The sequence below is a fragment of the Sphingomonas sp. PWP1-2 genome (genome assembly GCF_049898305.1).
GTDB classification, from domain to species: Bacteria; Pseudomonadota; Alphaproteobacteria; order Sphingomonadales; family Sphingomonadaceae; genus Sphingomonas; species Sphingomonas glacialis.
The window spans coordinates 389,513-446,192 of the sequence record NZ_JAFCXM010000004.1; the positions used below are offsets into that span (position 1 = coordinate 389,513).

General features: G+C 66.0%; 51 protein-coding genes (2 of these 51 cut by a window edge). 30 read left to right on the forward strand and 21 right to left on the reverse strand.

The window, feature by feature from the left end:
- From feoB to ACP7C5_RS12905, 4 genes are all read right to left on the reverse strand, one after another.
- A protein-coding gene (gene feoB, locus ACP7C5_RS12890) for a ferrous iron transporter B (RefSeq protein ID WP_426264545.1) crosses the window boundary here: on the reverse strand, window positions 1-358 show its beginning. The gene continues 1,505 nt to the left of window position 1, outside the view; 358 of the gene's 1,863 nt are visible here — the first part of the coding sequence; it begins with the start codon at window positions 356-358; its stop codon lies off the left edge, out of view.
- Window position 359: 1 nt separating this feature from the next.
- Entirely contained in the window at window positions 360-626 is a 267-nt protein-coding gene (locus ACP7C5_RS12895; RefSeq protein WP_133191202.1) for a FeoA family protein, read from the reverse strand.
- 87 nt (window positions 627-713) lie between these two features.
- Window positions 714-1,394, reverse strand: a complete 681-nt coding sequence (locus ACP7C5_RS12900) for a COQ9 family protein (RefSeq protein ID WP_426264546.1) — start codon at window positions 1,392-1,394, stop codon at window positions 714-716.
- A gap of 9 nt (window positions 1,395-1,403) precedes the next feature.
- On the reverse strand, window positions 1,404-2,297 hold the full coding sequence (locus ACP7C5_RS12905; RefSeq protein WP_426264547.1) for a DMT family transporter: 894 nt from the start codon (window positions 2,295-2,297) through the stop codon (window positions 1,404-1,406).
- A gap of 50 nt (window positions 2,298-2,347) precedes the next feature.
- Here ACP7C5_RS12905 and ACP7C5_RS12910 point away from each other — a divergent pair, with 50 nt between their 5' ends.
- Window positions 2,348-3,436, forward strand: coding sequence for an alkene reductase (locus ACP7C5_RS12910; RefSeq protein ID WP_426264549.1), 1,089 nt, complete (start codon window positions 2,348-2,350; stop codon window positions 3,434-3,436).
- Between the two features lie 29 nt (window positions 3,437-3,465).
- Here the strand turns inward: ACP7C5_RS12910 and ACP7C5_RS12915 are convergent, their stop codons facing one another.
- The 3 genes from ACP7C5_RS12915 to ACP7C5_RS12925 are packed head-to-tail and all read right to left on the reverse strand — an operon-like array spanning window position 3,466 to window position 5,855.
- On the reverse strand, window positions 3,466-4,206 hold the full coding sequence (locus ACP7C5_RS12915; RefSeq protein ID WP_426264621.1) for a TIGR02186 family protein: 741 nt from the start codon (window positions 4,204-4,206) through the stop codon (window positions 3,466-3,468).
- 38 nt (window positions 4,207-4,244) lie between these two features.
- Window positions 4,245-5,159: a sulfite exporter TauE/SafE family protein gene (locus ACP7C5_RS12920; protein WP_133191192.1), complete on the reverse strand. Its 915-nt coding sequence runs from the start codon at window positions 5,157-5,159 to the stop codon at window positions 4,245-4,247.
- A gap of 48 nt (window positions 5,160-5,207) precedes the next feature.
- On the reverse strand, window positions 5,208-5,855 hold the full coding sequence (locus tag ACP7C5_RS12925; RefSeq protein ID WP_426264550.1) for a hypothetical protein: 648 nt from the start codon (window positions 5,853-5,855) through the stop codon (window positions 5,208-5,210).
- A 253-nt stretch (window positions 5,856-6,108) separates the two neighbouring features.
- On the opposite strand from ACP7C5_RS12925, the gene ACP7C5_RS12930 reads away from it, so the two are divergent.
- The gene (locus ACP7C5_RS12930; RefSeq protein ID WP_426264551.1) at window positions 6,109-6,315 is read left to right on the forward strand and encodes a hypothetical protein; all 207 of its coding nucleotides are present in this window, start codon (window positions 6,109-6,111) and stop codon (window positions 6,313-6,315) included.
- Window positions 6,316-6,319: 4 nt separating this feature from the next.
- Here ACP7C5_RS12930 and ACP7C5_RS12935 read toward each other — a convergent pair whose 3' ends face one another.
- Entirely contained in the window at window positions 6,320-7,699 is a 1,380-nt protein-coding gene (locus ACP7C5_RS12935) for a glycosyl transferase family protein (protein ID WP_426264552.1), read from the reverse strand.
- 194 nt (window positions 7,700-7,893) lie between these two features.
- Between ACP7C5_RS12935 and ACP7C5_RS12940 the strand changes: the two genes are divergently transcribed.
- Both ACP7C5_RS12940 and pbpC read left to right on the forward strand, forming a co-directional pair.
- The gene (locus ACP7C5_RS12940) at window positions 7,894-13,716 is read left to right on the forward strand and encodes an alpha-2-macroglobulin family protein (RefSeq protein ID WP_426264553.1); all 5,823 of its coding nucleotides are present in this window, start codon (window positions 7,894-7,896) and stop codon (window positions 13,714-13,716) included.
- Between the two features lie 172 nt (window positions 13,717-13,888).
- Window positions 13,889-15,982, forward strand: coding sequence for a penicillin-binding protein 1C (gene pbpC, locus ACP7C5_RS12945; RefSeq protein ID WP_426264622.1), 2,094 nt, complete (start codon window positions 13,889-13,891; stop codon window positions 15,980-15,982).
- Between the two features lie 54 nt (window positions 15,983-16,036).
- Here pbpC and ACP7C5_RS12950 read toward each other — a convergent pair whose 3' ends face one another.
- Window positions 16,037-16,543 carry an RcnB family protein gene (locus tag ACP7C5_RS12950; RefSeq protein WP_426264554.1) on the reverse strand — a complete coding sequence of 169 codons (507 nt, stop codon included), beginning with the start codon at window positions 16,541-16,543 and terminating at the stop codon, window positions 16,037-16,039.
- 121 nt (window positions 16,544-16,664) lie between these two features.
- Complete coding sequence (locus ACP7C5_RS12955) at window positions 16,665-17,165, reverse strand: outer membrane protein assembly factor BamE (RefSeq protein WP_426264555.1); 501 nt, start codon at window positions 17,163-17,165, stop codon at window positions 16,665-16,667.
- A gap of 111 nt (window positions 17,166-17,276) precedes the next feature.
- On the opposite strand from ACP7C5_RS12955, the gene ACP7C5_RS12960 reads away from it, so the two are divergent.
- Both ACP7C5_RS12960 and ACP7C5_RS12965 read left to right on the forward strand, forming a co-directional pair.
- Complete coding sequence (locus ACP7C5_RS12960) at window positions 17,277-17,786, forward strand: ubiquinol-cytochrome C chaperone family protein (protein WP_426264556.1); 510 nt, start codon at window positions 17,277-17,279, stop codon at window positions 17,784-17,786.
- Window positions 17,783-18,310, forward strand: coding sequence for a YceD family protein (locus ACP7C5_RS12965; RefSeq protein ID WP_133191180.1), 528 nt, complete (start codon window positions 17,783-17,785; stop codon window positions 18,308-18,310). Before ACP7C5_RS12960 ends, ACP7C5_RS12965 begins: the two co-directional genes overlap by 4 nt.
- 3 nt (window positions 18,311-18,313) lie before the next feature.
- Here the strand turns inward: ACP7C5_RS12965 and ACP7C5_RS12970 are convergent, their stop codons facing one another.
- The 3 genes from ACP7C5_RS12970 to ACP7C5_RS12980 all read right to left on the reverse strand — a co-directional run bounded on the left by ACP7C5_RS12970 (window position 18,314) and on the right by ACP7C5_RS12980 (window position 22,381).
- Complete coding sequence (locus ACP7C5_RS12970) at window positions 18,314-18,862, reverse strand: SixA phosphatase family protein (RefSeq protein WP_354287695.1); 549 nt, start codon at window positions 18,860-18,862, stop codon at window positions 18,314-18,316.
- A gap of 13 nt (window positions 18,863-18,875) precedes the next feature.
- Entirely contained in the window at window positions 18,876-21,599 is a 2,724-nt protein-coding gene (locus tag ACP7C5_RS12975) for an ATP-dependent DNA helicase (protein WP_426264557.1), read from the reverse strand.
- A gap of 209 nt (window positions 21,600-21,808) precedes the next feature.
- Window positions 21,809-22,381 (reverse strand): Uma2 family endonuclease, encoded by a 573-nt coding sequence (locus ACP7C5_RS12980; protein WP_426264559.1) that lies wholly within the window; start codon window positions 22,379-22,381, stop codon window positions 21,809-21,811.
- Between the two features lie 56 nt (window positions 22,382-22,437).
- Here ACP7C5_RS12980 and ACP7C5_RS12985 point away from each other — a divergent pair, with 56 nt between their 5' ends.
- From ACP7C5_RS12985 to ACP7C5_RS13000, 4 genes are all read left to right on the forward strand, one after another.
- Entirely contained in the window at window positions 22,438-24,006 is a 1,569-nt protein-coding gene (locus tag ACP7C5_RS12985) for a lysine--tRNA ligase (protein ID WP_426264561.1), read from the forward strand.
- A gap of 131 nt (window positions 24,007-24,137) precedes the next feature.
- Entirely contained in the window at window positions 24,138-25,358 is a 1,221-nt protein-coding gene (gene nhaA / locus ACP7C5_RS12990) for a Na+/H+ antiporter NhaA (protein WP_133191170.1), read from the forward strand.
- Window positions 25,351-26,355: a histone deacetylase family protein gene (locus tag ACP7C5_RS12995; RefSeq protein WP_426264562.1), complete on the forward strand. Its 1,005-nt coding sequence runs from the start codon at window positions 25,351-25,353 to the stop codon at window positions 26,353-26,355. The genes nhaA and ACP7C5_RS12995 overlap by 8 nt, the downstream gene beginning before the upstream one ends.
- 49 nt (window positions 26,356-26,404) lie before the next feature.
- The gene (locus tag ACP7C5_RS13000; protein WP_426264564.1) at window positions 26,405-28,198 is read left to right on the forward strand and encodes a diguanylate cyclase; all 1,794 of its coding nucleotides are present in this window, start codon (window positions 26,405-26,407) and stop codon (window positions 28,196-28,198) included.
- Between the two features lie 74 nt (window positions 28,199-28,272).
- On the opposite strand, the gene ACP7C5_RS13005 is transcribed toward ACP7C5_RS13000, so the two are convergent.
- The 3 genes from ACP7C5_RS13005 to sucC form a co-directional block, all read right to left on the reverse strand.
- Entirely contained in the window at window positions 28,273-29,202 is a 930-nt protein-coding gene (locus tag ACP7C5_RS13005) for an electron transfer flavoprotein subunit alpha/FixB family protein (protein WP_426264566.1), read from the reverse strand.
- Window positions 29,199-29,945: an electron transfer flavoprotein subunit beta/FixA family protein gene (locus ACP7C5_RS13010; protein WP_133191162.1), complete on the reverse strand. Its 747-nt coding sequence runs from the start codon at window positions 29,943-29,945 to the stop codon at window positions 29,199-29,201. Before ACP7C5_RS13010 ends, ACP7C5_RS13005 begins: the two co-directional genes overlap by 4 nt.
- 200 nt (window positions 29,946-30,145) lie before the next feature.
- A complete protein-coding gene (sucC, locus tag ACP7C5_RS13015; RefSeq protein WP_133191160.1) occupies window positions 30,146-31,345 on the reverse strand; it encodes an ADP-forming succinate--CoA ligase subunit beta in 1,200 nt (399 codons plus the stop codon).
- 121 nt (window positions 31,346-31,466) lie between these two features.
- On the opposite strand from sucC, the gene ACP7C5_RS13020 reads away from it, so the two are divergent.
- Both ACP7C5_RS13020 and ACP7C5_RS13025 read left to right on the forward strand, forming a co-directional pair.
- A complete protein-coding gene (locus ACP7C5_RS13020; RefSeq protein ID WP_133191158.1) occupies window positions 31,467-31,985 on the forward strand; it encodes a sterol desaturase family protein in 519 nt (172 codons plus the stop codon).
- Complete coding sequence (locus ACP7C5_RS13025) at window positions 31,982-32,731, forward strand: sulfite exporter TauE/SafE family protein (protein WP_426264567.1); 750 nt, start codon at window positions 31,982-31,984, stop codon at window positions 32,729-32,731. The genes ACP7C5_RS13020 and ACP7C5_RS13025 overlap by 4 nt, the downstream gene beginning before the upstream one ends.
- A gap of 1 nt (window position 32,732) precedes the next feature.
- Here the strand turns inward: ACP7C5_RS13025 and ACP7C5_RS13030 are convergent, their stop codons facing one another.
- Window positions 32,733-33,668: a ribose-phosphate pyrophosphokinase gene (locus ACP7C5_RS13030; protein ID WP_133191154.1), complete on the reverse strand. Its 936-nt coding sequence runs from the start codon at window positions 33,666-33,668 to the stop codon at window positions 32,733-32,735.
- Window positions 33,669-33,828: 160 nt separating this feature from the next.
- Between ACP7C5_RS13030 and ACP7C5_RS13035 the strand changes: the two genes are divergently transcribed.
- The 18 genes from ACP7C5_RS13035 to ACP7C5_RS13120 all read left to right on the forward strand — a co-directional run bounded on the left by ACP7C5_RS13035 (window position 33,829) and on the right by ACP7C5_RS13120 (window position 50,145).
- Entirely contained in the window at window positions 33,829-35,157 is a 1,329-nt protein-coding gene (locus ACP7C5_RS13035; protein ID WP_426264568.1) for a glutamate--tRNA ligase, read from the forward strand.
- Between the two features lie 98 nt (window positions 35,158-35,255).
- Complete coding sequence (locus ACP7C5_RS13040) at window positions 35,256-35,924, forward strand: energy transducer TonB (RefSeq protein WP_426264569.1); 669 nt, start codon at window positions 35,256-35,258, stop codon at window positions 35,922-35,924.
- Window positions 35,925-35,984: 60 nt separating this feature from the next.
- Window positions 35,985-36,335 carry a hypothetical protein gene (locus ACP7C5_RS13045; protein WP_133191148.1) on the forward strand — a complete coding sequence of 117 codons (351 nt, stop codon included), beginning with the start codon at window positions 35,985-35,987 and terminating at the stop codon, window positions 36,333-36,335.
- A 32-nt stretch (window positions 36,336-36,367) separates the two neighbouring features.
- Window positions 36,368-37,339: a bifunctional diaminohydroxyphosphoribosylaminopyrimidine deaminase/5-amino-6-(5-phosphoribosylamino)uracil reductase RibD gene (ribD, locus tag ACP7C5_RS13050; RefSeq protein ID WP_426264623.1), complete on the forward strand. Its 972-nt coding sequence runs from the start codon at window positions 36,368-36,370 to the stop codon at window positions 37,337-37,339.
- A gap of 3 nt (window positions 37,340-37,342) precedes the next feature.
- Window positions 37,343-37,966 (forward strand): riboflavin synthase, encoded by a 624-nt coding sequence (locus ACP7C5_RS13055; RefSeq protein ID WP_322161469.1) that lies wholly within the window; start codon window positions 37,343-37,345, stop codon window positions 37,964-37,966.
- On the forward strand, window positions 37,953-39,101 hold the full coding sequence (gene ribB / locus ACP7C5_RS13060; RefSeq protein WP_416194477.1) for a 3,4-dihydroxy-2-butanone-4-phosphate synthase: 1,149 nt from the start codon (window positions 37,953-37,955) through the stop codon (window positions 39,099-39,101). The genes ACP7C5_RS13055 and ribB overlap by 14 nt, the downstream gene beginning before the upstream one ends.
- Window positions 39,101-39,520, forward strand: a complete 420-nt coding sequence (gene ribH / locus ACP7C5_RS13065; protein ID WP_426264570.1) for a 6,7-dimethyl-8-ribityllumazine synthase — start codon at window positions 39,101-39,103, stop codon at window positions 39,518-39,520. The genes ribB and ribH overlap by 1 nt, the downstream gene beginning before the upstream one ends.
- A gap of 8 nt (window positions 39,521-39,528) precedes the next feature.
- Complete coding sequence (locus ACP7C5_RS13070) at window positions 39,529-40,068, forward strand: GNAT family N-acetyltransferase (protein ID WP_426264571.1); 540 nt, start codon at window positions 39,529-39,531, stop codon at window positions 40,066-40,068.
- Window positions 40,044-40,517: a hypothetical protein gene (locus ACP7C5_RS13075; protein ID WP_426264572.1), complete on the forward strand. Its 474-nt coding sequence runs from the start codon at window positions 40,044-40,046 to the stop codon at window positions 40,515-40,517. The genes ACP7C5_RS13070 and ACP7C5_RS13075 overlap by 25 nt, the downstream gene beginning before the upstream one ends.
- Before the next feature lie 58 nt (window positions 40,518-40,575).
- On the forward strand, window positions 40,576-41,949 hold the full coding sequence (locus tag ACP7C5_RS13080) for a cytochrome P450 (protein ID WP_426264573.1): 1,374 nt from the start codon (window positions 40,576-40,578) through the stop codon (window positions 41,947-41,949).
- A gap of 741 nt (window positions 41,950-42,690) precedes the next feature.
- Window positions 42,691-43,953 (forward strand): integrase arm-type DNA-binding domain-containing protein, encoded by a 1,263-nt coding sequence (locus ACP7C5_RS13085; RefSeq protein WP_426264574.1) that lies wholly within the window; start codon window positions 42,691-42,693, stop codon window positions 43,951-43,953.
- 529 nt (window positions 43,954-44,482) lie between these two features.
- Complete coding sequence (locus ACP7C5_RS13090) at window positions 44,483-45,232, forward strand: helix-turn-helix transcriptional regulator (RefSeq protein WP_426264575.1); 750 nt, start codon at window positions 44,483-44,485, stop codon at window positions 45,230-45,232.
- 72 nt (window positions 45,233-45,304) lie between these two features.
- Entirely contained in the window at window positions 45,305-45,937 is a 633-nt protein-coding gene (locus ACP7C5_RS13095) for an acyl-homoserine-lactone synthase (RefSeq protein ID WP_426264576.1), read from the forward strand.
- Between the two features lie 3 nt (window positions 45,938-45,940).
- Window positions 45,941-46,834, forward strand: coding sequence for a phytanoyl-CoA dioxygenase family protein (locus ACP7C5_RS13100; protein WP_426264577.1), 894 nt, complete (start codon window positions 45,941-45,943; stop codon window positions 46,832-46,834).
- On the forward strand, window positions 46,831-47,421 hold the full coding sequence (locus ACP7C5_RS13105; RefSeq protein WP_426264578.1) for a GntR family transcriptional regulator: 591 nt from the start codon (window positions 46,831-46,833) through the stop codon (window positions 47,419-47,421). The genes ACP7C5_RS13100 and ACP7C5_RS13105 overlap by 4 nt, the downstream gene beginning before the upstream one ends.
- A gap of 98 nt (window positions 47,422-47,519) precedes the next feature.
- Complete coding sequence (locus ACP7C5_RS13110) at window positions 47,520-47,651, forward strand: benenodin family lasso peptide (RefSeq protein ID WP_426264579.1); 132 nt, start codon at window positions 47,520-47,522, stop codon at window positions 47,649-47,651.
- A 65-nt stretch (window positions 47,652-47,716) separates the two neighbouring features.
- A complete protein-coding gene (locus ACP7C5_RS13115) occupies window positions 47,717-48,373 on the forward strand; it encodes a lasso peptide biosynthesis B2 protein (protein WP_426264580.1) in 657 nt (218 codons plus the stop codon).
- Window positions 48,370-50,145, forward strand: coding sequence for an asparagine synthase-related protein (locus ACP7C5_RS13120; protein ID WP_426264581.1), 1,776 nt, complete (start codon window positions 48,370-48,372; stop codon window positions 50,143-50,145). Before ACP7C5_RS13115 ends, ACP7C5_RS13120 begins: the two co-directional genes overlap by 4 nt.
- On the opposite strand, the gene ACP7C5_RS13125 is transcribed toward ACP7C5_RS13120, so the two are convergent.
- The 4 genes from ACP7C5_RS13125 to ACP7C5_RS13140 form a co-directional block, all read right to left on the reverse strand.
- A complete protein-coding gene (locus ACP7C5_RS13125) occupies window positions 50,127-52,214 on the reverse strand; it encodes an Atxe2 family lasso peptide isopeptidase (protein ID WP_426264582.1) in 2,088 nt (695 codons plus the stop codon). The two genes, ACP7C5_RS13120 and ACP7C5_RS13125, sit on opposite strands and share 19 nt — an antisense overlap.
- The gene (locus ACP7C5_RS13130; RefSeq protein WP_426264583.1) at window positions 52,211-55,132 is read right to left on the reverse strand and encodes a TonB-dependent receptor; all 2,922 of its coding nucleotides are present in this window, start codon (window positions 55,130-55,132) and stop codon (window positions 52,211-52,213) included. The genes ACP7C5_RS13125 and ACP7C5_RS13130 overlap by 4 nt, the downstream gene beginning before the upstream one ends.
- Before the next feature lie 104 nt (window positions 55,133-55,236).
- The gene (locus tag ACP7C5_RS13135; protein ID WP_426264584.1) at window positions 55,237-56,241 is read right to left on the reverse strand and encodes a FecR family protein; all 1,005 of its coding nucleotides are present in this window, start codon (window positions 56,239-56,241) and stop codon (window positions 55,237-55,239) included.
- Window positions 56,241-56,680 carry the 3' portion of an RNA polymerase sigma factor gene (locus ACP7C5_RS13140; RefSeq protein WP_426264624.1) on the reverse strand. Its footprint extends 109 nt past the window's final position, so the window shows 440 of its 549 coding nt (coding positions 110-549); its start codon lies beyond the right edge, outside the window; its stop codon occupies window positions 56,241-56,243. The genes ACP7C5_RS13135 and ACP7C5_RS13140 overlap by 1 nt, the downstream gene beginning before the upstream one ends.

Genomic DNA, 56,680 nt, shown 5'->3' on the forward strand with positions numbered 1-56,680 from the left:
CCACGACCGGCAGACCGAGCGCGATCAGCTGGAGCGTGAAGCGGAGATGATTGTCGAGGTTCGACGCGTCGACCACCACGACCAGGGCGTCGGGCAGCCGCTCGCCCGCCTGCGTGCCGGTGACGAAGTCGCGCGTCACGCGCTCGTCGGGGCTCGAGGGTTCGAGGCTATAGGCGCCGGGCAGGTCGACCAGATCGACGATGCGGCCATCGGGGAGCGTCAGCTTGCCCGAATGGCGCTCGACCGTGACGCCGGGATAATTGCCGACCTTCTGCCGCGCGCCGGTCAGCGCGTTGAACAGCGCGCTCTTGCCGGCATTCGGATTGCCGACCAGCGCCACCAGCGGCGCAGCGGTCATCTTACTGCGTGACGGGCGAGACGAGGATCGCGCCGGCAACCGCGCGGCGGAGCGCGACGGTCATGCGGCCGATGCGGCACGCGATCGGCCCCTTGCCGAGGCTCGCGCGGTGGAGGACTTCGACACCGACGCCTTCGTCGAAGCCGAGTTCGCGCAAGCGGCGCGCCTCGGGCGTCGAGAGATGCGTCCAGTCGATCGCCGCGACCGTCGCCTGGCGGCGTTGCGGCAGCGACTCGAGGCTGAGCGACTCAGGAGCGGAAAGCTTCATGCTACGCAAGATATCCATCTGCGAGCGATTATCAATAACAAAGCCGCAACACCAGCTTTAATTGCGACGCACTCGCAAACAGCGCGATCACACGGCGGGGTAGCGCAGCCGGCCGATGAAACGCGACAGGCTGGGGCGGAGCTCGGACTTGGTGACGAGCTTTGCCTTGGCGGTTTCGAACCGCAGGATCCCTTCGATCCGCCGCGCCAGGAACGCGCGCGTGTCGGCATAGCCGTCGCTCTGGTCGTCGATGAAGACGGTGACGGTCGCGGCATAGACGCCCGCAAGGATCGCGCGCTTGGTGTAATGATTATAGTCGGTCGCGGTGTCGCCCGCGGCGCGCCAGATGACGTCGGCCGCGTGCCAGCCGAGCTTGACCCCACGCGCGGCATTCTGCGGCAGCGCCAGGATGGCGAGCGCGCGGCGCAGCGCTTCGCGGTCGGGCGCCGTCTCGGCAAGCCGGGCTTCGACCAGCGCGGTGATCTTCTCGCGCACCTTCATCGTGCCGCGCGCTTCGGGCGGAACGCGCACCAGCATGTCGGAGTCGATATGCGCGAACCACGCCGCGATCATGTCGACCGCACCGCCGGGAAAGGCGAGCCGCGCGACGTCGCGATCGACGCCAGCGCCATCGGCGGCCATGTCGCGCGCCGCATCGCCCCAGCCGTCAAAGCCAGCATTGCTGGCGATGGCAGGCGCGAGCACCGCGCGGATTTCGTCGAGCGTCGCGTCGTCGAGCGAGGCGGTTGGTGCGATCGAGTCTGTCATGTTTGCTATCTAGGCGCGTGGACGCCGACTGACCAGTACGAGTGCGATCGCAACGAGCACCGCGCCGACCAAATCGGGCAGCCCCAGCCGCTCGCCATAGACGATCCAGCCGATCGTCCCTGCGACCACCGGCTGCGTCAGCAAACCGAGCCCGACGGTCAACGGCGGCAAGCGGCCGAGCGCATAGATCATCAGCCCCTGGCCGATGATCTGGCTGACCAGCGCAAGGCCGATCAGCGGGGTCCAGTCGGTCGGCAGGATCTTCTCGCCCATCGCCAGCGCAAAGCCGAGCAACGGCAGCACGCTCGCGAGCGTCGACAGCGCCAGCGCGGGGAGCGGCGCCATCGTCGCGCGCGCGCGCGCCATCAGGATGAAATAGCCGGTATAGAGGATGCCCGCGGTCAGGCAGAGCAGGTCGCCCGCGAGATGACGCGGATCGAGCTGGTACGACCGCCCCATCAGCAGCCCAGCGCCGATCGTCGCGAGCCCGAGCGCCACGCCCTGGACCCGCGTCGGCCAGGCGCGCGCGACGAGGAAGCCGTAGAGCGGGAACATCAACGTCGCCGAATTGCCGAACAGCGTGGCATTGGCGAGCGTCGTGCGCAGAATGCCGAGATGCCAGCTGCCGAGATCGGCGGCAAAGCACAGCCCGCCGATCGCGATGATTCCCCACAGTGCGCGCGGCACTTCGCGCGGCCGCCAGCCCGTCGCCAGCGCAGCGCCGGCAAGGATCGGCGCGGCGAGCGTGATCCGCCAAAACGCCGATGCGATCGGCCCGGTATCGGCGAGGCGGACGAACCACGGCCCGAAGGCGAGTGCGGCATTGGCAACGATCAAAGCGAGCAGCGGGAGCACCGCCGTTTCGGCAGCGACAGATTTTCTTTTCGGCAAACGCGGGTGCATGCTGCCCCCTAGCTTCCTATCTGGGGCGCGTCTCAGCAAAAGGACTCCGCATGCCAAGTCTGTTCGATCCCATCCAGCTCGGTGCGATCCACGCCCCCAACCGCATCCTGATGGCCCCGCTGACGCGCGGCCGCGCCACCAAGGCGCATGTGCCGACCGAGATGATGGCCGAATATTACACGCAGCGCGCCAGCGCCGGCCTGATCATCTCGGAAGCCACCGGGATCAGCCAGGAAGGCCTTGGCTGGCCGTTCGCGCCGGGCCTGTGGACCGACGAGCAGGTCGAAGCGTGGAAGCCCGTCACCGATTCGGTCCATGCCGCGGGCGGCCGGATCATCGTCCAGATGTGGCATATGGGGCGCCAGGTGCATTCGTCGGTGATCGGCGGACAGCCGGTTTCGTCGTCGGCCACTGCGACGGCGGGCCAGGCGCACACCTACGAAGGCAAGCAGGATTTCGAGACGGCGCGTCCGCTCGCGCTCGACGAGATCCCGCGCCTGCTCGCCGATTACGCGCTGGCGACCAAGAATGCGCTGGCCGCTGGGTTCGATGGCGTCCAGATTCACGGCGCGAACGGCTATCTGATCGACCAGTTCCTGCGCGACAACGCCAATTTCCGCGATGACATCTATGGCGGCTCGATCGAGAATCGGATCCGTCTGATGCGCGAAGTGACCGAGCGCGTCGCTGGCGTCGCAGGGGCCGACCGCACGTCGATCCGCCTGTCGCCCAATGGCGATTCGCAGGGCGTCGACGACAGCAATCCCAAGGCGCTGTTCGTCGCTGCGGCCAAGGCGCTCGACGAGATCGGCATCGCGTTCCTCGAACTGCGCGAGCCCGGCCCCGACGGCACGTTCGGCCGCACCGACGTTCCCAAGCTCTCGCCCGAAATCCGCGAGGCGTTCTCGAACCCGCTCGTGCTGAACTCAGACTATCGCAGCGTCGAAGAGGCGCAGGCGGCGATCGATTCGGGGGTCGCCGATGCGATCGCGTTCGGCCGCACCTTCATCAGCAATCCCGATCTGCCCGAGCGTCTGCGCACCGGCGCGCCGCTCGCCGCGGATAACCCGCGGACGTGGTACAGCCAGGGCGCCGAGGGGTATATCGACTATCCGGCGCTGGAAACCGTCCAAGCCTGAACGAAAAGCGTGCGGCGGCGCGGCGGGGTTTAGAACCGCCGCGCCACCACACCGGCACCCCAGCCGAACAGCACCGACAGCGCTACCGCGGCCAGCCCATAAAGCACCGACTGCCGCTCGGCCGATCGCGCGACGAAGCGCTCGAAGCCCGATTTGCGGATTTCGATATCGCGCGTCGCCGCCGCGAGCACGCGCCCGTCGCGGATCAGGAAGGTTTCGGCGGTGAACCGCCCGACCGGCACGCGCGCGGGGATCGTCACGCGTGCGCGATAGAGCACGCCGTCGGTGATCTCGACCGCGCCCGGCGCCTCGAGATACAGGCCCGTGCGCGTCTTCAATTCAACCAGTCCGCGCGCGAAGCGATCCTGCTCCTGCAGCGGTGCGCTCGAGGCCGGCGAAAGCTGCAGGCTCGACAGCCCAAGCTCGTAGATCGCGCGTGTTCGCGCATCGAGCATCCGCGCGATCGGCTTGGACGAGGCGATCGCGTAAAAGCTGGGTGCCGAGCGATAGCGCAGGCGACTGGCGTTGACCCACATCAGCCCGGCCAGCTTCTGTTTCTCGCGCACCAGGATCGATTGGACCGGCCCCTTGACCACCACGACGATGTCGGTCGGCTTGTCGTCGTCGGGCAAGCGGCCGCCGGGATAGAGGATCGCGCCGAACAACAGCAAATTGGCGCCGGTAAAGCTGTACTGGATCTCGATATCGCGCTGCGACACGTCGGGGACGAGCACAGGCTTGGCTGCGGGTCGCGGCGCCGATTGCGCCATCAGCAACGGCGCGGCGGCCAGCGCGATCCAGCCGCGTCTCACGACAGTTCGACCGAATAGATCTCGTCGGGCCGCCAGCCGAGCCCGAGCGCGATCCGCCCCGCGACGAGCAGAACGATCACCGCGAGCGCGAGCCGCAGATATTCGGGCTTCACCCGCGCAGCGAACCGCGCGCCGATCTGCGCGCCGGCGACCGATCCGAGCAGCAGCAAGGCGGCGAGCACGATGTCGACGGCCTTGGTCGTCGTCGCATGCACCATCGTCGCCATCGCGGTGACGAACAGCGTCTGGAACAGCGAGGTGCCGACCACCACCTGCGTTGTCATGCCAAGTAGATAGAGCATCGCGGGTACGAGGATGAAACCGCCGCCGACGCCGAGCAGGATCGTCAGGATGCCGACGCCGAAACCAAGCAACAATGGCGCGAAGGGCGAGATGTAGAGCCCCGAACGGTAGAAGCGCGTCCGCATCGGCAGTGCCGCGACGAGCGGATGATGGCGGCGTTTACGCGGCTTGGGCGCCTCGCCGCTGCGCATCCGGCGGATCGCGCCCCACGATTCGGTCGCCATCATGCTGCCGATCGAGCCGAGCAGCAGGACGTAGACGATCGCGATCACCGTATCGATCTGGCCGCTAGCTTGCAGCAAGCGGAAGATCCAGCCGCCGAACACCGCGCCGACCAGCCCGCCCGCAACGAGGAAGCCCCCCATCTTGAAATCGACGCCCTTGCGCCGGACATGCGCGAACACGCCCGAGACGCTCGCGCCGGTCACCTGGCTCGCGGCCGAGGCGGCGGCGACGGTCGGCGGGATGCCATAGACGATCAGCAGCGGGGTCGTGAGGAACCCGCCGCCGACGCCGAACATCCCCGACAACAGCCCGACGCCGCCGCCGAGCAGCACGATCACGAGCGCGTTTACCGAAAGATTGGCGATGGGCAGGTAGATGTCCATTGCCCACCAGCGTTAGCCGCTCAGGGAGCGTGCGCAAAGCACGGCGTGTCAGAAATCGCTGCCGAGCGTCAGCGCCGGGCCCGATCCCGGGCGCGCTCCTCCGGCAATGCGCTCGCGCCAGTCGAGCGCGAGCCGCACCGATTGCTTGGCGAGCGGCAGCGCGACGCCGAGCGACGGGCCGATGTCGAGCCGCGTCGCACCGCGCTGCGCACCGCCCCATACGCCCGCCCCGAGATCGAAGCGGACTTTGCCAAGCGTCGCGATCGGATGCGTGACGCGCGCCGCGCCATCGACATAGGGCTCGGTCTGTGTGCGCCGGATGAGTCCTGCCTGCACATAGGTCTCGAAGCGGACGCCGGGCGAAACCGTCACCGGTCCAACCCCGCCGACCACGCCGACACCGGGCCCGCCTTGCCCGCCCGCCAGTGCGAAGCGGTGCTCGGCGACGACGCGCAGTGGCAGACGAGTCGGTTGCCATTCGACGCCGACCGAGGCTTCGCGCAACCCGCTGCCGAGTGGCGACGTCACGCGGCCGACAAGCGCGATGCGATGAGGTCGGTCGAGCGCATAGACCAGCCGAGCGCCGGCCTGCGATCCTCCGAGCTGTCCGCCAAGTGCGCCGGACGCGAGCCCTGACCCGCCGCGCGCGGCAAGCCAGGCACTGCCCGACCAGCGCGAGGGCGCACGCGTTGGCACCGCGCCAGCGGCACTGTCGGGCAGACCCGCAACCAGCGCCGTCGACTTGGGCTCGAGCGCGGCACCCGCTTGGCCGGTGGGGCTGGGCAGGGGGCGGTGGCCGAGGAGGCGATCCGCGGCCGGGGCATCGGCGCTTTTCGGCGGCTGGATGGGACTTGGTCGGCGAGACGGGGCGAGCGACCGCGCTGCGATAGGATTGTGCGGTGTCCGATATCGGGGCGCCCGATATCGGAGTGCCGGCACGCGCGTCGCGATGTGCGCACTCCGTCTCGCCGCGGGATGCGTTCCCGGCATCGGCATCGGCATCACCGGCAGCGACGATCGTTTGATCCCGAGCGAGCGCGCGATCAGCGATGGCGCTGCGATCGGTGCGGGCTGCGGCCAGACCATCGCGAGCCGCGCCGCGATCCATCCGACCGCCAGGACGCCGAGAAAGCGCAGAGGGCGCCCGCGTCCTTGAACGCTCAATGTTCGGAACCCGGCTCGGTCCGTTCTATTGCACCTGGAAAGACATGGCTGGTCTTGTCCCACCGCAGCGCGGTGCCGCGCAACGATCGGACATACGCCGTCATGGCGCTCCGCGCCGCGAGCAGCGCGACATAGTTGCTGACCAGTGCGCGCGGCAGGGACCATAGCGCTTCGCGCCAGCCATAGGCGCCGCCGGTCGCGGCCGCGCGCCAGACGAGCCGCCAGGCCAACAACGCGCCGTTCAGGTGCAGCAGCGCCAGCATCGCCGCGGAGGGCGGCGCCGCCGCCCGTCCGGCGAGCGCGTGCGCCACCAACGCAACACCCCAGGCGATAAAAGCGGTATAGGCGACGAACAGCATTAGCACCGCGAGCGGTGCGCGCCGATCGCGCATCCGCATCCAATGGTCGCGCCAATCGAGCGCGCGCCCCCAGCCGATCCGGTCCCAGCCGGCCAGCGCGATGCCCGTCATCCAGCGCGCCTTCTGCCGTACCGCGGTCGAGACGGTCGCTGGGAAGTAGGCGCGGACCGCAACGAGCTCGCCATCTGCGCGGACACGCGCGAGCACGCCGCGTCCGCCGAGCGTGGCGATCAGCAAGCCGAGTTCGTAATCCTCGACGATCGAGCCCGCGTCGAACGGCAAACCGTCGCGCGCGGCTGCGATCCGACCGAGCATCTGGCGTTCGATCGCGCAGCCGACCCCGGCGAGCGGAAGCCCGACCCCGAGCGCCTGGCGCACCACCATTTGCCGGCTGTGTGCGTCGGCGAATTCGTCGGCATAGTGCCCCGAGACGAGCGGCGCACCGCGATCGACCAACGGCAGCACCGGGAGCTGGACGACGGCATAGCGCCCGATCAGCGCATCGAAAACGCGCAGTTCGCCGGGGTGGACCAGATCCTCGGCGTCATGCAGCACGACCGCGGCGACGGGTACGCCGTCACGCGCTTCGTCGCGCTCGAGCGCGCGCCAAACGGCGTTGAGGCAATCGGCTTTGGTGGTCGGTCCGGGGCGGCTGTTGATGACCAGCCGTACGCGCGGATCACACGCCGCCACTGCTGCGACCGCGTCGATCGTCGCGCGGTCGTTTGGGTAGGTCCCGACATACAGGCGGTAATCCTCATGCTCGAACCGCGCGAGCGCGCTGCGCAGCATCGCGCCGATCACCGTCGACTCGTCCCACGTCGCAACGAACACCGCGATCCGGCGCGGCGGCGTTTGCCGATACGCATCGAGCGTCCGCGGCAAAGCGGGGCGGCGGCGAGTCAGCGTGATCCAGATCCAGCCGATATCAATCGCTAGGTCGTCACAGCCGCCGACGAGGAAACCGATCGCCGCGAACACGACCGTTTCGCGCGCGATCGCATCGATCGCGAACATGACCCATCCTGCCCCCAAGACCGGCTCCCCCCGACGACCCTGGCCTTTCAGCCACCCCTCCCGAGTCGTTCTTCGTGATTTTCCAACAAGTTCGTGGTTTAATCAAGGGGACGGCGCTATGACGGACCGTCGTTGTGCTCGCACGCCGCGTCGCCCTATAAGGCGATGCGAAGCGGCTCCGGGGGGAAGATGCGATGAAGCTGGGTTTCCGAATCGCCTTGCTCGCTTTGGTCTGCGTCCCGTTCGCCGCGTTCGGCGATGCGAGTCCGCAGGTCATCCTTGCCACGCCCGGTATCGGCGACGGCGCGATCGAGCGTTTTACCGCGCGCTTCAACCAGCCGATGGTGCCTCTGGGCGATCCGCGTGCGGCCGCGCCGTTCGACGTGACCTGCGCGGTCGGTGGCCAAGGACGCTGGGTCGATCCGCAGACGTTCGTCTATGATTTCGCCAGCGGCCTGCCCGGCGGCACGACGTGCAAGTTCGCGCTGCGCGAGGGGCTCAAGAGCGTGTCGGGCTATGCCGCGACCGGCCAGCGCGAGTTCACCGTCGACGCCGGCGGCCCGGTCGCGCGCGCCATCCTGCCGGGTGGGGATTCGGACGAGATCGAGGAGGACCAGACCTTCCTCGTCGCGGCCAATCTGCCCGCCACCCCCGCCTCGGTCGCCGCCAACGCCTATTGCGCGGTCAAGGGGATCGGCGAGAAGATCCCGGTCGACGTGCTCCCCGCCGATTTGCCCGGCAAGCTGCTCGGCGAGATGGGCACCGAGAATTGGAACGTCCGCAGTTTCCTCGAGAGCGGTGGCTTGCCCGCCGCGATCCCGGCACCGGCCGATCGCGCGAAGGCCTATGCCGGCGTCACCGCGCTGAAGTGCCGCCGCCCGCTGCCGCCCGGCGCCGATGTCGCGTTGGTGTGGGGAGCCAAGATCGCCGGCGCCGGCGGCAAGACCGCGGGCACCGACCAGCGTTTCGATTTCACCGTCCGCAAACCCTTCACCGCGCGCTTCGAATGCTCGCGCGTCAACGCCGCCGCGGGGTGCAACCCGGTGGAGAAGGCGTGGGTGCGTTTCTCTGCCCCAGTGCCGAGCGAACTCGCCAAGCAGGTCCGCATCGAGACCGCCGACGGCAAAGTGCTGGCGCCGACGCTGTTCGATTCGAGCTCGGACACCGAGCGTGGCGATGCGAAGACCAAGGCGACGATTTCCGCGGTCGGCTTCAAGAGCCCGCTGCCGCAGGCGCAGACCGGCAAGGTCGTGCTGCCGGCGGGCGTCAAGGACGAGAGCGGTCGACCACTGTCGAACGCCGAGCGCTTCCCGCTCGCCGTGCGCTTCGATGCCGCCCCGCCGCTCGTCAAATTCGCCGCGTCGTTCGGCATTCTCGAATCAAAGCAGGGCGGCGTGCTGCCCGTCACCGTCCGCAACGTCGAGCCCGCGCTGCAGGGCACCAACGTCACGATCGGCGGCCAGGCGCTGCGCGTCGATGGCTCCGACGGCAAGATTGCCGAGTGGCTGCGCACCGTCGGCCATGCCGACGACGAGGCCAGTCACGAGGAAACGCGCGGCAAGGAGAAGGTTCGGATCAACGACACCGGGTCCAAGTCGATCCTCGCCGGCGAAGGCGCGCCGATGCAGATCGGCTTGCCCGGCAAGGGCAAGGATTTCGAAGTCGTCGGCCTGCCGCTCGGCGGCGGCAAGCCCAGTTTCTATGTCGTCGAACTCGCGAGCCCGGTGCTCGGCCAGGCATTGCTCGGGCGCAAGGCGCCGCGCTACGTCGCGACCGCCGCGCTCGTCACCAACATGAGCGTCCACTTCAAATGGGGTCGCGCGGCGAGTCTCGCCTGGGTCACCGCGCTCGACACCGGCAAGCCCGTCGCCAATGCCGAGGTGCACGTCACCGACAGCTGCACCGGCAGATTGCTCGCGCGCGGCATCACCGACAAGAATGGCGGGCTCAACGTGCCGCCGGGCCTGCCAGAGCCCGAAGCGTATGGCGGCTCGTGCGACGGCGGGTCGAGCCCGCTGATGGTCTCGGCGCGCGCCGGCGACGATTTCAGCTTCACGCTGACCGATTGGGGCAAGGGCATCCGCCCGTATGATTTCGACCTGCCCTATGGCTATTCGGCCCGCGGCGAGTTCCTCCACACCGTGTTCGACCGCGCGCTCGTCCGCCAGGGCGAGACGGTCCACATGAAGCACATCCTGCGCACCTCGGTGGCGAGCGGCTTCGGCTTTGCGCCGGGCGTGACGGGGACGCTGCGGCTGCAGCATCGCGGTTCGGACACGCAGTTCGACCTGCCGCTGACGATCGACGCGAACGGCATCGGCGAGAGCGAATGGACCGCCCCCGCGCGCGCTCCGATGGGCGATTACGACCTGTCGGTGATCGCGGACAACCGGACGATCGAGACCGGCCAGTCGTTCAAGGTCGACGAGTACAAGTTGCCCACGATGCGCGCGACCGTCACCGGCCCGAAGGACGCCGCAATCCGCCCGATCAGCCTCGCGCTCGACCTGTTCGTCGGATATTTGTCGGGCGGCGGCGCATCGAACCTGCCGGTCGACATGCGAATCGGCTATTTCGCGCATGAGGGCACGCCCGACGGCTACGAAAGCTACAGCTTCGGCGGCAAGGCGATCGTCGAGGGCACCAAGCCGCTCAACGGCGACGGCGAGGAGGAGCAGGCGACGCTCCCGCCGACGCAGACGCTTCCCTCGACGCTCGGCGGCGATGGCACCGGCAAGCAGACGGTGTCGATCCCGCAGACGCTCGACGGCGTCACCGACATGCTCGTCGAGATGGACTATCAGGACGCCAATGGCGAAGTCCTGACCGCCTCGAAGCGCATCCCGATCTTCCCGAGCGCGGTGCAATTGGGCGTCAAGACCGACGGCTGGCTGATGAAGCAGGACGATCTGCGGCTGCGCTTCGTCGCGCTCGATACCGCGGGCAAGCCGCTCGCCAACCAGGCGATCTCGGTCGCGCTCTACAGCCGGCAGATCCTCACTGCGCGGCGGCGGCTGATCGGCGGCTTCTATGCCTATGACAACCGCATGAAGACCGAGAAGCTCAGCCAGACCTGCAGCGCGACGACCGATGCGCAGGGGCTGGCGACGTGCAAGCTCGACCCCGGCATTTCGGGCGAAGTCTATGCGGTGGCGACCACCAAGGATGCCGCCGGCAACGAAGCGCGCGCGACGCAGAGCGTGTGGCTCGCCGGCAAGGACGATTGGTGGTTCGGCGGCGACAATGGCGACCGGATGGACGTCGTCCCCGAAAAGCTCGCCTACAAAGCGGGCGAGACCGCGCGTTTCCAGGTGCGCATGCCGTTCCGCCAGGCGACCGCGCTCGTCACGGTCGAGCGCGAGGGCGTGCTTGCGAGCTACGTCACCGAACTCAGCGGGGCGGACCCGGTGGTCGAGGTGAAGATGCCGGGCTCGTACGCGCCCGACGTGTTCGTCTCGGTGATGGTCGTGCGCGGCCGTACCGAGAGCGGGATCTGGAGCTGGCTCCACGGCCTCGCGCGTTCGGTCGGGCTTGCGAGTGATCCGCCCGAGGGGCAGGAGCCGACCGCCCTGGTCGATCTCGCCAAGCCGAGCTACCGTATCGGCATCGCCAAGGTGAAGGTCGGCTGGGAAGCGCACCAGCTCCAGGTCGCGGTCAAGGCCGACAAGGCTCGCTACGCCGCGCGCGACGTCGCGCAAGTCGACGTCCAGGTGAACGGCCCCGACGGCAAGCCGGTGCGTACCGCCGACGTCGCCTTCGCGGCGGTCGACGAGGCGCTGCTCCAGCTTGCGCCTAACGACAGCTGGGACGTGCTGACCGCGGTGATGGGCGAGCGCCCGCTCGCGGTGCTCACCTCGACCGCGCAGACGCAGGTCGTCGGCAAGCGCCATTACGGCAAGAAGGCGGTCGAGGCCGGCGGCGGCGGTGGCGGCGATTCGTCGGGGCTCAACCGCGAGAATTTCCAGCCGGTGATCCTGTGGAAGGGCCGCGTCGCGCTCGACCAGAATGGCCATGCGCGGATTCCGGTGACGCTGTCCGACGCGCTCTCCTCGTTCAAGCTGGTGGCGATCGCGACCGATGGGTCGCAGCTTTACGGCACCGGCATGGCGAGCGTGCGCACCGCGCAGGACCTGTCAATCTTCGCCGGCATCGCGCCGGTGGTGCGGACCGGCGATTTCTACGCCTCGAGCTTCACGCTGCGCAACGGCTCGGACAAGCCGATGACGGTGACCGCGAGCGTCGATCTCACCCCTGCGATCGCGCAGGGCAAGCCGCTGACGGTGACGATCCCGGCGGGCGGCGCGATGCCGGTCGCGTGGAATCTGACCGCGCCCGCCAATCTCGACGCGTTGCGCTGGCACGTCAGCGCGCGCTCGGCCGACGGCAAGGCGGTCGACCAGATCACCGTCAATCAGGCGGTGACGCCGCTTTATCCGCTCGAAGTGTGGGCCGGGACGCTCGCGCGCGTCGGCGGCGACACGACGATCCCGATCCAGCCGCCGATGGGGGCGATCGCGGGGCGCGGGACGGTCGACATCCGGCTCGACGACACGCTCGCGCCGCCGCTTGCCGGGGTGCGCGATTTCATGGCGCGCTACCCGTATAATTGCTTCGAACAGCAGCTGTCGCGCGCGGTCGCGCTCGGCGATGCGGCGCTGTGGCAAAGGCTGGCGAGCGACATCCCGGCGTATCAGGCCGATGATGGGCTGCTGCGCTACTGGCCGTCGGGGAGCCTGACGGGCTCCGAGTCGCTCACCGCCTATGTGCTGGCGATGACGTCGGAGGCCGGCCTGCCGATCCCAGAGGGGCCGCGCGCGAAGATGATCGAGGGGCTGAAAGCCGTGCTCGACGGGCGCTTGCGCCACGAGGAGTATGGCGATGTCCGGCTCCAGCGCGTCTATGCCTTCAACGCGCTCGCACGGGCCGGAGCAGCGACGCCGGCGATGCTCGGGCAGCTGAGCATGATCCCGAAGGAAATGCCGACCGCTTTGCTCGCCGATTATCTCGTCGCGCTCGATCATGTGGCCGGGCTCGCCAACGCCAATGCGCTCAAGGCGGCGGGCGAGGCGCAGTTGCGGACCCGGCTCGTCTATGAGGGCACGCGGCTCGATCTGTCGGACAGCAGCAACCAGCCGTGGTGGCTGATGTCGTCGGGCGACGAAGCCTCGATCAAGACGGTGATCGCGACGCTCGGCCGGCCCGGCTGGCAGGACGAAGCGGCCAAGATGATGGTCGGCGTCGCGCTGCGCCAGTCGCACGGCCGCTGGGACACCACCACCGCCAACGCCTGGGGCACGATCGCGGCGCGCAAGTTCGCCGCGCTCTATCCGGCGAGCGCGATCGTCGGGAATACGACGCTGGGTTTGGGTGCGCAGACGATCAGCAAGGCGTGGCCGCTGGCAACGACCGCGCGAACGGCGACCTTCCAGCTGCCGGCGACGCTCACCCCGCTCAAGCTGTCGCAGTCGAGCGGCGGCGCGGGGCCGTGGGCGAACGTCTCGATCTCGGCGGCGGTGCCGCTGACCAGGCCGCTGTTCGCTGGCTATGAGATGCAGCGCAACGTCGAGGTGGTGCAGGCGCGCACCAAGGGCGTGCTGACGCGCGGCGACGTCGTCAAGGTGACGATCACCGTCAAGGCGAACGCCGAGCGCAACTGGGTGGTGATCAACGATCCGATCCCGGCGGGTGCGACGATCATCGGCGATCTCGGCGGACAATCGCAGATCTTGGCGGGGCAGGCGCAGGCCGGGCCGGGGTCCAAGTTCCAGGCGCGCGATGCCGATGGCAAGCTGTGGGACGTGCAGGTCGGCGTGGTTCCCGCCTATGTCGAGAAGCGCAACGATGCGTGGCGCGCCTATTACGGCTGGGTGCCGCGCGGGGCGTTCAGCGCGTCGTACATGCTGCGGCTGAACGGTGCAGGGCGCTTCAACCTGCCGCCGAGCCGGGTCGAGGCGATGTATTCGCCCGCGATCCGCGCGCAGCTGCCGCTCGCGCCGGTGACGGTGGTGCAGCGCTGATCCCATCTTCCTTCTTCTTTCCTTCCTTTTCCCGGCGGAGGCCGGGGCCCAGTAGCGGGCCGTTGCGTTGATCGAGTACAGCACCCTCCTGCGCCGTGCGTCGCTCCTGGGCCCCGGCCTGCGCCGGGGAAGCGAACGCGTTTGGGCGGGGTTCAAGACCCGCACCGGCGCGATCGTCACCGCGCTGGTCGTCGCGCTCTTCGCCTTCGTCGCGATTGACTACGCCACGCTTCCCCCGCCACTCCCCGGCTATGCGCAGGTTCGCGCCGCGTGGCACCCGTCCGAGGCGTGGCTCTATGACCGCAACGGCGCGCTGATCGACAGCGCGCGCGTCGATTTCGCCGCGCGCCGGCTTGCCTGGACGCCGCTCGAGCATGTCTCGCCGGTCACGCGCGACACGATCGTGGGAGTCGAGGACCGGCGCTTCTTTCATCATGGCGGGGTCGACTGGCTCGCCTTGCTCGGCGTCGCGCGCGACCGCGCGCAGGGAACGCGCGCGCGCGGCGCGAGCACGCTGTCGATGCAGGTCGCCGGCTTCCTCGCGCCCGATCTCGCGGTGCCGGGGCAGCGCCACGTGTGGGACAAGCTCCGCCAGATGCGCGCCGCCTGGGCGCTCGAATCGCATTGGTCGAAGGACGAGATCCTCGAGGCCTATCTCAACCTCGCCGGTTTCCGCGGCGAGGCGCAGGGGATCGGCGCGGCGGCGCTCGGGCTGTTCGGCAAGACCCCCGACGCCCTCGCGCGCGACGATGCACTGCTGCTCGCCGCGCTCCTCCCCGATCCGCAGGTCGACCCCGCGAGCATCGCGCGGCGCGCCTGCGCGGTCAGCCACGAGCGCGATTGCGCGCGCTTTGCGGGCGAGGCGGCGTCGATGCTCGGCCCGGCGCGCAGTCTGCAGCTCGACCCCGGCCTTGCGCCGCATCTCTCCGACCGCTTGCTCACCAAGCCCGGGCTCAAGGTCACCACCACGCTCGACCGCCGGATCCAGAGCCTGGCGATCGTCGCGCTCAAACGCCAGTTGCAGGGCCTCGGCGGCGCGCGCGCGCGTGACGGCGCGGCGGTGGTGATCGACAATGCGACCGGCGACGTGCTGGCCTATGTCGGCGGGATCGGCGGCGCCTCGACCGCGCCCGCGGTCGACGGCGCGAACAGCTATCGCCAGGCCGGATCGACGCTCAAACCCTTCCTCTACGCTGAGGCGATCGAGAAGGGCTATCTCACCCCCGCCTCGATCCTCGACGATTCGCCGGTCCAGCTCGACACCGCTTCGGGGCTCTACGTCCCGCAGAATTACGATCGCGGGTTCAAGGGTCCGGTGTCGGCGCGCGCGGCGCTGGCGGGGTCGCTCAACGTACCCGCGGTGCGCACTTTGCTGCTCGTCGGGGTCGACGCGTTTCGCGATCGGTTGTGGGACACGGGGTATCGCGGGCTGGTCGAGGATGGCGACTATTACGGCTTCTCGCTCGCGCTCGGCTCGGCCGAAGTCACGCTGCTCGAACAGGCCGCGGCCTATCGCAGCCTGGAGCAGGCCGGCCGCTGGTCGCCGCTGCGACTGACGCTCGATGCGCCACGCGAGACGCCGCACGCCATCACGACACCGCAGGCCGCGTGGCTCGTCGCCGACATGATGGCCGATTCGAATGCCCGCGCGGTGACCTTTGGGCTCGATTCGGCGCTGCACCTGCCGTTCTGGGCGGCGGTGAAGACGGGGACGAGCAAGGCGCTGCGCGACAATTGGTGCATCGGCTTCACGCGAGAATATACGGTCGCAGTGTGGGTCGGCAATCTCGAGGGCGATTCGATGCGTGCGGTGTCGGGGGTCAGCGGCGCGGCGCCGGTGTGGCGCGACATCATGCTCGCGCTCAACGCCGACACGCGCGGCAGCCCGCCCCCGCGCCCGACGGGAATCGAAGCGCGCGCGATCACCTTCGCGAATGCGATCGAACAACCGCGCACCGAATATTTCCTCGCCGGAACGGGCCAGTCGCAGATCGCCGTCGCACCCGCCGAATCGCGCCGCCCGCGGATCACCAATCCGGTGTCGGGCAGCGTCTATGCGATCGATCCCGACATTCCGCCCAACCGGCAGCGGCTCTCGGTCGACGTGTCGGGGGCGGTAACGGCGCATCGGCTGTGGCTCGACAAGACCGATCTAGGCGCCGCCGATTCGCAGCCGCAGATCATCGCCGGACCGGGACTCCACCGGCTGCGGTTGACCGATGTCGCCGGACGTGTCGTCGATCAGGTGCTCTTCACGATCCGCTGAAAAAAACGGCGGCCGCCCCCTTTCGGAGACGGCCGCCGCCCGTGACGAACAGTCTTAGCGGTAGAAGCCGCGGATCACCTGGACGACATAGCCGCGACGCGTGTCGACGAGGATCACGTCGTTATAGTGCCGTACCCATTGCTGGCCAAAGCCGGCGCGCGGCAGGCGATAGCGCCACGGATCGGCGATGATGTAGCGCCCGCCGTAATAGGCCGGTGCCATGCGCAGGCCCGGACGGAACGCGGTGTAGCGGAACGGGGCGTTCCAATTGCCGCCGGCATAATAGTTCGGGTTGCGGTCACGCCAGCCACGCCAGTCGTCGCGGCCCCAGGCGCGGTCGCGATCGCGCAGATCCTCGCGATATTCCTGGCGCGCGTCGCGCACGTCCTCGCGCTGATCGCGAATGTCACGGCGGTCGCCGCGCATCCGCGCGTCCTGCAGGTCACGCTGCTCCTGGCGGATGTCGCGACGGTCGCGCCGCAGCTCTTCGTTCGACTGCGCGCTTGCCGCGACGGGAACCAAGGTCGCCGCCATCAAAGCGGTGAAAATGAGTTTACGCACTGTATCCTCCATATTCCGGCTGGCCAGAGAGCGGCCGGGCCATGGAGCGTGTTTTGGCAGCGCGCGACTGAACAGAATGCGAATGCGCTTGTCAGCAATCCGTCAGGAACGGCGTGCAGCGTTACGGCGTGTCGCGACCGCCACCGGTGTTGCTCTGGCCGCCCTGGCCACCGCCGACCGCGCCAACGGTGCCGATATTGCCGAACAGTTCATCGAAGAAGCTGCGCTTCTTGCCGAGCGTCGGCGTGGTCTTGCCCGACGGGCTGATCGACGCGACTTGCTCGACGCCCGATTTGCGGACCGCGGTGACATTGCCCTTCTCGTCGAAGCTGATGCGCAGCGTCGTCTGCTCGCGGACCTTGGGGTTGTTGTACGCGAAATTGCGCGTCTCGCGCGACACGTAATACCAGTCCCCCTGGTTGAACTCGGAAGTGAAGCTCGGTTTGCCGAGCGTCGCGAGCACCGACTGACGGTTGTCGGTGCCGGCCTGGACCGAGTTCACGAGATCGGCATCGATGACATAGCCCTGGTGCGACTTGAGCGGCACGCAGGCGCTCGCCCCGAACACGCACAGTGCGAGGAGGGCGGCAGCCGTCAACTGGCGGACGGACTTAAGGCTCATCGACACTCTCCAAGGCACCAAAGCTGGCCACGACGCATTGCACCCGCGGACACGAAGCCTCAATATGCCGGAAAAGGCGACCAAACAAGGGCGCGAAGGGACACGAGAGATTTGGGCTGGTTTTCGAAGCTGCTGGGGCGGACGCCCGACGATACCGCGATGCTGCTCTATGATCGGGTGATCGCGCTGGCACGCGCGCCGCATTGGTATGAATCGGGCGGTGTTCCCGACACGCTCGACGGCCGGTTCGACATGGTCGCGGCGGTGCTGTCGCTCGTGCTGCTGCGGCTCGAGGATGTTCCAGAGGCAGGCCCGGCAAGCGCGCGGCTGACCGAGCGCTTCGTCACCGACATGGACGGGCAATTGCGCGAAAGCGGGGTCGGCGACATCGGCGTCGGCAAGCATATCGGCAAGATGATGGGGATGCTCGGCGGGCGGCTCGGCGCGTATCGCGACGGGCTGGCGGCGGGCGACCTCCACCCGGCGCTTGCGCGTAACCTGTACCGCAGCGGTCTGCCCGGTGCCGCCGCGATCGCCCATACCGAGGCCGCCTTGTTCGCGCTGCGCGACGCGCTGGCGGCACGACCGACCGAGTCGGTGATCGCAGGAGATATTGCATGAGCACCCCCGAATTTTCGCGGCTGGAGCGGATCGACACGATCGGCGAGGGCGAGCGCAGCATCGCGATCACCGCGAGCGAGGCCGAGCGCGCCGCGCTGGCAGCGCGATTCGGTCTGGTGTCGGTCGACCGGCTCGAGGCGACGTTTCGGGTCAAGCGCGATGCGGCGGGGATCGTCGCGCGCGGCGCGGTCAGCGCGGCGGTCGTCCAGGCGTGTTCGGTGACCGACGAGCCCTTGCCGCAAAGCGTTTCGGAGGATGTCGCGTTGCGCTTCGTCACCGAACAGGAGGCCGCCGCCGAGGAGGAGATCGAGCTCGATCTCGATGCGCTCGACACGATGCCGTATGATGGCGCGGCGATCGACCTCGGCGAAGCGGCGGCGGAAACGATGGCGCTTGCGCTCGATCCGTTCCCGCGCGGCCCCAATGCCGCGGCGGCGTTGCGCGCGGCGGGCGTGATCAGCGAGGAAGAGGCCAAGCCCGCGGGTGCGCTGGCGGGCTTGAAGGGCTTGTTCGGGAAGGTGTGAGGCTCAGTCCTCGTCGGGTCCGAGCGTCGGATCGAGATCGCGCGGGCGGACGAAGCGCGTCAGCCGTCCGCTCCCGCCGGCAAGCGTCGCCCATTCGCCCGCGAAGCTGATTTCGGCGATCGTCGCGGTCGGATATTTCGCCTCGAGCGCGACGCGCAGCGGTTCGTCCGAATCGGGAACGAGCAGCATCGCGAGATCCTCGAGCCCGGGATTGTGCCCGACGAGCAGGAGGTGCGCCGCCTCGGCGGGCGCTTCGTGGACGATATCGAGCAAGGTCACTGCCGAGGCGAGGTAGATGCGCCGGTCAAAATGGGGCGCGAGCGTGCGGCCATAGCTGCTCTCGACCTGTTCGAGCGTCTCGACGACGCGCACCGCCGGCGAGGCGACGACATGGTCGAACACGCCGGCGGCATTGCGCAGATGGCCACCGATCAGCGCCGCCGCACGCTTGCCCTTGGCGTTGAGCCCGCGATCGTAATCGCGCAAAGCGGGATCGTCCCAGCCCGATTTGGCGTGGCGGAGCAGCGTCAGCGTCTTGGTGCCGGCGGTCATGCTAAAGTCTCCGTCAGGCGGGTTCGCGCGCCTCATGCCCCGTTTGCACGGCGGAGGGAAGCGCTCCCGCACGCGCAACCGCTTCGTCCAGCGTGCAGCGCGTAATCTTCACCCCCGGCGGGAAGGCGGTGAGCAGGCGCGACGGCATCGCTGCGGAAAGCAGCACGAACAGTCCGTGGTCGTCGGCGCGGCGGATCAGCCGGCCGAACGCCTGCGCCATGCGCGCGCGGACGATCCGGTCGTCGTAGCGGCTGCCGCCTCCGGCGAGCCGCCGTGCGGCGTGGAGCACGGTCGGCTTGGGCCACGGCACGCCCTCGAGCACGACGAGCCGCAGCGAGCGGCCGGGCACGTCGACCCCGTCGCGCAAGGCATCGGTGCCGAGCAGCGAGGCGGCGGGATCGTCGCGGAAGATGTCGACCAGGGTGCCGGTGTCGATCGGGTCGACATGCTGCGCGTAGAGCGGCAGCCCCTCGCGGGCGAGGCGGTCGGCGATGCGGGCATGGACGCCGCGCAGCCGCCGAATTGCGGTGAACAGCCCGAGCATCCCGCCGCCGCTCGCGACGCCGAGCTTGGCATAGGCGTTGGCGAGCGCGCCCATGTCGCCGCGCTTGACGTCGGTGACGATCAGCACCTCGGCCTGGTCGGCATAATTGAATGGCGATGTCGCGGCGAAGCGGCTCGCGCCGCGCAACAGATGGTTGGCGCCAGTGCGCGACTCGGCGACGCCCCAGCCTTCCTCGCCATCGGTCCCGCCGCCGCGCAGCGTCGCCGAGGTGACGAGCACGCCGTGCGCTTGCTTGAGCACGGTCTCGGCGAAGGGCCGCGTCGGGTCGAGCCAGTGGCGGTGGAGGCCGATATCGTATTCGCGCCCCTCGACTCGGTCGACCGCGAGCCAGTCGACGAAATCGGGCGAGGCCGGCCCGCCGATCCGGGCAAGCAGCGACAGCCATGCCGCGACAGTCTCGGCGCGCCAGCCGAGCGAGGCGACAGCACCTTCGATCCGCGCACGCGCCTGGCCGTCCATCCAATCGGGCCCTTCCTCGAGCACCGCCTCGAGCCGGCGTCCGAGCGCGACGAGTGGCCGGACGAGCGCATCGAGCGCATGTGCGGCGGGACCCGCGGCTTCAACCAGCCCGGGGTCGGGCTCGGCGAGTTCGGTCTCGAGCGCATAGCCCGCATCGCCTTCTGCCTCGGCGCGCGCGTAGGTCAGTCCGCGGACGGCCGCGAGCAGCGTCTCGATCGGGCCGAACGGCGCGCCTTCGCCGATCCGCTGGAGCCAGCCGTCGCTCGCCAGGCCCTGCGCCGCCGCCACCGCATCGGCGATCGCGCGTGCGCCGCCCTCGTCATAGCTCGCCACGTCGGAGAGGCGCGCGGCAAGCCCGCGTCGCCGCCCGCGTCCGCCCGATTCGGGGCCGAGCACCCAGCGGCGGAGTTCGATCGTCTCGGATCCCGTCAGCGCGGTCGAGAACATCGCGTCGGCGGCATCGAACAGATGATGGCCTTCGTCGAACACGTAGCGCGTCGGACGCGTCGTCGATTCGCGCCCGCGCGCGGCATTGACCATCACCAGCGCATGGTTGGCGATGACGAGATCGGCATCGGCGCTGGCGCGCGCGGCCTTTTCGATGAAGCACTTCCGGTAATGTGGGCAGCCGGCATAGACGCATTCGCCGCGCCGGTCGGTCAGCGCGGTCGCGCCGTTGCGGCGGAACAGCGTGGGGAGCCAGCCGGGCAGATCGCCACCGACCATGTCGCCATCGGCGCTATACGCCGCCCAGCGCGCGACGAGCTGCGCGAGGATCGCGGCGCGGCCGGCGAAACCGCCTTGCAGCGCATCTTCGAGATTAAGCAGGCAGAGGTAATTCTCGCGCCCCTTGCGCGTCACCACTTTCGCGCGGCGGGTTGCTGCATCGGGGAAGAGGCGTGCGCTTTCATGGCCCAACTGGCGTTGCAGCGCCTTGGTGAAGGTCGATACCCACACCGCGCCATCGGCCTTCTCGGCCCATAGCGAAGCGGGGGCGAGATAGCCGAGCGTCTTGCCGATCCCGGTGCCGGCCTCCGCAAGCACCATGTTAGGTGCGCCGTGCGCCATGCGCGGGGCGAACGCCTCGCGTGCCGCCTGGGCGTAAGCGCGTTGGCCCGAGCGTTGCTCGGCGGCACTCCCGGTGAGGCGCGCGAGCCGCGCCTGGGTCTCGTCGGCATCGAGCGTGACGGTGCGCGGCTGTGGGCGCGGTGCGCCTTCGGACCATTCGCCGAGTTTCGAGAACAGCCAGCGTTCGGCGACGTCGGGGGTCTTGAGCCGTTGCGCAAGGATCGGCGCCCAGGTCCAGCGCAGTTTGAACAGCGATTGCGCCGCGGTCCATGCGCCCTCGCGCTCGGGCCAGTCGGTGCCGGGCTCGGTCATGCCGAGCAGCGCCACCGCGGCGTCGCGCAGGAAGGCGGCGATCTCGCCATCCTCGCTCGGAGCTTCCAGCCCTGCAACGCGCGCTAGGCCGCGCGGCGTCGGCACCATGAAGCGCGCGGGGCACAGGAAGGCGAACAGTTCGAGCAGGTCGAGCCCCGACAGGTCGGCATAGCCGAGCCGCTGCCCGATCAGCGCTGCGTTGAGCAGGATGACGGGGGTATCGGCGGCAATGCGGATCGCCTCGCCGCGTCCGATCGGTCGCGTGCCTTCGGCATCGGCGATCCAGATGCCGCTGTGGCTCGCATGGAGCGCGGGATAGGGGAGCGCGGTCACGCTGGGTATATCGCGTAGGGGGAACGGAATGGCAACGTTGGAGGGGTGGGTTTGCTTGCTGCGCTAGCAGAAATTGCGCTTCCCCGGCGGAGGCTGGGGCCTAGGAGCGAAGGTCCTCGTCTTCGGGGGCAGTGCCGGCTTGCGGCCGTTCCGCGACTGGGCGCCGGCCTTCGCCCGGGGAAAGCGTTTTTTTGGGTAGCGTCGAGCCCCTATAGAATGCCGCGTCCGTCGATCGTCAGTTCCGGCAGCGTCGCACCGCATACTTCCCCTGCGAGCGGCACAACGCGATGATCGCCGAAGCGCCCGTCTCGCGGCTTCCAGAATTGATGTATCTCGCCTGTTTGCAAAGCTACGACCCAATATTCCGGGACAGTCTCGTGCGCATACATCGCGCACTTTGCGCCCAGGTCACGCGTAATGCTGCTGTCCGCCACTTCGATCACGATCGCGATGTCGCGGCGTTCATAGTAACGATCATCCAAACCGCCGATCGCGACAATGACGTCGGGCTCGGGCAGATTGTGCGGCGAAAGCGCGAGGGTCGCTTCCGAAAATGCCGCGAAATCGGATCCGATCGCTTCCAGCGCGAGCTGCAAGCGGAACGTCAGCTGGCTTTTGACGCGGCTGTGTCGACGGAATTCGCCGTTCATGACCTCGATGACCCCCTCGATCAATTCGGCCTTGTGGTACGCATCGAACACGCCCGCGCGGTTCAACAGCTCGAAGTCCTCGATACGAAGCTTCAAGGGGTGCGGCTCCGTCAGGGGCAGCTGCATGTTCATGGGCGCAAGCATAGCATTTGCGCTCGCGCGCCTAAAGCGTCAAACGCGGGAGCATCATGACCGACACAGCCCTCCGCACCGCCGCATTCGATTCCAAGGCCTGGCCGTATGAGGAAGCGCGCAAGCTGCTCAAGCGCTATCCCGATGGCAAGCCGGGCAACCAGCCCGTCATCTTCGAGACGGGCTATGGTCCCTCGGGCCTGCCGCATATCGGCACCTTCAACGAAGTGCTGCGCACGACCATGGTGCGCCACGCGTTCCAGACGCTGTCCGACGCGCCGACCCGGCTGATCGAGTTCAGCGACGACATGGACGGCCTGCGCAAGGTGCCCGACAACGTCCCCAACCAAGCGATGCTGACCGAGCATCTCGGCAAGCCGCTCAGCCGCATTCCCGATCCGTTCGAGAAGTTCGAGAGCTTCGCGGCACACAACAATGCGATGCTGCGCGATTTCCTCGATCGCTTCGGGTTCGAATACGAATTCATTTCGTCCGCCTCGCAATATGAGGCTGGCGTGTTCGACGATGCGCTGAAGGGCGTGCTGCGCCATTACGCCGGGATCATGGGCGTGATGCTGCCGACGCTGCGCAAGGAGCGCGCCGCGACCTATTCGCCGATCCTGCCGATCAGCCCCAAGACCGGCATCGTGCTGCAAGTCCCGGTCGAGGTGGTCAATGTCGAGGAGGGCACGATCCGCTTCACCGACAGCGACGGCGAGGTTCTCGTGCAATCGGTGCTCGGCGGACAGGCGAAGTTGCAGTGGAAGGTCGACTGGGCGATGCGCTGGGTCGCTTTGGGCGTCGATTACGAGATGTACGGCAAGGACCTGATCGACAGCGGCGTGCAGTCGGGCAAGATCGCGCGCGTGCTCGGCGGTCGCCCGCCCGAGGGGCTGATCTACGAGATGTTCCTCGACGAAAAGGGCGAGAAGATCTCCAAGTCGAAGGGTAATGGCCTGACGCTCGAGCAGTGGCTCGATTACGGGACGCAGGAGAGCCTGTCATTCTTCGCGTACCGCGAGCCCAAAAAGGCCAAGCAGCTCCATATCGGCGTCATCCCGCGCGCGGTGGACGATTATTTCCAGTTCCGCGCCAGCTACGCCGCGCAGCCGGTCGAGCAGAAGCTCGGCAATCCGGTGCACCACATCCATGACGGCGACGTGCCGGGGACGAACCCGCCGGTCACGTTCGGCCTGCTGCTCAATCTCGTCGGCGTGCTCGGCGCGGGCGCGACCGCGGAGCAGGTCCACGGCTATCTCAGCAATTACATCGAGGGTTCGATTAGCCCCGAGCTCGACGCGCTGATCGGCCATGCGCTGGCGTACAACCGCGATTACGTCGCGCCGACGCTCCAGCGCCGCAAGCCCGAGGGGATCGAGGTCGCAGCGCTCGAACGGCTCGACCGTGAGCTCGCTGCGGTGCAGGCCGACAGCTCCGCGGTCGATCTGCAGAACATCGTCTATGCGATCGGCAACGAAGGCGGCTTCGAACCGCTGCGTGCCTGGTTCGGGGCCTTGTACGAGACGCTGCTCGGATCGAGCCAGGGGCCGCGGATGGGGAGCTTCATTGCGCTCTACGGGGTCGAGAATACGCGCAAATTGATCGCCGAGGCGCTCGCTCGCTAAGCGTACTTGCGGCCATGCGGGGTCGGCGCGGGGTCGGCGCGGGGTCGGCGCGGGGTCGGCGCGGGGTCGGCGCGGGGTCGGCGCGGGCCGATCCCGCTGGTCTTTGTGCGGCGCGGCGATAGGGTGGCGCGATGACCAAGCGCAAAGCCTCTGCGCCGTTCCGCACCGTGCGGTCGGCGCTCCGCACCTTTCTGCATCAAGAGGCGGCGGGCGGGATTGTGTTGATGGCGACCGCGGCGCTGGCGCTGATCGTCGCCAATTCTCCGCTCGCCGAGTCCTATTTCGCGCTGCTCCACCATGCCACCGGCCCGACACTGGCGCCGGCGATCGGCCCGATGACGGTCCATCTGTGGATCAATGACGGCCTGATGGCGGTGTTCTTCCTGCTCGTCGGGCTCGAGATCAAGCGCGAGCTGATCGACGGGCAATTGGCGAGCCCGGCGCGGCGCCGCTTGCCGATCATCGCGGCGGCGGCGGGGATGGCGGTGCCCGCCTTGGTCTATCTCGCGATCACCGGTGGCGCCGCGGACTTGCAGCCCGGCTGGGCGATCCCGGCGGCGACCGACATCGCCTTTGCGATCGGCGTGCTTGCCTTGCTCGGCAGCCGCGTGCCGCCCGCGCTGAAACTGTTTCTGACGACGGTCGCGATCGTCGACGATTGCGGCGCGGTCGCGATCATCGCGCTCGCCTACAGCCACGGCATCGACTGGATCGCGCTTGGCGGTGCGGTCGGCGTATTGCTGGTGATGTTCACCTTGAAGCAGCGCCGCGTATGGGCGCTGTGGCCATATCTGATCGGCTTTGCCGCGCTCTGGTGGCTGATCCTGCTGTCGGGCGTCCATGCGACGATCGCGGGTGTGCTCGCCGCGACGATGATCCCGATCACGCGCTCGCCCGGCGCGCCCGACGACGTACATTCGCCGCTCCACCGGCTCGAACATGCGCTGAGCCCGTGGGTGGCGTTCGGCATCGTGCCGTTGTTCGCGCTCGCCAATGCCGGTGTATCGCTTGGCGGCGTGAGTCTCGCCACGCTCGGCGATCCGCTCGTGCTCGGCATTGCGGGCGGGCTGTTCCTCGGCAAGCAAGCGGGAATCATGGGGGGCGTCGCGCTTGCCGAGCGGCTCGGGATCGCGCAGCGCCCCAAGGGGATGCGCTGGATCCAGCTCTACGGCGTCGCGCTGATCGCCGGGATCGGCTTCACGATGAGCTTGTTCATCGGCGGGCTCGGCTTCCCTGACAGCCCGCATTTGCAGGACGAAGTGAAGATCGGCGTGCTCGCAGGTTCGATCGTCTCGGCGATCGCGGGCTTTCTCATCCTGCGCTATTGGCCGGTACGGAGGACGCATGCGTAATTTCTTCTCGCCCGCGCAGCTTGGCCATGCGCCGGCGCGCGAACTGCACAATGGCGGCTTTACCGCTTATGCCGAGACACCGTCGCGCGCGCAGCGGATCGCGGAGGCGATCGGCGGGGCCGAGGCGCCGCGCGATCACGGCATGGCGGCGATCGCGGCAGTCCACACCCCCGACTATCTTGCTTTCCTGCGCGAAGCCCCAGCGCGCTGGGCGGCGGCGGGGCGGCCCGGCGACGCGATGGGCTATGTCTGGCCGATCGTCGGCCGACGCGCGCTCAAGCTCGATCGGATCGACGGCCAGATCGGGCGCTACAGTTTCGACGCCTCGACCCCGCTCACCGCGCAGACCTGGGATGCCGCCTATTGGAGCGCGCAAAGCGTGCTCGGCGCGACGCACGCGGTGCTCGACGGCGACCGCGCCGCCTTCGCTTTATGCCGGCCGCCGGGCCATCATGCCGGGGCGGATTATTATGGCGGCTATTGTTACCTCAACACCGCCGCGATCGCCGCGCAGGCGGCGCGCGATGCCGGGGCGCGGCGCGTCGCGATCCTCGACATCGATTATCACCACGGCAACGGCACGCAGGACATCTTCTGGGAGCGCGGCGACGTGTTCTACGCGAGCATCCATGCCGATCCCGCAACCGACTATCCCTTCTATTGGGGCCATGCCGACGAGACCGGCGACGGCGACGGGCGCGGCGCGTCGCTCAACCTGCCGCTGCCGCACGGCACGACGCTCGACCCGTTTCGCCGCGCGCAAGGCGTGGCGCTCGATGCGATCACGCGATTCGCGCCTGATCTGCTGGTGCTGAGCTTCGGCGCGGACACGTGGGAGGGCGACCCGATCTCGCACTTCAAGCTGACCAGCGCGGATTATGCGGTGCTCGCGCGCGACATTGCGGCATGTGGCTGGCCCTGCGTGATCGCGATGGAAGGCGGCTATGCGCTCGACGCGCTCGGTGCCAATGTCGAGAGCCTGCTTAGCGGATTTTAGCCGCGATTGACGGTGTCTTCTTGGGTCCACAGCGCGTAGGCTTTGACTTATGTTGGCCGAGTTCCGCGTTACGTTCTCCTTTCGGTCCGCCATTCGGGCGGTGCTGATCGGCATGCTCGTTTTTGCGGCCTCCGCTGCGGCGATCCGCTTCACGCGCTTCGGCGGCGGACCCGCCTGCTTGTGGTTCGCCACCGCGATCCTGATCGTCGAACTGGTGGTGCGGTCGCCCCGCGCCTGGCTCTTGCCGGTGACGGCCGCGATGATCGGGGGCGTCGTTGCGACGGGGCAGTTCGGGATCGGCTATGGCTATGCGCCACTCGTCACCGCGTGCACGATCGGCGAAGCGATCCTCGCGGCATGGCTGTTGCGGCGCGGCCGCGGCAGCGGGGCCGATCTCGGATCGCTGCGCGGCGTCTTCCTGTTCATCGCGGTGGCGGGCGGGATCGCGCCCGCAGTCTCCGGGATCGGCGGCGCGGCGACGATCGCGCTGGCGACGCCGACGGGTTTCGCCAGCAACTGGCTGAGCTGGTATCTCGGCCACGCGCTCGGCAATCTCACGCTCGCACCGGTCGTGCTGCTCGCGCTCAACGGCGAGATGTTCGCCGGGATCGCGCGTATGCGCTTGGCACGCAAGCTCGAGGGCGCGGGGCTGATCCTGGTGACGATCGTCGTGACGCGGCTCGTCTTCGGGCAGGAGACGTTTCCGCTGCTGTTCGTGCCGCTCCTCCCGCTGATGATCGCGGCGTTCCGCTTCGGCCGGATCGGCGGCGCGATCACGATCGTGATCCTCGCGACGATCGGCGCGACGTTCACGATCGGCGGGAGCGGCCCGATCCGCATGATCAGCGGCGGCACGTACGAACGCGTGCTGTTCCTGCAATTCTATCTGGCGACCGCGGTCGTCATGACCTTGCTGATCGCGGCCGAGCTCAACCAGCGCAGGCGACTGGTGGTCGCGCTGCGCGCGAGCGAAGCGCGCTATCGCCTGATCACCGACAAATCGACCGATATCATTCTGACGCAGACCGTCGCGGGCGTGATCGATTATGCCTCCGCCTCGATCCTCCCGCTGGCGGGCTATGAACCGGCCGACCTGATCGGCGTCGCGGCCGGAACGCTGGTGCAGTCCGAGGATCTGCCGATCGTGACCAAGACCATCCGCGACGCACTCGCGAACCCGGCGGCGACCTTCATCGTCGAATATCGCGGGCGCAAGGCTGACGGGACGATGCTGTGGTGCGAAAGCCATACGCGCGCGATCACCGACGAGGATGGCAAGGTCGTCGGCACTGTGAGCGCGATCCGCGACATCTCGCGGCACAAACAGCTGCAGGCTGCGCTCGCGCAGGCGGCGCAGACCGATCCCCTGACGGGGATCGTCAACCGCCGCGCGTTCGACGTGGCGCTCGATCAGCGCCTCGCCGATGTCGCGGCGGGACGCGGGATCGGCGTGTGCGCGGTGCTCGATCTAGACTTCTTCAAGCGCGTCAACGATCGCCACGGCCATGATGCGGGCGACCGCGTGCTGTGCACCTTCGTCGATGTCGCACGGCGCTCGCTGCGTGCCGAGGACTTGATCGCGCGGCTCGGCGGCGAGGAGTTCGCGCTGATCATCTGGAACGCCGACTTGGCGGAGGCGCATGCGATCTGCGAGCGTTTGCGGCGTGAGGTCGCCGATCTGTCGGTCACGACCGGGTTCGGCGAGGATATCCGCTTCACCTTCAGCGGCGGGCTGGCACCGCTCCGCGCGGGGCGTTCGCGCCAGCATATCCTGCGCCATGCCGACGAGGCCTTGTACCGCGCGAAGAATGCCGGGCGGAACCGGCTCGAACTGTCGAGCTAAGCGCACAAACGAAAGGGGCGGTGCGACCCGGTCGCACCGCCCCTTGCTACGTGAGGTCGCCCTCGCGCTTTGCTTCAGAGCTTCTCGGTCAGCTCCGGCACCAGCTTGAAGAGATCGCCGACGAGGCCGAAATCGGCGACCTGGAAGATCGGCGCGTCTTCGTCCTTGTTGATCGCGACGATGACCTTCGAGTCCTTCATGCCGGCAAGATGCTGGATCGCACCCGAAATGCCGACCGCGACATAGACTTCGGGGGCAACGATCTTGCCCGTCTGGCCGACTTGATAGTCGTTGGGTGCATAGCCCGCATCGACCGCAGCGCGCGATGCGCCGACGCCCGCGCCGAGCTTGTCGGCGAGCGGATCGATCAAGGTGTGGAACTGCTCGCTCGAGCCAAGCGCACGACCGCCCGAGACGATGATCTTGGCCGAGGTCAGCTCGGGCCGCTCAGACGCTGCGATTTCCGAGCCGACATACGTCGATACGCCGGCGTCACCGGTGGTGTCGACCGCTTCGATCGTGCCCGAACCGCCTTCGGTGGCGACCTTCTCGAACGCGGTGCCGCGAACCGAGATGACCTTCTTCGCGTCTTTGGTCTGGACCGTTGCGATCGCGTTGCCAGCGTAGATCGGACGCGTGAAAGTGTCCTCGCTCTCGACCGACAGGATGTCCGAGATCTGCATCACGTCGAGCAGCGCCGCGACGCGCGGCGCGATGTTCTTGCCGTTGGTCGTCGCGGGCACGAGGAATGCGTCGTGCGATTCCATCAACTTGGCGACGAGCGGCGCGACGTTCTCGGCGAGCGCATGCGCATAGGCCGCGTCGTCGGCGACATGGACCTTGCCGACGCCGGCGATCTTGGCGGCCGCCTCGGCGACTGCGCCGATGCCCTGACCGGCGACAAGCAGATGGACTTCACCAAGCTTGGAGGCTGCGGTGACGGTGGAGAGGGTGGCGTCCTTTACGGACGTGCCATCATGTTCGACCCAGACGAGCGTCTTCACTTTGCGACTCCCATGGACTTGAGCTTGGCGACGAGTTCATCGACGTCGGCGACCTTGATGCCGGCCGAACGCTTGGCGGGCTCGACCACTTTCAGCGTGGTGAGGCGCGGCGACACGTCGACGCCGTAATCGGCGGCGGTCTTCTGTGCGAGCGGCTTCGACTTCGCCTTCATGATGTTGGGCAGCGAGGCGTAGCGCGGCTCGTTGAGGCGAAGGTCGACGGTGATGATCGCGGGGAGCTTGAGCGTCTCGGTCTCCGAGCCGCCATCGACTTCGCGCGTCACGGTGACGCTGTCGGCGCTGAGTTCGACCTTCGAGGCGAAAGTCGCCTGGCCGACGCCGAGCAGCCCTGCCAGCATCTGGCCGGTCTGGTTGTTGTCGTCGTCGATCGCCTGCTTGCCGAGGATGACCAGGTCGGGCTTTTCCTCCTCGACGATCTTGGCGAGGAGCTTGGCGACGCCGAGCGGCTCGACCTTGTCTTCGGTGACGATCAGGATCGCGCGGTCGGCGCCCATCGCGAGCGCGGTGCGCAGCGTTTCCTGCGCCTTCTGCTCGCCGATCGACACGACGACGATTTCCGTCACGCCCTTGTCCTTCAAGCGGATCGCTTCTTCGACCGCGATCTCGTCGAACGGGTTCATGCTCATCTTGACGTTGGCGAGGTCGACTCCGCTTCCATCCGCCTTCACGCGGGGCTTCACGTTGTAATCAAGCACGCGCTTGACCGGCACCAGCACTCTCATCGGGATTCCTTCCAGGACAGTTTCTTGCTCGGCAGCATCTGGTGGTCAAATGGCGGTTTGGCGCGGTTTTCGCAAGTCCGGTATGCCAGCCAAGCTTGCCGTAGCGGCATCTCGTCCGACTCGAACGCGCCCTCAACGCAAAAGGGCCCGGCGTTTCCGTCCGGGCCCTTCTTTAGCGCAAAGTGCGTTGGTCAGTCCACTCAAGCGGCGGCCTTGACCTCCGCGACGATCTTGCGGGCGGCATCGCCCAGATCGTTGGCGGGGACGATCGCGAGGCCCGAATTGGCGAGGATCGCCTTGCCGGCCTCGACATTGGTGCCCTCGAGGCGGACGACGAGCGGAACCGAGAGGTTCACTTCCTTCGCCGCGGCAACGATGCCCTCGGCGATGATGTCGCACTTCATGATGCCGCCGAAGATGTTGACCAGGATGCCCTTCACGTTCGGATCGGCGAGGATCAGCTTGAACGCGGCCGTCACCTTCTCCTTGTTGGCGCCGCCGCCGACGTCGAGGAAGTTGGCCGGGAACATGCCGTTCAATTTGATGATGTCCATCGTCGCCATCGCGAGGCCGGCGCCGTTGACCATGCAGCCGATGTCGCCGTCGAGCTTGATGTAAGCGAGGTCGTACTTCGAGGCCTCGAGCTCGGAAGGATCTTCCTCGGTCTCGTCGCGCAGTTCCATCAGGTCCTTGTGGCGGAACAGCGCGTTGTTATCGAAGCCGACCTTGGCGTCGAGCACCATCAGCTTGCCGTCGTCGGTGACGGCGAGCGGGTTGATCTCGATCTGCTCGGCATCGGTGCCCATGAAGGCATCGTACAGCTTCGATGCGACAAACGACGCCTGCTTGGCGAGATCGCCCTTGAGCTCGAGCGCGGCTGCGACGGCACGACCATGATGCGGCATGAAGCCGGTTGCCTGGTCGATGTCGATCGCGTGGATCTTCTCGGGCGTGTCGTGCGCGACGGTTTCGATGTCCATCCCGCCCTCGGTCGAGGCGACCATCGACACGCGGCCGGTGGCGCGGTTGACGAGGAGGGCGAGGTAGAATTCCTTGGCGATGTCGACGCCGTCGGTGACGTAGAGGCGGTTGACCTGCTTGCCAGCGTCGCCGGTCTGGATCGTCACCAGCGTGTTGCCGAGCATGTCGGTTGCCGCGGCACGGACTTCGTCAGCGGTCTTGGCGAGGCGGACACCGCCCTTGGCGTCGGGGCCGAGTTCCTTGAACTTGCCCTTGCCGCGGCCGCCGGCGTGGATCTGCGCCTTGACGACATAGAGCGGCCCGGGGAGCTTTTCCGATGCTGCAACTGCTTCCTCGACCGACATTGCCGAGAAGCCGGCAGGAACGGGCACGCCGAATTTCGCCAGGAGTTCCTTGGCCTGATATTCGTGGATGTTCATGAGCGCGTGCCTTTCCAAGGGTCGGGTTTGCGGGGGGCTTAAGCACACACGGGAGTACGAATCCACCCCTTCGCAGTTGCGAACACTCGCTATCGGGCGCGCGGCGCGCTATATCGCCTGCATGTCGCTGATCTCTGGTCTGTTGCTCTTTCTTGCCACCGTCGCTGGGATGGAGCTGTTCGCTTATGCTGCGCATCGCTGGGTGATGCACGGCTTCGGCTGGTTTCTCCACGAGAGCCATCACCGCCCGCGCACCGGCAATTGGGAGCTGAACGACTGGTACGCGGTGATCTTCGCATTGCCCTCGATCACGATGCTGGTGTTCGGCGTCCAGCTCGGCTGGTGGCAGGGCTTCACTTGGATCGGCGCGGGAATCGCGGCGTACGGCGCGATCTATTTCGGCTTTCACGACATCATCGTCCACCGCCGCATCCCGACGCGCTATCTGCCCAAGTCGGCGTACATGAAGCGGATCATCCAGGCGCATCGGCTGCACCATGTCGTCGAAACCAAGGATGGCTCGGTCAGCTTCGGCTTCCTCGTCGCCCCCAAGCCCGAGGATCTGAAGGCCGAACTCAAGCGCCGCAAGCGCGCCGGCGTGCGCGCGCCGGTCGGCCAGACGACGCTCATCCCGGATTGAGCGAACCGCTGCTTTTCTACGCGCTGGCGGTGCCGGCGGTGGTGCTGCTCGGCCTGTCGAAGGGCGGCTTCGCGGGTCTTGGCGCGCTGTCGCTACCGATGCTCGCACTCGCCATCTCGCCGGTGCGCGCGGCGGCGATCTTGTTGCCGATCCTGATCGTGCAGGATGTCGTCGGCGTTTGGGCATTCCGGCGCGATTGGGATGCGGCGATCCTCGGCTGGATGCTGCCGGGTGCGGGGATCGGGATTTTGCTCGGCTATGTGTTTGCCGCGCAGGTCTCGAGCGCGGCAGTGCTCGCCGTGGTCGGCGCGATCTCGGTGCTGTTCGGGCTCTACCGATTGTGGAGCGAGCGCCGCGGCTCGGTTGCGGTCGCGGCGCACGCGCCCGGCTGGGTGGGAGCGCTGCTCGGCATCGCCTCGGGCTTTACCAGCCAGATCGCGCATGCCGGCCAGCCGCCGTTCCAGGTCTATGTCCTGCCGCGCCGGCTGCCGCGCGACGTGCTCGTTGGCACCACCGCGATCTTCTTTGCCGCGGTCAATTGGGCGAAGGTCCCCGCCTATTGGGCGCTCGGCCAGTTCGACCGCGACACGCTCGGTGTCGCCGCGCTGCTACTGCCCGTGGCGATCGCCTCGACCTTTGCCGGCGTCTGGCTCGTGCGGCGCGTCTCGCCCGAGCGCTTCTACACCGCGATCTACGCGTTGATGGTGCTGGTCGGCGTCAAGCTGATCTGGGACGCGCTCGCCTGATTCAGTCGAAAAGCGACGACACCGACGATTCGTCGGCGATCCGGCGAATCGCCTCGGCGAGCAGCGGCGCGATCGTCAGGTGGCGGATCTTCTTGGCCGAGGCGACGATGTCGTGGCTGCCGAGCGAATCGGTGATGACCAATTCCTCGAGCGCCGAGCTTTCGACTCGTGCGACCGCGCCGCCCGACAGCACGCCGTGCGTGATATAGGCGGCGACGCCGGCTGCGCCCGCCTGCTTGAGTGCGGCGGCGGCGTTGCACAGCGTGCCGCCCGAATCGACGATGTCGTCGATCAGGATGCAGAAGCGCCCCTCGACCTCACCGATGATGTTCATCACTTCGGATTCGCCGGCGCGCTCGCGGCGCTTGTCGACGATCGCGAGCGGGGCGTTGTTGAGCCGCTTGGCGAGCGCACGCGCGCGCACTACGCCGCCGACGTCGGGCGACACGACCATCAAATTGCGATTGCCGTAGCGCGTCAGGATGTCGGCCGACATTACGGGTGCGGCGAACAGATTGTCGGTCGGAATGTCGAAGAAGCCCTGGATCTGCCCGGCATGCAGATCGACCGAAAGCACGCGATCAGCACCCGCGACGGTGATCAGATTGGCGACGAGCTTGGCCGAGATCGGCGTGCGCGGCCCCGGTTTGCGGTCCTGCCGGGCGTAGCCGAAATACGGGATAACCGCCGTGATTCGCTTGGCCGAGGCGCGCTTCAGCGCGTCGATGCAGATCAGCAGCTCCATCAGATTGTCGTTTGCCGGATAGCCGGTCGATTGCAGCACGAAGACGTCCTCGCCGCGGACATTCTCCTGGATCTCGACGAAAATTTCCTCGTCGGCGAAGCGGCGGACCTGCGCGTCGGTCAGCGGCAGCTGGAGATAGGCGGCGACATCGCGCGCGAGCGGCAGGTTCGAATTGCCGGTGAGAAGTTTCATATGGGCCGCCCCTTGCGCTTGCCGAGTTGCAGCCTCCTTAGGAGCGTCGTCGGCTCGGGGAAAGAGACCGCGTGCCCTGCGATGCCGCAACCAGTGCCGCAAAGCGCGTATGGATGCGCGGGCTTGTCGAGAGGGCGCCGCGTCCTCTACCGCTCGTGGCATGACGATCCGCACTCGCTTCGCCCCTTCGCCGACTGGCATGCTGCACGTCGGCAACATCCGCACCGCGCTCCACAATTGGCTGTGGGCGCAAGCGCAGGATGGCGAGTTCTGGCTGCGGATCGATGATACCGATGCCGAGCGCAGCGAAGCGCGCTTTGTCGATGCGATCCGTGCCGATCTCGCCTGGCTTGGGCTGACGATTGCGGGCGAGGAGCGGCAGTCGGCGCGCTTTGCGCTCTATGAGGCGCGCTTTGCGGCGTTGCGCGACGCAGGGCGCGTCTACCCGGCGTACGAAACCGCGCAGGAGCTCGACCTCAAGCGCAAGATCGCCGCCGGGCGCGGGCTGCCGCCGGTCTACGACCGCGCCGCGCTCGCGCTGAGCGACGCCGAGCGGGCGAGCTTCGAAGCCGCTGGTGTCAAGCCGCACTGGCGCTTCAAGCTCGATCATGCCGCGCCGATCGTGTGGGACGATCTGATCCGTGGGCCCCAGAAATTCGATGCCGCGACGATGAGCGATCCCGTCATCCGCCGCGCCGACGGATCGTGGCTCTATATGCTGCCCTCGGCGATCGACGATGTTGAGATGGGCATCACGCATGTCGTGCGCGGCGAGGACCATGTCTCGAACACCGCGCTCCAGCTCCAGATGTTCGATGCGATGGGCGTTACACCGCCGGCCTTCGCGCACGAGGCGCTGCTGGTCGGCTCGGAGGGCAAATTGTCGAAGCGGCTGGGCTCGCTCGGCGTCGCGCATTTCCGTGAGGTGGGGATCGAACCCGAGGCGGTGCGCGCGTTGCTCGCACGGATCGGGACGAGCTTGCCGGTCGAACCGCTGGTCGAGACGGCGACGCTGGTCGAGAGCTTCGATTTCGCGAAGTTCGGTCGCGCGCCGGCGCGCTTCGACGAGGCGGAACTTGCCGGGTTGAACGCCAAGATCGTTCATCAACTTGAATTCGCGCACGTGGCCGACCGGCTTCCCGCCGGGATGGGCGCGGCGGAATGGGCGGCGGTGCGGCCCAATCTCCAGACGATCGCCGAGGCGGCCGACTGGTGGGGCGTAATCGAGGGTCCGATCGTCGCCGAGCGCGACTCCGCCGATGCCGACTTTCTCGCCGCCGCCGCGCGGGCCGCCGAGTCGCTCGACTGGGCAGGGGACCCGTGGCACGCGCTGACCGCCACGCTGAAGGCCGAGACCGGACGCAGCGGCAAGGCGCTGTTCCTGCCGTTGCGGCGTGCGCTGACCGGCCGCGAGCATGGTCCCGACATGAAGGCGCTCCTCCCGCTGATCGGCCGCGACCGCGCGATTGCGCGCCTGTCGCCCGAGTGAGGCGACAGGATATATTGTCTCTTGCAGGCAGAATGTTATGATGTAACATCCTCTCCATGTCTGGCATAGAACCGGACGGCACAGATGGAGACGGGACGATGTACGCAGATCGCTATGCCAACCGCCATGGGCTCAACCCCGGCGGAGTCGCCTTCGCGCTCGGTGCCGGCGGCGTGTTGCTGTTCGGGCTCTCGCTGACCGCGCCGCATTTCGTGCGCGACATCGTGCCGACGATCACCGCGACCAACATCCCGCTCGATCCGCTACCCCCGCCCAAGCCCGAACCCAAGCCGGTCCCGCAGATCCAGCATGTCGCGCAGCCACTGAAGCCGCCGCCCGAATCGATCGACCTGACCAAGCTGGTGACCCCGGGCGTCCCGAGCGGACAGATCGCCTTGCACATCGATCCGCCGCCGCTTCAGCCGTTTCCCGGCGGCACGGGTGATGTCGGCACGATCGTCAAACCGCCTGCGCCGGTCATTACCATCCCGAAACTCGACTCGCGCTATCTCGGCGCATTCCAGCCGACCTATCCGAGCGACGAGCGCCTTGCCGGGCACGAGGGGCGCGTCGTCGTGCGCGTGCTGATCGGTACCGACGGGCGCGTGAAGCAAGTCGAGCAAGTCAGCGCGGCGAGCCCCGCCTTCTTCGAGGCGACGCGTAAGCGCGCGCTCGAGAAATGGCGCTTCACCCCGGGCACGCGCGACGGCGTGGCGATCGAGGCGTGGCAGACGATGGCGGTCCGCTTCGTGCTCGACGAAGAATAGCCGGGGCGTGTGGGCGCGGCAGGGCTGGCATCGCTCCCCTGTCGCGCCTATCTCTTGGCGATGAATTTCCTGCGCTACATTTCCCCGCTGCGCGCCTGGCGCGATATGCGCACCTATATCGTGACGCGGCGGCCGCATCAGCTCGGCTTCATGGGGCTGGCGCTCGCGCTGACCTATGTGATGGTCGTCGGGGTGATCTACGAATCGAAGATTCCGCCCAAGCCGTATCACCGCGACATCATCTATGTGCAGCAGTGGCGCGCCGACCGCACCGATGCCGAGATCATCGCGCAGCAGAAGATCGACGGCGTCGAGCAGACGCGCCAGGCCAACGAGCTCAAGCGGCTCGAGGCCGAGCGCCGCGCGCAGTTCAAGAAGGTCAATGACGGGCTCAAGGCCTACGGGATCTGAGCGTGGCCACGGCTTTCGACGACACGCGCTGGATGGGCGCAGCGCTCGCGCTCGGCGAGCGCGGACGCGGGCGGACCACGCCCAACCCCAATGTCGGCTGCGTTATCGTCGCCGATGGCATCGTCGTCGGGCGCGGCTGGACCCAGCCCGGCGGGCGCCCGCATGCCGAGGCGATGGCGTTGGCGCAAGCCGGCGAAAAGTCGCGCGGCGCAACCGTCTACACCACGCTCGAACCCTGCGCGCATGTCTCGACGCGCGGGCCGGCGTGCAGCGATCTGCTGCAGCTGGCGGGCGTGGCGCGCGTCGTGATCGCGCTCGGCGATCCCGATCTGCGCACCAATGGCGCGGGCGTGGCGCGGTTGCGCGAGGCGGGGATCATGGTCGATCTCGGTCCGGGCGCTGCCGCTGCGCGCTCGGCGATGGCGGGCTTCCTTACGCGACGCCAGCATGGCCGGCCCGCCGTGACGCTCAAGCTCGCGCTGTCGCTCGACGGCGCCACCGCGATGGGATCGGGCGCGAGCAAATGGATCACTGGCGCCGAGGCACGCGCACACGCGCATCTCGAACGCACGCGCCACGACGCGATCCTGGTCGGTCGCGCCACGATCGACGCCGACGATCCGACGCTCGACGTGCGCTTGCCCGGACTCGAGCCCCGGTCGCCGCGCCGCTTCATCCTGTCGCGCACGCCCGACTTGCAGCATCCCGCGCCCGACGGCGCGTTGCCGTGGGAAAATCTCGCGGCTCCAGACGCGATCGGCACGCTCGAAGGAATCGATACCCTGCTCGTCGAAGGCGGGCCGACCACCGCTGCCGCCTTCCTTGCGGCCGACCTCGTCGACCGTCTGCTGCTGTATCGCTCGCCGATCATGGTCGGCGGCGGGCGGACCTTGCCCGACATCGGCCTCGCCGATCTTTCCGAGGCGCATGGCCGCTGGACGATGACCGACGCGCGCACCCTTGGCAGCGACCGGCTCGAGGTTTACGAGCGCGTCAGGGAGTAGGCCATGTTCACCGGGATCATTACCGACATCGGCACGATCGATCGGATCGAGGAGCGCGGAGACCTGCGCATCTTCGTCGCGACCGGCTATGATATGGGGGACGTCGATCTCGGCGCCTCGATCGCCTGTTCGGGCGTGTGCCTGACCGTCGTCGACAAGTCCGCGCCCGGAGCGTCGGGCTGGTTCGCCGCCGATGTTTCAGGGGAAACCGTGTCGCGCACCCCCGCCGCGCAATGGACCGCCGGTCGCCGGCTCAACCTCGAACGCGCGCTGAAGCTCGGCGAGGAACTGGGCGGGCATATCGTCACCGGCCATGTCGACGGCATCGCTTCGATCGTCGAGACGAGCAGCGACGGCGATTCGTGGAAGGTCGTCATTGCCGTCCCGGCCGCGCTTGCGCCGTTCGTCGCACCCAAGGGATCTATCACTGTCGACGGCGTCTCGCTGACCGTCAACAGCGTCGCCGACCAGGCCGACGGAACGACGCATTTCGCGATCAACATCATTCCCCACACCCAGGCGATGACCACGCTGGGCGATCTTCATTCCGGCGCACACGTCAATATCGAGATCGACGTCCTCGCCCGCTATCTGCAACGCATGGAGCATTATCGTGCAAAAGCCTGAAGTTGCGCGCCTGCGCCATGGGTTCCTGTCCTCGCCCGAGGAACTGATCGACGAGGCCAAGAACGGCCGGATGTTCATCCTGGTCGACGACGAGGATCGTGAGAACGAGGGCGATCTCGTCATCCCCGCACAGATGGCGACGCCAGAGAAGATCAACTTCATGGCCAAGCACGGTCGCGGGCTGATCTGCCTCGCGATGACCAAGAAGCGCGTCGACGAGCTCGGCCTCGGCCTGATGAGCCGCCACAACGGCACGCGGCACGAAACCGCCTTCACCACCTCGATCGAGGCGCGCGACGGCGTCACCACGGGCATTTCGGCGGCCGACCGCGCACGCACCATCGCCGTCGCGATCGATTCGTCGAAGGGCAAGGAGGAGATCGTCACGCCGGGCCACGTCTTCCCGCTCGTCGCACGCGACGGCGGCGTGCTGGTGCGCGCCGGCCATACCGAGGCCGCGGTCGATGTCTCGCGGCTCGCCGGGCTCAATCCGTCGGGGGTGATTTGCGAGATCATGAATGAGGACGGCACGATGAGCCGGCTCGACGATCTCGTCTCGTTCGCGCAGCTCCACAATCTCAAGATCGGCACGATCCGCGACTTGATCGCCTATCGCCGCCGCCACGACCATCTCGTCGAGAAGCGCGCCGAAATGCCGTTCGAATCGAAATGGGGCGGGACGTGGAAGGCGATGACCTTCCACAACAAGGCGACCGGCGACGAGACGATCGCGCTGGTCAAGGGCAAGATCGACCCGACCAAGCCGACGCTGGTGCGAATGCACACGCTGTCGACCTTCGTCGACGTGTTCGGCGAAGAGAATGAGCGTTCGGGCCTGCTCTCGGGGTCGATGCAGTTGATCGCCGAGGAAGGCACCGGCGTGATCGTCGTGATCAACCGCCAGATGGCCGATGGCATCACGCGCTTCATCAAGCTGCGCGGCGAGGGCAAGGGCGCGGGCGCGCCCGAGGTCGAGGAATTGCGCGATTACGGCGTCGGCGCGCAGATCCTCGCCGAGCTTGGCGTCGAGGAAATGGTGCTGCTCACCAATACGCATCACGCGCTGGTCGGCCTCGAAGGCTATGGCCTGTCGATCGTCGCCGAGCGCGCCATTCCGGGTACTGGGGGCGAATAATGGCCAAATTGCTCATCGTCGAAGCGCGCTTCTACGACCATCTCAACGACCTGCTGCTCGAAGGCGCCCGCGCCGCGATCGAGGCGGCGGGGCACAAGCATGAGACGATCACCGTCCCCGGCGCACTCGAAATCCCCGGCGCGGTCGCGCTCGCGGCCGAGAGCGGGCTGTATGACGGCTTCGTCGCGCTCGGCGTCGTGATCCGCGGCGAGACCTATCATTTCGAGATCGTCGCGGGCGAGAGCGCACGCGGGCTGATGGCGCTGTCGATGGACGGCCTCGCGATCGGAAACGGCATTCTCACCACCGAGGACGAAGCGCAGGCGCTGACGCGCGCGCGCAAGACCGAAAAGGACAAGGGCGGCGAGGCGGCCAAGGCCGCACTCGCGATGATGGCGCTGAAAGCGCGTTTCGGCTGACCCGGGTGGTGAGCGGGCCGATCCTGTTCACCGACCGGCTGATCCTGCGGCTCCCCGAGCCCGCGGATTTCGAGGCCTATGCCGCCTTCGCCGCCGATGGCGAGACGATGGCGCATCTCGGCGGCGCGATGCCGCGTGCGGTCGCCTGGCGCGACTTCTCGGTGCGCGCCGGCGCGTGGATGACGCGCGGCTTCTCGATGTTCTCGGTGATCGAACGCGAATCGGGCGCCTGGGTCGGGCGGATCGGCCCGTGGCAGCCCGAGGGCTGGCCCGGCACCGAAGTCGGCTGGGGCGTCGCCAGCGGTTTTGCGGGCAGGGGCTATGCGCATGAAGCCGCGGTCGCGGCGATCGACTTTGCGTTCGACAGTCTTGGCTGGAGCGACGTGATCCACACGATCGCGCCCGATAATATCCGCTCGATCCGGCTCGCCGAGCGGCTGGGCTCGGCCAACCGTGGGCCGACGCGCTTGCCAGCACCGCTCGATGGCTACCGCGTCGATGCGTGGGGCCAGAGCGCGGCCGAATGGCGCGCGCACCGCGGCAGATGAGCAAGCCGCCGCCCCCGCGCTACAAGATCGTCGAGCGCGACGGGCGGCTCCTCACGATCGACACTTGGGCCACGCAAGCGCCGGACGCGCCGCCGCAGCGTCGCGCGGACTTGATCGCGCCGGGTGACGCGCTCGGCGCGCCGCTCGTCGCCGCGCTGTTCCGGGTCCGCGATGCGCAGGGCCGACGGTTGCTGACAACCTCGCCGAATTGGGACCGCAAGGGGCCGCGCGTCATCGCGCTGTCGTCCACAGGCGAGCGCCGCATCGCCGCGCTAGGTCTGCTGAGCATCGGCGTGATGCTCGTCCTGCTGCTGGTGGCGCTGATCGATCTCGAATGGCTGCTGCCGATCGTCGTGGTTGTGGTCGTGCTGGCGGGCGCGATCTCGAGCAGCCGCACCAGCCTGGTCACCCGCTGGCTCGACTCGCTCGGCGAGGAGACGTCGCGCTAAGCTCTTCCCAGCGCTCGACTCCTTACTTATACCGATGTCAGTAAGCAGGAGCGCGACGATGCCCTACGCCCATACCTTCAAAGCCAATCCGCATTGGCTGCCGCGGCAGAAGAGCACCGCCATTCGCGACATTCCCGGCGAGGACGGGCTGCCGTTCGTCGGCAACACCTTCCGAATGCTCAAGGATCCGGTGCGCTTCGGGCGCCACATGATCGACAGCTATGGCCCGGTGTTCCGCAACAATGCGTTTGGCGGGCCGACCGTCAGCTTGATCGGTCCCGAGGCCAACGAACTCGTCCTGTTCGACCGTGACCGCGTCTTCTCGTCGGAGCAGGGCTGGGGGCCGTTGCTCAACCTGCTGTTCCCGCGCGGGTTGATGTTGATGGATTTCGACAAGCACCGCGCCGACCGCCGCGTGATGTCGGTCGCGTTCAAGCCCGAGCCGATGCGGCATTATGCCGAGACGCTCGACATCGGCATCGCGCGCACCGTGGCGGACTGGGGCAACCAGCCGATGCGCTTCTATGATGCGATCAAGGAGTTGACGCTCGATCTCGCCGCCGAGAGCTTTCTCGGCATGCCGCTCGGCCCCGAGGCGACGCGGATCAACCAGGCGTTCGTCGATGAGGTGCAGGCCTCGATCACCCCGATCCGCATTCCCCTGCCGGGCTCGCAGATGCGCAAGGGCGTGCGCGCGCGGGCCTATCTGATCGACCTGTTCGAACGCGAGATCCCGGCGCGGCGGACAGGCGCTGGGCAGGACTTCTTCTCGCAATTCTGCCGCGCGACCGACGATGATGGCCTGCCGCTCGCCGCCGATGCGATCGCCGACCACATGAACTTCCTGATGATGGCGGCGCACGACACGATCACATCGTCGGCGACGAGCCTCGTCATGCTGCTTGGGCGCAACCCCGAATGGCAGGAGAAGCTGCGCGCCGAGATCGCCGAGCTCGGCCGCAACGATGCGGGCGGGCTGCCCTATGGCCAGCTCGATCGGCTGGTGCTGACCGACATGGCGTTCAAGGAATCGCTGCGGCTGATCCCGCCCGTCCCCTCCTTGCCACGCCGCGCGGTGAAACCGTTCGATTTCGGCGGCTTTCATATTCCGGCAGGGACGACGGTGAGCGTGAGCGTCGCCTATACGCACACCATGCCCGAACTGTGGCCCGATCCGCTGCGCTTCGATCCGCTGCGCTTCACCCCCGATGCGGTGCGCGCACGGCACAAATATGCGTGGGTCCCGTTCGGCGGCGGCGCACATATGTGTCTCGGGCTGCATTTTGCGACGATGCAGATCCGCATTTTAATCGCGCATCTGCTCAGCCGCTATCGCATCGAGCTCGATGCTGGGGCGGGTGATGTGTGGCAGGCCTGGCCTATCCCGCGGCCGAAGGATGGGTTGCCGTTGCGGTTTGTGCCGCTGGGGTGAGGGGAGGCGATTGAGCGCCCGCTCGGTCCGTCGAGCCGGGGGGGCGTTCGACCCCAATCGCGATGGGCTGCACGGGCGCGACACGGCAGTGTCCCGATCACCGTATCGTCGTGGTATGCCCGTGATTGGCCGGAACGGCACGACCAGGCGCGGCAGACCGCAATCTCCGACGATTGCCCCAGGACGAGGCGACGGGGTCGCCTGGGGGCAGCACGGCGTGGTGGGAGGCCCATTCCGACTGAGCGACTCGCACTAACTACTGATTCGCCGCGAGCTGATTCGCCGCGACCAGCGCGCGCCCGGCCCTGTCGTCCGGCGTGACTCCAAACCGATGCCAAGCCTGGCTGTGAGCGCATCAGACAGCGACGCACATTGTCTGCTGACGCGACGGACGAAAACCACCCGTTCATCTAAAATCTAGGCTGAAACGAAAACAGGCCCGAAGGCCTGTGATCATGCTTTCCCCTAAAGGAAAACTGGAGCGGGCGAAGGGATTCGAACCCTCGACCCCAACCTTGGCAACGCGGCCTGGCCATTTTCGCCGCAGCTTCTTTTGGTACGCTATAGTGCTCTAAAGCACTGTTATATATACATTAAACTTGTAGAAAGGCTACGCTTCCGTATCCTGCTCATACCCGTCGAATTCCACTCATTTGCTTCCCCCATGCTTCCCCGGCCGCCGCCAAAATCTCGGGGAAGCAGATTCGCGGAGAAATCGGGTGGACGTTGCAGGAGTTGGAGATGAGCAAAATTACCAAACGTGTCGTCGATGCGTTGCGCGCGGACAGCGAGCGCGATGTCTTCGCCTGGGACGGCGAACTCAAAGGCTTTGGAATTCGCGTGAAGCCCTCAGGCGTGAAAAGTTTTCTTATCCAGTACAGAAATGGGGAAGGCCGCACGCGGCGCCTGGTTCTTGGCCAATATGGAGCTTTAACACCGGACAACGCTCGCAACATCGCCCGTCAAAAGCTGGCCGCCGTCGCAGAAGGTGACGATCCTTCTGAGACACGTCACGTTGCTCGGGCCGGTATAACCGTTGCTGAGGTCTGTGACTGGTATCTGGAAGAAGCAACGATCGGCCGAATTCTTGGACGCAGCCGACGCCCGATCAAAGCCTCGACGCTCGAGAGCGATAGAAGCCGCATCGAGACACATATTAAACCGGTCATCGGCTTCCGGTCGGTCGCGGGGCTCACCCGGCGCGAAATCGAGATTTTTCAGGCCGATGTCGCAACCGGGAAGTTGGCAGCTAAGCGAAGCAAAGGGCGGGGTGGGAGGCCTACTGGCGGTTCCGGCGTCGCAAGTCGGACGATCGGCACCCTCAGAAGCCTGTTCGGCCACGCCACCCATTCGGGTATCATTTTGGCCAATCCGGCGCAGGGGGTCCGGCAACTCGCGTCAGAATTCCGGCCGCGAAGGCTATCAATCGAGGACCTGCAGCAACTCGGTAAAGCCATGCGGGATGCCGCTGCGGAAGGAGATCACCCTATTGGTCTGGGCGCGATTCGACTGATGCTGCTGACAGGCTTCCGACGGATGGAAGTGCTCAGTCTCAAGCGCATTTGGTGCAGTCGGCGAGATAATTGCGTACTCTTTCCAGACACCAAGAGCGGTGCCCAGGTCCGCGTGATCGGCAAGGCTGCGACGGAAACGATAAACAGTTTGCCTCAGAAGGAGGGCTCGCCATTCGTGTTTCCCGCAGATTGGGGAGACGGCCATTTCATTGGCGTCGTTCGCGTGCTTGATCGCGTCTGCGCGCGGGCGGGGCTGGAGGGCGTGACGCCCCACGTCCTCCGCCACACGTTCGCAAGCGTCGCGGGCGATCTTGGTTTTACGGAACTGACGATCGCCGGTCTTCTCGGCCACTCCGCGCGCGGGGTCACCCAAGGATACATTCACCTAGACACTGCCTTGGTGATCGCTGCCAACAAGGTCGCTCTGGAGCTCTCAAAAATTCTGGACGGGACTGCGGTCAAGCGCCGCGGTCGTATTCACCAGGTCTGACTAGTATAAGCCTGATCCAGCCTCCCGGTCAGTGGTGACAGTTACCGCCAGCCGGTGCGCGATGAAATGCCCCGCCCAACCAAGTTTACAATTTACGGGGCAAGACTGTCCACCGGTTAGGGTGTGGAGGGGCTATTGCATCCGAACCTGCTCAAAAAAAAGAGCGGATAAGCATTGTCGCCGATTTGACATATCGGCTGTCGTGATTCACGTTGGCAATGTTGCTCGGAGCCGGAAGTTACAGAAATTAAGGCTTTTTCCGATACGCCAGATCGAACTGGTTGGTGTTCACAGGTTGGCACCACCCGCAACGCCTAGAGAGGATGATCGAATGTTTGGGGAGTGTGATGAAAGCCTGATTATGACACCGATCCGCCTGATAAACGGGTCGTGACCGGCCACTATGCCGACTAAACAAAAGTTGTAACTGTCCACGCAGCAATCGTGAGAAATTGGACTGCAACGACATCATCGGGACGCGGAGCAGCACCGGCGGGTTGGGGCCGCCCCTGCCCGTGATTGAAATGCGATGTCACGTTTGGCGATTGCCGACACGTTCGTAGAACACGCTCGAATATCCTCCAATCAGGATCAACTCTACGATAATCTTCAGCAGTGCTGCCGTGACATGAAAATTCGGTACTTCGCGCTTCTGCACCATGTGGATTTCGCAACGTCCAATTCGGACGTCGTACGATTACATAACTATCCTGACTCCTGGCAGGGCTGGTTTGACGAAAACAAACTCGGGACATCAGATCCCATCCTCCGTGCGAGCCATTCGGCGAGTATCGGCTTTGCATGGTCCGCGGTTCCTCAAATGATCAAACTGACCGCCACAGATCGTAGCGTGCTCTCGCAGGCCAAAATTGTCGGCATCGGCGACGGTTTTACCGTTCCGGCGCACGTGCCGGGAGAAATCAACGGCTCTTGCTCGTTCGCGGTAATGGCTGGTGAAGAGTTTCCTCAGCAGCTGTATGGAATCGCGCAGCTTATTGGAGGGTTCGCGTTTGAAGCCGCGAGGCGCATTTCCCATAGCCGCGATATTTGGATTGATGGACGCGTGACGCTTACAGACCGCCAAGTCGACTGCGTCCTTTGGGCGGCACGCGGCAAGACCGATTACGAGATATCCATAATCCTAGGCATCAGTCACGAAACCGTGAACCAGCACCTCAAAATGGCTCGCGAGCGCTACGGTGTGCAAAAGCGCACGATGCTTGCGGTACGCGCACTTTTCGACGGTCTGATCAGCTTTTCGGATATTCTCAAGCACTGATACCCCCATTCCTTGGTATATCCCGCCCGTCGCCAATGGTGAAGTTGAGCGCCTCCACAATCGGAGGCTCTCATGGTTTCACTGCTCAATTCCACCCTCGTAGATAGAGAGGATGCGGCGCTACGCGCGATGTTCGCGGCGCGCAAAAGCGTCTTCGTCGATCTTCTCAAATGGGATCTGCCGGTTGCCGGCGGTGCGTTCGAAATCGATCAGTTCGATGACGAACATGCCCGCTACCTGATCCTGCTCGGGAACGGTGGCCAGCATCTTGCCTCGACCCGTCTCCTGCCGACCGACCGGCCGCACATCCTCGACAGCCTGTTTCCCGAGCTGTGCGAACGCCCGGTGCCAAAGGACGCGTTTAGCTTCGAAATCACCCGCTTTTGTATCGACCGCTCGTTACGCACTGCGGAGCGCCGTGCTGCACGTGATCAGTTGATCACAGGAATGGTCGAGAACGCCCTGGTCGAGGGCATGCGTCGGTTCACTGCCGTTACCGACATGGGCTTTCTCCAGCAGATCCTGAGTTTCGGATGGGACTGCAGCCCGCTCGGCCTGCCCGTGCCCAGTCGAAGCGGAATGATCGGCGCGCTCGAGATCCGGATTTCGGATGACACGCCCTCCCTCCTCGCTCGCGCGGGTATCTGGTCCCCGGTTCCAAACCGCCAAACCCTCACCCAGCGCGCCACAGGCGCGAAAGGATAAGTCATGCCAATCAATGACCTTACACCGCCCGAGGGCTTCGATGCCGCGTCCGCCGCGCTCACCAGCGAAGGCTGGTGCCTCCTTCCCGGTCTGATGCCAGACATCCATGTCACCGGTCTTGCAGCTGATCTCGATCCAGTTTTCGATGCCACGCCGTTCTGCCAAGGCGACTTCTACGGCAACAAGACCAAGCGCTTCGGCAGCCTCCTGAAGCGCTCAGGGCACACCGCCACTTTCGTGCAGCACCCCTTGATCATGGCGCTCGTCCAGCAGGTGCTCGGGTCCTTTTGCGATACGATCCAACTGAACCTAGCTCAGGCAATCGAACTCCATCCGGGGGCACCGGTCCAGTTTCCGCATCGCGATCAGGATATGTGGCAAGGCCCGAAGGGGGAGATCGAATATCTCGTCAACGTGATGTGGCCGCTGACCCCGTTCACGCGGGCAAACGGTGGGACGCTAATTTATCCCGGCACACACGGAGCGGCGGCCTTGGAGCAGGCAATGCCGGAGGATTATTTGGTCGCTGCCTGCGATCCCGGAGCTGCAATCGTGTTTTTGGGTTCGACGCTCCACGGCGCCGGAGCCAACCAGACGACCGCCACCCGCCGGGCAGTTGTCATCAGCTACTGTCTTGGCTGGCTAAAGCCCTACGAAAATCAATGGCTCGCGTACCCACCCGCTACTGCGCGCCACTTCTCGCCCGACCTCGCCGCGCTCGTTGGATACGCCCAGCATCGGCCGAACCTAGGAAATTATGAGGGTGTTTCGCCCGCTATATTGCTCGAAGACTCGGTGCCAGATCACATTGCAGCGATCGACGCGCTGCGTCCCGAGCAAGTCGAAGTCGTTGCCGCGCACCGCGAGCTTCACGAATGTGATGGTGATGACCTATGAGTCCGGTTCAAGCCATGGAGCGCAGCTACGTAGCACTGAAGCAAATGCTGCGCGTCGGGGCCTTCGTTCCCGGCGCGCGGCTTGAGGCCAATCGCCTCGCGGACGATATCGGCGTTAGCATGACCCCGGTGCGGGATGCGCTCCACCGACTGGCGGGCGAAGGTCTTGTCGAGGCTCATAGTGGCGACGGATTTCGCGTGCCTCGCATGTCGGAGGGCGCATTGCGGGCTTTGTACGAGTGGAATTCCGCGATCGTATCAATGGCGTTACGCAGTACGCCGCACGATCGAGTAATCGCGGCCGTCAGGGACACCTTAGCGATGGCAGCGGGAGCGGATCGAACGGCGGAACTATTCGATCGCATTGCCTCCACTGCGCCGAATGAAGAGCTTTGCAACGCTATCCTCGCCGCCAATGATCGACTTCACGCTTTTCGAAAACTCGAAGACCAAGTTCTCGAGCCGATTGCGACGGAGTTGGCGGACATGGTCGGTGCTGAACATAGCCAACCTCAGTCTATCAGACGCTATCATCTTCGACGAATGCGGGCGGCGTCGCAGCTTGTCCGAGTGCGCGAGCGGACGTGACGCTGCCTCGATTATAATACGATTATAAACTTCTTATAATCTCAGCTTCGATCGATCCTTGGCTAGTCGCACTAACGCGACATCCAAGGAGAATGACCATGGACCGTGAAGCAAACGAGACCGTCGAGCTCATCGATCTCGGCGTCGCCAGCGTCGAAACCCAGGGTTTCGATGTCGGCAAGATCGACGGTGCTGGCTACCAGCCGCTCACCGGCCTGTCGGACGATTGATCCGACCGTACCGGCGCGGTGCAATGCCGTGCCGGTACATCGTGAGCCGAGGAAAAGCCTTAGGGATGATCCACCGGATTTTGCCACATGCGACCGCATGCATCGCGGGAGACGCCATCATCCTGCTCGATGTCAGGCAGGACCGGTATTTCCGCGTCCCATCGCAGAGCGTTGAGCTGATGGCGGCGTGGCTCAGAGATCGCCACACCTCACCGCCACCTGCGGTGGAACAACTGCTCCGCGCCAACGGCATCGCGCGCACAGGCGATCCGGAGTACTCCCACGCTGTCGGCGAAACCGTTAGGATTCCCACTGACCTGCTTTCGCCATGCTGGAGAACCGCAGAGGCGGACGCGCGATACAGCTCCGTTGCTACCGCAGTGGCGTCAACTTGGCTGAGCTTGCGTCTACGGGCATTGCAGCCGGTTCTAACGGATCATGCGCACGTGACGTCCCCGCGGCGTCCGATCGACTCGAGATATCTCAACGACCGTTGCGCGACTTTCGCCCGGTCGCGCCCCTACAGTCCATTCCCTCGAAACTGCCTGCTGGACACCTTGTCGCTCGATCGCTGGTTGGGAGAGGACGCGCGCGATTGCCGCATCGTCTTCGGTGTCACTGCTGCCCCGTTCACGGCGCACTGCTGGCTTCAATCGCCGCATACGGTTTTGAACGACAGCTATGATCATGTTTCTCGCTACACACCGATCCTCACGGCATGAACATTGCGCCCTATCTGGTGATGGTGACGCCGATCGGTTCTATGCGGTCGCTCCGTCTCGCGCAATTCTGCCGGTCTTTGGAAGAGACGCATCGCCTAGCGGTGCTACACGACGACGATGAACTGCTTGTTCTCGGGGCTGAGAATGCACCCCGTTTAAACTTGCCTGATGGAGGCCTGGTGTGGGGCCATCTCTTCGCCAGCGGGAGTTCGACAAAAGTCGTCGCACAGACACCGCCGACGCCACTAACCGAACCCGCGCCAGACTTCGTGCGCCAATACTGGGGTGGCTATCTTGCCATTCGACGCCAATCAACCGGCATCGAGGTGCTGCGCGATCCCTCGGGCGAGATACCCTGTTATCTGGCAGAGATTGACGGCACGCACGTCGTGACCTCGCAACCGCATTTGTTGTTTGATGCCGGGTTGCTAACCGTCGAGTTCGATTGGACGATCATCGCTCAGGCGCTAGCATTTCGCGATCTCAAACCCGCGCGCACGGCCCTACGAGGCGTAAGTGAAGTGCTGCCGGGCATTACTGCACTTTTCGAGAACGGCCGGATAACGATGCGCTGTGTCTGGTCGCCTTGGGACTTTACGCGCTCGTCCGACGAAATCTGCGACTCGACCGTCGCCGCGGTGGAGGTCAAGGCTACTGCCCGTCAGTGCGTGTCTGCATGGGGCGGCTGCTACCAGCGCGCGGTTGTCGAAATATCGGGTGGTCTCGACTCCGCAATCGTGGCGGCGGCCCTCGCGCTCGATGGGCGCGATCCTGCATGCCTCAACTTCTGGCCCGCCTCCGGAGATCCTGACGAACGGCCGTATGCGCGGGCCATCGCCGGCGAGCTCGGTCTGCCCTTACGCGAAGAGCGGCTCGACGAGGCATCTGTCGATTTGAGACTGTCTCAAGCGAGCGACTCACCCCGCGCCTGCGCTCGTACGTTCGCGCAAGCCATGGATCGCGCCAGTCGCGATTTGGGGACCGAGATTGGTACGGACGCGTATTTTAGCGGTGGCGGCGGCGACAACGTGTTTTGTTACGTGCAATCGGTGTTGCCCGTCATCGACCGATTTCGTCGGCTCGGCCTTGGCCGCGGACTACTGCGCACAATCGACGACGCCGCGCAGCTGGCTCAAGTGACGGTGTGGGAAGTTATGGTTTCTACGGCGCGGCGGATGCGGCGCGCCGATCCCCGTTTGCCGACGCCTCGTCGGAATCGCTTCTTCACTGCCGATGCATGTGCCGACCTTCCATGGCCGGCCGATAATCCGTGGCTCGAAGCGCCCGCAGAAACGCTCCCGGGCAAGGCCCGCCATATCTGGTCGCTGATCAGTATCCATAATCATCTTGAGGGGTATGGGCGCCTCTCAGATGCACCGATCATATCTCCCCTTCTGTCACAGCCGCTCGTCGAACTCTGTCTGCGCATTCCGAGTTGGCTGTGGATCGAAGCCGGCCGCAATCGTGCTGTCGCCAGAAACGCGTTCGCCGATATCCTGCCGCCTTCTGTCATTGCGCGTCGCAGCAAGGGCGGCTTCGATGGTTTCGGGGCAGCGTTGATCGATAGCAATCGAGCGTTACTGCGCGAGATGTTGCTTGACGGCGAGCTCGCCCGTCACAAGCTGATCGACACGACCGCGGTTCAGCGTACGCTCGAGCGTCCAATCGCCAATGGCGAAGTGATCGTTGAATTGCTCGCGCTAGTCGATCTCGAAGCGTGGATCGTCGCTTGGCGTGATCGGCGGCCTCTTTCTCAAGTCGCTGGCGCTTGATCGAGCCGCGTCTTCATGTCTGTCCAACGCCTGAGCTCTGGGCGTCGCGCTGGGTCTTCACTCCAGCGATCGCGCAACCAGAAATCGAACCAGGCGAGACTTCGCTCGTAGACCGCGAGCCGATGGGCTGGGTGCCATTTCAGGTGATGCTCGTCGGGGAAAACGAACACATCAACAGGAGCGGCGGCGCGCTTGAACGCGGCATATGCTTCAAGCCCGAACCGGTACTCCATATCGGGAACCTGGATCAGCAGCGGCGTGCGCCATGTGGCCGCGTGCGCCGCCATCGACATTGGATCCCAGAAGTCGGCATGCCCTAAACCCGGTGGCGGATACCCCCATGCGAGCGTTGCATCGCCATAGGCTAGTCCGACCACGAACAGCCCGCTTGGCTCGTCGCAGCAAGAGCTGATGGCGGCAGCCGCAAAGCGGGAAGAATGATTTAGCGCAAATTGCGCGGTCGTCGCACCATCGCTCATGCCAGTCAGACCAACGCGGTGCGGATCGGCGACGCCCCGGGAAATGACCGCGTCAACGCCGACTTCGAGCGCATCGACAATCTCGCGGCGCTCTGCCCAGTTGGCGATGTTGACGCGCTGCAGTGCGTTCAAGTCAGGCGCGGTTGCCGTTCCGGGCAGTGGCGCGGGCCGCTGAAAGCTGAGCACCGCATAGCCGTGAGCGGCAAGCAAATGGATAGGATATTCGTCACCCGTGCCGCCGCGAAGAAAGCCGCGACTGATATATTGTGTGACGATCAGAGGATGGCGCTGCCCGGGCTGGTGATCAGGCGGCAGGACGAGATCGCCGTATGTCGCGATACCGTTTGAAGTGTGCCAGGTCATTCGTTCGACGTGACCAAGTTTCAGGCTCGCAAACGCCAGATTTGGATTAAACACTGTCGTTCGCCTGCCGGTCGCCGGATCGATTGCAACGATCTCGCGCGGCCGACTGGCTCCCTCCTGGGCACAGATGAGGCGGACATTGGCAAGCTGGCAGCCGAACAGCGCGTCTTCCGTTTCGAGGATCCTGCGCGGGGCCGGTTCGACGTCGGTCCGCCAGCGATACAGCGTGATCTTGCCACCGTTGTCGGGCGCTCCAGCGCGCATGAACAGCAAGGTCTCACGGTCGATCCACCACAGCGCGCCGACACGATCGCCGCAGATGCTGCTTGGGCAGGAAAGAGGCTTTCCGCCCCTCTCTACGTGCAGAGCCGCAGGACCGAACGGAAGTTCGGGATCGTTGAGCGCAATCCAAGCACGCATACCAGAGCGAGATAATTTGCTCGAGATAGTGCTTGGGTTCGCTGCACCCGGCTTGCCGATCTTGCGCGTTTGCCCCGAATGGGCATCGACGGTCACTTCGGAGAAAACTAGCGGAAGCGGCGGTCGCGGTCTGTCTTCCGACAGCGTCCAGAAGCGCTCGTCGAAATGGTATCCAGATCGGCCCTCTTGCTCGATCGATTTGCGTCCAGCATCTAGCGACGGACGGATCGTCACGATGAAAGATCGACCATCGGTCGACCATCGAACGGCGAGCGCATCCGTGCCGAGAGAAGCGATTTGCCGTGCCGGGCGGCCGTCAAGGCCGACGCGCCATATCCGTGTTTGGCCCCGGTCGCGGCGTAAGTACGCAAGCGTGCGCCCGTCGGACGACCAGACCGGCGCTGGCGACCGCGTTCCACCGCTCGGGATCGCCGGCACGCCGCGAATGTCGCTGGTCGATTGGATGAACTCGCCGCCAACATCCAGCACGCGCGGCGACGCGTTACCGTCCAGAGCTACGAGCACGACGCCAAAGCAGTAGGTGTCAGCATCCGGGTCAGCACGACGCATGATCAGCGACGCAAATTTGCCGTTTGGCGATACGCTGAACGCTTGTGTTCCGACCGCATTGTCCATCGCGCCAAAGTCGCGAAGCCCGACGATATCACGAGCAGTGATGTCCCGCTGCGCAGGGCTTGGGGCAGCAGGGGCGCTGAGGGCGGCGGCACAGGCGCGCGCGGCCGCACCGGCAGTTGGGATCGCAGCGGCAAGAATAGCTGCGACCCCCGTAATGATTCTGGTCTTCACCACGCTTTCGTGATTTGCAGCGAGATTAAGCGGCCGAGCGGGCTGGCGTTCTCGGGATCGTAGCCGTTGGTATTTTGCCCAACGATGTAAGCAATGGTCGGTGGTGCACCGTCGAACAGGTTGCTTGCATTGAACGTGACGCGCACGCCCTTAAACGCGCCGTCGGACCTGCTAAACCGGTAGCCGACATTCAGATCGAAGGTGGTCCACGAGGAGACGGGCTGCGCCGGGGTGACCGTTTTATTGGTATATCCTCCAACGTAGTTGACGAAGCCCGCCACGTTCCAGTGCGTCGAGTTCCATGTTGCGTGGCCGCGCAAGCGCAGGTCGACGGGATTGCCGGCGGTGTCGAGGATGTTGGTCAGTGGCGCGGTAGCAGTCAGTCCTTGGCGGATGTAGAATATGTGCGTGCCGACGACGCCGACATCAGCGCGTCCCTCAGCGGCATCGAACCCATAGCCCAGATCGAAATCGATCCCGGTCTGGTTGAGCACCGACAGATTTTGGGTTCGTGCATCGACCACCGCGACGATGGGTGCGGTTGCAGGAATGCCGAGCAAATCGAGATAGATTGGGGACGCAAACAATTCGGCGACGCGCGCGGCGGACGGGTTGGCCTCGGTGACTGGGGCATAGACGCTGCGGTTGACCAGATAGCTGGTCAGCTGCGAGGCGATTGACGCGATCCGGTCGCGATACTGGACGTTGAAGTAGGTCACGCCGGCATGCAGGCCAGGCAAGACCGCCGGTTTCAGATCGGCACCGAGCGACCAAGTCGTGGCGCGCTCGGGCCGCAAGTTCGGATCGTTGCCGCGAATGACGATGAGGTTGGACGTGCCAGTCGTCGACTGAGGGTCAGCCACCGTGAAGGCGAAGATCGCCATCGATCCCGGGTCCTGCCGTAGCTCTTGCGACAGCGGCGCGCGGAACGATTTGCCATAGCTTCCCCGGATCGTCAGGCCAGCGAACGGTTCCCAACTAAAGCCAAACTTCGGGTTCGTGGTGTTCCCGAAGTCGCTGTAGTTTTCGGCGCGAAGTGCGGCCGAAAGATCGAGCCGGCGAAATAGCGGGATTGCCGCTTCCTGACCAAAGACGGGCACGAGGAGTTCCCCATACGCCGCCTTGATTGTCCGTGGTCCCTGTAGCGGGACCACGTTGAGCGGGATCGGCGTCAAGGCCGAGACGTCGTTGACGCCAGTGCCCGGTCGATACCGATCCTGCCGATACTCGCCGCCGACAGCGAGGCGCACTTCTCCGGCTGGTAGCGCGAACAATGGCCCATCAGCACGTGTGGTCAGCGCCCAGACGATCCCGTCATAGTCTTGCGACAGAGACCCGCGCACTTTCGCGATCGTCGCCGGATTGGTCGATGGTCCGTCACCGAAAAGGTTATAGGCGGTCGCTGGATTGGTGTCGGCGAGCGATACGGCCAATCGAGCCGTATTGACACGATTGATGTCATCGTAATGCTCAGCTTGGCGCCCCCAAGTACCGTGCGCATCGATTGACCAACGGCCGATGTCTGCCGCAAGCCCCGCGCTGCCGCCATAAGCGGTGACCTTGCCGCGATAGCGCTCCGCACCCAGATCACGAACGAAGCTATATTGCACGCCGACCGGCAAGTGCGTGCCGATGGGATCGACGTAGAAGGGGTTCGTGACCGGCACGGTTCGCCGCGAATCCGCGCTCGATCGAAGGGCCTGATCGAAATTGCGGATCGAGAGGAGACCGCGCGCATAAAAGCGTAGATGCGGAAACAGCTCCTGACTGGCTGCGGCGAAGACTGAGTGACGCCGCTGGTCGGGCAACAGGTCGGTCATGAACTGGCTGTTGCCGGTGTTGGTCGTGCCCGGCGTCAGTTGCGCTGCTGTAAGGCCGACTCCGTTTTGACCAGCAGGGATCGCAAAGGTCCGGCCGCCCGCGTAGATCGTTCCGGGACTGGCGTAGGCGACGCGGCGATCAGGGCCGCCGAAGGCGCGAAGATCGTCGGTCGCGTAGTGTCGGTCGCCCGCATGCAATGCGTCGCGCTTGTAGAATTCATAGGCGATCATGAAGCGGCCACTCGACCATTTCGTGCCGAGCAATTGGCTCGCCTGATACTCTTGAGCATCGCCATCGGCAGTCCCGATGCGAAAACTGGTCTCTGCGCCGGTAAAGGTGAGCCGGGGAATGATATTGACTACGCCGGCGACAGCGTCCGAGCCGTAGATTGCGGAAGCGCCGTCCGGCACGATTTCGACGCGCTCGATTGCCGATGATGGAATCATCGACAAGTCCGCGAAGGTACCGGTGTTACCGCCAAGCGGAGGCCGATCGCCGTTGAGCAAGACGAGTGTCGAGCTTTGGCCAAGGCCGCGCAGGTTGACGCCAGCACCACGCGCGGCATTCCCGCCGCCGATACCAGTGGATGCCGTGCCAGTATTCTCGTTGGCGCCGCCAGCGAAGTTCTGCGGGATCGACTGGGCGATCTGCTGCGTCGTGGTGTATCCGCTCTGCTCGATCGCTCTCCGGTCGATGGTCACCATTTCGGAGCCGACTGGCGCTCGCCCGCGAATGCGGGTTCCGGTGACAAGGATGTCGTTGCCGTCCTGGGGTTCGTCATTTTCGCTTGAACGGTCGCGCTGGATCACCAGCGTTTTGCCGATGGGCTCGGCATGCAGCGCAGTTCCGCGCAGGAGTACGGCAATGGCTTCGGCGGCGGTGTAACGTCCCTTCACTGCGGGCGCCTGCACACCATCGGTCAGCGCCGAGGGCGCGACGACTTGCCGGCCTGAGACCAGGGCAATCTGCTGGAGTGCCTGCCCGAGATTTTGCGGAGCGATATCGTAATCCCGCGCGGCCTCATTCTGCGCATAGGCCGGGGTCGCGGCTGCGATCGCCGCTGTGGTGGTGAGCATCCAAATTGCGGCGCGCTGCATAGTGAGTAGTCCCCCTGAATCGGGCCGCTTGTGCGGCTCAGGGGGTCAGACAACGATGCATCGCCTAACCCCCCGAAAATCTTCGGGAGGTCACGAGCGCGAATTCATCGAGGTTGGAGGACAAGGTCTCCGTTCGAAGCATGCTCGACGCGGAGCGCGAAGGCAGCGGCGAGGGCGGCGCCTAATTCATCGACGGGCAAGGGATGGAAGGCCCCAGTTACTCTTAGGTTCCTGAGCGCGGGATCACCGATCCGAATCTTGATCTTTGAATAGCGGTTGGTTTGATCGAGTACCTCCGACAGCCGCGCACCGTCAAACGTCAGCATGCCCGCGACCCATTGGTCTTCGCCGTGGAGGGTCGGCTGGACCAGCGGCGTCTCCTTGCCCGCGACTGTGCGAAACGATTGCCCGACCTTTAGACGTGCGACTGGTCCTGATGTCGGCCGCGATACCGTCCCGGAACCGACATCGATGGCACCGCGCAGCAGCGAGACTTTCATCCCGTTGCCGCTCAAGCTGACGTCGAAGATCGTGCCCCTCGCGGTCACTGTCCGGCCGGCGGCTTCGACGATGAAGGGGCGAGCCGCATCATGCGCGACCTCGAAGCGAGCGCGCCCGCGGATCAGCCGCACAACACGGACCGACCTTGAGAATGCGACTTCGACCAAACTGTCAGTGTCGAGCGTAACCGTCGAACCGTCCTTGAGATGCTTCTCCCGGATTTGGCCGACCGGCGTTGATAAAGGCGGACCAGCGAGCGCGAACTGCGACGGCTGTGAAGCGCCGTTAAGCGCAAACAGTGATCCGACAATCAGAAGAATGGCCAGCGCCGCGCCAGCAAACGCGTAGCGCGGCAACGGCAGCGCGAAACTCCAGCGCTGTTTAGGGGTAAGCTGGCGCGCATGGCCCATCTCGGTGGTGCGCAGCGCCCCCGCCAGCGCCCAATGATCTTCGAACCGGGTGTAGGCATGGGCGTGCCGTGGATCGCGTTGGCGCCAGCGTCCGAACTCGGCACGGTAGCGTTCGGCGTCCGCACCCCGCATACGCTCGAACCACACAGCCGCTTCTTGGCGAACGGCTTCGTCGTTCCCCCCGTCGGTTGGCAGCATCAAGGCTGACCCATGCAGCGATCGATATGGACGAGCGCCTTGTGCATCTGTTTCTCGACGCCCTTGACCGACAGGCCGGTCACCGCTGCGATCTCCTTATAGCTGAGCCCGTCCAGGCGATGCGCCATGAAAATCTCCCGAGTCTTCGGTTTGAGCTTCCTCATAGCAGCTTCGAGACGTGCCAGGCCATCGCGCGCCTCCAAACGCTTCACCTCGCACGCGGCAGGCACGGGCTGATCCGCAATATCGACATGAGCAGCATCACAATGCCGGATCGCCACTTTGGCGCGATTGCGCAGCAGATTGCGGGCGATGGTTCGAAGATATGCTTCCGGCTGGGCGATAAAGCCTCCCTTGAGCGCTTCGCTGCTGGACAGGCGGATGAAAGTCTCTTGGACGAGATCGTTGGCATCATCGGGACTGGCGCGATAACGCGCGA

Excerpts from the sequence above, each read along its gene's own strand:
- ACP7C5_RS12915 (WP_426264621.1), bottom strand. The coding sequence starts at position 4,206 with ATGGCGCAATCGGCGCCGCGACCCGCAGCCAAGCCTGTGCTCGTCCCC.
- ACP7C5_RS12920 (WP_133191192.1), bottom strand. The coding sequence starts at position 5,159 with ATGGACATCTACCTGCCCATCGCCAATCTTTCGGTAAACGCGCTCGTG.
- ACP7C5_RS12910 (WP_426264549.1), top strand. The coding sequence starts at position 2,348 with ATGCCAAGTCTGTTCGATCCCATCCAGCTCGGTGCGATCCACGCCCCC.
- ACP7C5_RS12930 (WP_426264551.1), top strand. The coding sequence starts at position 6,109 with ATGTGCGCACTCCGTCTCGCCGCGGGATGCGTTCCCGGCATCGGCATC.
- ACP7C5_RS13000 (WP_426264564.1), top strand. The coding sequence starts at position 26,405 with ATGTTGGCCGAGTTCCGCGTTACGTTCTCCTTTCGGTCCGCCATTCGG.
- ACP7C5_RS13040 (WP_426264569.1), top strand. The coding sequence starts at position 35,256 with ATGTACGCAGATCGCTATGCCAACCGCCATGGGCTCAACCCCGGCGGA.
- ACP7C5_RS12940 (WP_426264553.1), top strand. The coding sequence starts at position 7,894 with ATGAAGCTGGGTTTCCGAATCGCCTTGCTCGCTTTGGTCTGCGTCCCG.
- ACP7C5_RS12935 (WP_426264552.1), bottom strand. The coding sequence starts at position 7,699 with ATGTTCGCGATCGATGCGATCGCGCGCGAAACGGTCGTGTTCGCGGCG.
- ACP7C5_RS12995 (WP_426264562.1), top strand. The coding sequence starts at position 25,351 with ATGCGTAATTTCTTCTCGCCCGCGCAGCTTGGCCATGCGCCGGCGCGC.
- nhaA (WP_133191170.1), top strand. The coding sequence starts at position 24,138 with ATGACCAAGCGCAAAGCCTCTGCGCCGTTCCGCACCGTGCGGTCGGCG.
- sucC (WP_133191160.1), bottom strand. The coding sequence starts at position 31,345 with ATGAACATCCACGAATATCAGGCCAAGGAACTCCTGGCGAAATTCGGC.
- ACP7C5_RS12955 (WP_426264555.1), bottom strand. The coding sequence starts at position 17,165 with ATGAGCCTTAAGTCCGTCCGCCAGTTGACGGCTGCCGCCCTCCTCGCA.
- ACP7C5_RS13010 (WP_133191162.1), bottom strand. The coding sequence starts at position 29,945 with ATGAGAGTGCTGGTGCCGGTCAAGCGCGTGCTTGATTACAACGTGAAG.
- ribD (WP_426264623.1), top strand. The coding sequence starts at position 36,368 with ATGGGCGCAGCGCTCGCGCTCGGCGAGCGCGGACGCGGGCGGACCACG.
- ACP7C5_RS12905 (WP_426264547.1), bottom strand. The coding sequence starts at position 2,297 with ATGCACCCGCGTTTGCCGAAAAGAAAATCTGTCGCTGCCGAAACGGCG.
- ACP7C5_RS13105 (WP_426264578.1), top strand. The coding sequence starts at position 46,831 with ATGAGTCCGGTTCAAGCCATGGAGCGCAGCTACGTAGCACTGAAGCAA.
- ACP7C5_RS13080 (WP_426264573.1), top strand. The coding sequence starts at position 40,576 with ATGCCCTACGCCCATACCTTCAAAGCCAATCCGCATTGGCTGCCGCGG.
- ACP7C5_RS13100 (WP_426264577.1), top strand. The coding sequence starts at position 45,941 with ATGCCAATCAATGACCTTACACCGCCCGAGGGCTTCGATGCCGCGTCC.
- ribH (WP_426264570.1), top strand. The coding sequence starts at position 39,101 with ATGGCCAAATTGCTCATCGTCGAAGCGCGCTTCTACGACCATCTCAAC.
- ACP7C5_RS13090 (WP_426264575.1), top strand. The coding sequence starts at position 44,483 with ATGTCACGTTTGGCGATTGCCGACACGTTCGTAGAACACGCTCGAATA.
- ACP7C5_RS12895 (WP_133191202.1), bottom strand. The coding sequence starts at position 626 with ATGAAGCTTTCCGCTCCTGAGTCGCTCAGCCTCGAGTCGCTGCCGCAA.
- ACP7C5_RS13120 (WP_426264581.1), top strand. The coding sequence starts at position 48,370 with ATGAACATTGCGCCCTATCTGGTGATGGTGACGCCGATCGGTTCTATG.
- ACP7C5_RS13085 (WP_426264574.1), top strand. The coding sequence starts at position 42,691 with ATGAGCAAAATTACCAAACGTGTCGTCGATGCGTTGCGCGCGGACAGC.
- ACP7C5_RS13035 (WP_426264568.1), top strand. The coding sequence starts at position 33,829 with ATGACGATCCGCACTCGCTTCGCCCCTTCGCCGACTGGCATGCTGCAC.
- ACP7C5_RS13020 (WP_133191158.1), top strand. The coding sequence starts at position 31,467 with ATGTCGCTGATCTCTGGTCTGTTGCTCTTTCTTGCCACCGTCGCTGGG.
- ACP7C5_RS13030 (WP_133191154.1), bottom strand. The coding sequence starts at position 33,668 with ATGAAACTTCTCACCGGCAATTCGAACCTGCCGCTCGCGCGCGATGTC.
- ACP7C5_RS12965 (WP_133191180.1), top strand. The coding sequence starts at position 17,783 with ATGAGCACCCCCGAATTTTCGCGGCTGGAGCGGATCGACACGATCGGC.
- ACP7C5_RS12985 (WP_426264561.1), top strand. The coding sequence starts at position 22,438 with ATGACCGACACAGCCCTCCGCACCGCCGCATTCGATTCCAAGGCCTGG.
- ACP7C5_RS13045 (WP_133191148.1), top strand. The coding sequence starts at position 35,985 with ATGAATTTCCTGCGCTACATTTCCCCGCTGCGCGCCTGGCGCGATATG.
- ACP7C5_RS12980 (WP_426264559.1), bottom strand. The coding sequence starts at position 22,381 with ATGAACATGCAGCTGCCCCTGACGGAGCCGCACCCCTTGAAGCTTCGT.
- ACP7C5_RS13075 (WP_426264572.1), top strand. The coding sequence starts at position 40,044 with ATGGCGCGCGCACCGCGGCAGATGAGCAAGCCGCCGCCCCCGCGCTAC.
- ACP7C5_RS12970 (WP_354287695.1), bottom strand. The coding sequence starts at position 18,862 with ATGACCGCCGGCACCAAGACGCTGACGCTGCTCCGCCACGCCAAATCG.
- ACP7C5_RS13110 (WP_426264579.1), top strand. The coding sequence starts at position 47,520 with ATGGACCGTGAAGCAAACGAGACCGTCGAGCTCATCGATCTCGGCGTC.
- ACP7C5_RS13115 (WP_426264580.1), top strand. The coding sequence starts at position 47,717 with ATGATCCACCGGATTTTGCCACATGCGACCGCATGCATCGCGGGAGAC.
- ACP7C5_RS13055 (WP_322161469.1), top strand. The coding sequence starts at position 37,343 with ATGTTCACCGGGATCATTACCGACATCGGCACGATCGATCGGATCGAG.
- ACP7C5_RS13130 (WP_426264583.1), bottom strand. The coding sequence starts at position 55,132 with ATGCAGCGCGCCGCAATTTGGATGCTCACCACCACAGCGGCGATCGCA.
- ACP7C5_RS12900 (WP_426264546.1), bottom strand. The coding sequence starts at position 1,394 with ATGACAGACTCGATCGCACCAACCGCCTCGCTCGACGACGCGACGCTC.
- ACP7C5_RS13095 (WP_426264576.1), top strand. The coding sequence starts at position 45,305 with ATGGTTTCACTGCTCAATTCCACCCTCGTAGATAGAGAGGATGCGGCG.
- ACP7C5_RS13135 (WP_426264584.1), bottom strand. The coding sequence starts at position 56,241 with ATGCTGCCAACCGACGGGGGGAACGACGAAGCCGTTCGCCAAGAAGCG.